Origin of the sequence: Paenibacillus sinensis (genome assembly GCF_019904155.1) — a bacterium.
GTDB lineage: Bacteria > Bacillota > Bacilli > Paenibacillales > Paenibacillaceae > Paenibacillus_AQ > Paenibacillus_AQ sinensis.
Genome location: NZ_JAHCMB010000117.1, coordinates 115,343 through 159,889, shown reverse-complemented (window position 1 = coordinate 159,889; position 44,547 = coordinate 115,343). Strand labels below are relative to the sequence as shown.

The 44,547-nt window shown below is 54.9% G+C and carries 38 protein-coding genes; 7 read left to right on the top strand and 31 right to left on the bottom strand.

Features of this window, described 5'->3' with window-relative positions:
• The coding region (locus KIH86_RS12515; RefSeq protein WP_223110489.1) for a stalk domain-containing protein at positions 1-706 on the top strand (706 nt) is incomplete at its 5' end.
• Positions 707-1,178: 472 nt separating this feature from the next.
• Here the strand turns inward: KIH86_RS12515 and spo0A are convergent.
• The 26 genes from spo0A to KIH86_RS12385 all read right to left on the bottom strand — a co-directional run bounded on the left by spo0A (position 1,179) and on the right by KIH86_RS12385 (position 23,956).
• Positions 1,179-2,000, bottom strand: coding sequence for a sporulation transcription factor Spo0A (spo0A, locus tag KIH86_RS12510; protein ID WP_223086279.1), 822 nt, complete (start codon positions 1,998-2,000; stop codon positions 1,179-1,181).
• Positions 2,001-2,196: 196 nt separating this feature from the next.
• A complete protein-coding gene (spoIVB, locus tag KIH86_RS12505) occupies positions 2,197-3,264 on the bottom strand; it encodes a SpoIVB peptidase (RefSeq protein WP_407672272.1) in 1,068 nt (355 codons plus the stop codon).
• A 162-nt stretch (positions 3,265-3,426) separates the two neighbouring features.
• Positions 3,427-5,163 carry a DNA repair protein RecN gene (gene recN / locus KIH86_RS12500; RefSeq protein WP_223086277.1) on the bottom strand — a complete coding sequence of 579 codons (1,737 nt, stop codon included), beginning with the start codon at positions 5,161-5,163 and terminating at the stop codon, positions 3,427-3,429.
• 33 nt (positions 5,164-5,196) lie between these two features.
• On the bottom strand, positions 5,197-5,643 hold the full coding sequence (gene ahrC, locus KIH86_RS12495; protein WP_223086276.1) for a transcriptional regulator AhrC/ArgR: 447 nt from the start codon (positions 5,641-5,643) through the stop codon (positions 5,197-5,199).
• A gap of 28 nt (positions 5,644-5,671) precedes the next feature.
• Positions 5,672-6,145: a hypothetical protein gene (locus KIH86_RS12490; protein ID WP_223086275.1), complete on the bottom strand. Its 474-nt coding sequence runs from the start codon at positions 6,143-6,145 to the stop codon at positions 5,672-5,674.
• A 385-nt stretch (positions 6,146-6,530) separates the two neighbouring features.
• Positions 6,531-7,436, bottom strand: a complete 906-nt coding sequence (locus KIH86_RS12485; RefSeq protein WP_223086274.1) for a TlyA family RNA methyltransferase — start codon at positions 7,434-7,436, stop codon at positions 6,531-6,533.
• A 46-nt stretch (positions 7,437-7,482) separates the two neighbouring features.
• Complete coding sequence (gene dxs, locus KIH86_RS12480) at positions 7,483-9,390, bottom strand: 1-deoxy-D-xylulose-5-phosphate synthase (RefSeq protein ID WP_223086273.1); 1,908 nt, start codon at positions 9,388-9,390, stop codon at positions 7,483-7,485.
• A 95-nt stretch (positions 9,391-9,485) separates the two neighbouring features.
• Positions 9,486-10,409, bottom strand: coding sequence for a polyprenyl synthetase family protein (locus tag KIH86_RS12475; protein ID WP_223087650.1), 924 nt, complete (start codon positions 10,407-10,409; stop codon positions 9,486-9,488).
• 55 nt (positions 10,410-10,464) lie between these two features.
• Complete coding sequence (gene xseB, locus KIH86_RS12470; protein WP_223086272.1) at positions 10,465-10,722, bottom strand: exodeoxyribonuclease VII small subunit; 258 nt, start codon at positions 10,720-10,722, stop codon at positions 10,465-10,467.
• A complete protein-coding gene (gene xseA, locus KIH86_RS12465; RefSeq protein WP_223086271.1) occupies positions 10,691-12,076 on the bottom strand; it encodes an exodeoxyribonuclease VII large subunit in 1,386 nt (461 codons plus the stop codon). The genes xseB and xseA overlap by 32 nt, the downstream gene beginning before the upstream one ends.
• A gap of 12 nt (positions 12,077-12,088) precedes the next feature.
• Positions 12,089-12,946, bottom strand: a complete 858-nt coding sequence (gene folD / locus KIH86_RS12460; RefSeq protein ID WP_223086270.1) for a bifunctional methylenetetrahydrofolate dehydrogenase/methenyltetrahydrofolate cyclohydrolase FolD — start codon at positions 12,944-12,946, stop codon at positions 12,089-12,091.
• 143 nt (positions 12,947-13,089) lie between these two features.
• Positions 13,090-13,542, bottom strand: a complete 453-nt coding sequence (gene nusB, locus KIH86_RS12455) for a transcription antitermination factor NusB (RefSeq protein ID WP_223086269.1) — start codon at positions 13,540-13,542, stop codon at positions 13,090-13,092.
• Positions 13,543-13,854: 312 nt separating this feature from the next.
• On the bottom strand, positions 13,855-14,085 hold the full coding sequence (locus KIH86_RS12450) for a DUF2273 domain-containing protein (protein WP_223086268.1): 231 nt from the start codon (positions 14,083-14,085) through the stop codon (positions 13,855-13,857).
• A gap of 15 nt (positions 14,086-14,100) precedes the next feature.
• Positions 14,101-14,640, bottom strand: a complete 540-nt coding sequence (gene amaP / locus KIH86_RS12445) for an alkaline shock response membrane anchor protein AmaP (RefSeq protein ID WP_223086267.1) — start codon at positions 14,638-14,640, stop codon at positions 14,101-14,103.
• 164 nt (positions 14,641-14,804) lie between these two features.
• Positions 14,805-15,221 carry an Asp23/Gls24 family envelope stress response protein gene (locus tag KIH86_RS12440; protein ID WP_223086266.1) on the bottom strand — a complete coding sequence of 139 codons (417 nt, stop codon included), beginning with the start codon at positions 15,219-15,221 and terminating at the stop codon, positions 14,805-14,807.
• Between the two features lie 113 nt (positions 15,222-15,334).
• Positions 15,335-16,678: an acetyl-CoA carboxylase biotin carboxylase subunit gene (gene accC / locus KIH86_RS12435; RefSeq protein ID WP_223086265.1), complete on the bottom strand. Its 1,344-nt coding sequence runs from the start codon at positions 16,676-16,678 to the stop codon at positions 15,335-15,337.
• A 199-nt stretch (positions 16,679-16,877) separates the two neighbouring features.
• On the bottom strand, positions 16,878-17,384 hold the full coding sequence (accB, locus tag KIH86_RS12430) for an acetyl-CoA carboxylase biotin carboxyl carrier protein (RefSeq protein ID WP_223086264.1): 507 nt from the start codon (positions 17,382-17,384) through the stop codon (positions 16,878-16,880).
• 158 nt (positions 17,385-17,542) lie between these two features.
• Entirely contained in the window at positions 17,543-18,466 is a 924-nt protein-coding gene (locus KIH86_RS12425) for a SpoIIIAH-like family protein (RefSeq protein WP_223086263.1), read from the bottom strand.
• Positions 18,467-18,552: 86 nt separating this feature from the next.
• Positions 18,553-19,191, bottom strand: coding sequence for a stage III sporulation protein AG (gene spoIIIAG, locus KIH86_RS12420; protein ID WP_223086262.1), 639 nt, complete (start codon positions 19,189-19,191; stop codon positions 18,553-18,555).
• 15 nt (positions 19,192-19,206) lie between these two features.
• Positions 19,207-19,956 (bottom strand): stage III sporulation protein AF, encoded by a 750-nt coding sequence (spoIIIAF, locus tag KIH86_RS12415; protein WP_223086261.1) that lies wholly within the window; start codon positions 19,954-19,956, stop codon positions 19,207-19,209.
• A 24-nt stretch (positions 19,957-19,980) separates the two neighbouring features.
• Positions 19,981-21,429, bottom strand: a complete 1,449-nt coding sequence (gene spoIIIAE / locus KIH86_RS12410; RefSeq protein WP_235775388.1) for a stage III sporulation protein AE — start codon at positions 21,427-21,429, stop codon at positions 19,981-19,983.
• A gap of 58 nt (positions 21,430-21,487) precedes the next feature.
• Positions 21,488-21,877: a stage III sporulation protein AD gene (gene spoIIIAD, locus KIH86_RS12405; RefSeq protein WP_223086260.1), complete on the bottom strand. Its 390-nt coding sequence runs from the start codon at positions 21,875-21,877 to the stop codon at positions 21,488-21,490.
• 6 nt (positions 21,878-21,883) lie between these two features.
• Positions 21,884-22,087: a stage III sporulation protein AC gene (spoIIIAC, locus tag KIH86_RS12400; protein WP_038697299.1), complete on the bottom strand. Its 204-nt coding sequence runs from the start codon at positions 22,085-22,087 to the stop codon at positions 21,884-21,886.
• Between the two features lie 13 nt (positions 22,088-22,100).
• Positions 22,101-22,619, bottom strand: coding sequence for a stage III sporulation protein SpoIIIAB (gene spoIIIAB / locus KIH86_RS12395; RefSeq protein ID WP_223086259.1), 519 nt, complete (start codon positions 22,617-22,619; stop codon positions 22,101-22,103).
• Positions 22,616-23,608: a stage III sporulation protein AA gene (spoIIIAA, locus tag KIH86_RS12390; RefSeq protein ID WP_223086258.1), complete on the bottom strand. Its 993-nt coding sequence runs from the start codon at positions 23,606-23,608 to the stop codon at positions 22,616-22,618. The genes spoIIIAB and spoIIIAA overlap by 4 nt, the downstream gene beginning before the upstream one ends.
• Before the next feature lie 84 nt (positions 23,609-23,692).
• On the bottom strand, positions 23,693-23,956 hold the full coding sequence (locus KIH86_RS12385; RefSeq protein ID WP_223086257.1) for a YqhV family protein: 264 nt from the start codon (positions 23,954-23,956) through the stop codon (positions 23,693-23,695).
• A 260-nt stretch (positions 23,957-24,216) separates the two neighbouring features.
• Here KIH86_RS12385 and KIH86_RS12380 point away from each other — a divergent pair, with 260 nt between their 5' ends.
• Entirely contained in the window at positions 24,217-25,083 is an 867-nt protein-coding gene (locus KIH86_RS12380) for a YitT family protein (RefSeq protein ID WP_223086256.1), read from the top strand.
• A 350-nt stretch (positions 25,084-25,433) separates the two neighbouring features.
• Here KIH86_RS12380 and KIH86_RS12375 read toward each other — a convergent pair whose 3' ends face one another.
• Positions 25,434-26,687 (bottom strand): aspartate kinase, encoded by a 1,254-nt coding sequence (locus tag KIH86_RS12375; protein WP_223086255.1) that lies wholly within the window; start codon positions 26,685-26,687, stop codon positions 25,434-25,436.
• Between the two features lie 307 nt (positions 26,688-26,994).
• Here KIH86_RS12375 and KIH86_RS12370 point away from each other — a divergent pair, with 307 nt between their 5' ends.
• From KIH86_RS12370 to KIH86_RS12350, 5 genes are read left to right on the top strand one after another with little or no spacing between them, the layout of a single operon-like run.
• Positions 26,995-27,762 (top strand): hypothetical protein, encoded by a 768-nt coding sequence (locus tag KIH86_RS12370; protein ID WP_223086254.1) that lies wholly within the window; start codon positions 26,995-26,997, stop codon positions 27,760-27,762.
• Positions 27,759-27,995, top strand: a complete 237-nt coding sequence (locus KIH86_RS12365; protein WP_223086253.1) for a hypothetical protein — start codon at positions 27,759-27,761, stop codon at positions 27,993-27,995. The genes KIH86_RS12370 and KIH86_RS12365 overlap by 4 nt, the downstream gene beginning before the upstream one ends.
• Positions 27,988-29,466: an NAD(P)/FAD-dependent oxidoreductase gene (locus KIH86_RS12360; protein WP_223086252.1), complete on the top strand. Its 1,479-nt coding sequence runs from the start codon at positions 27,988-27,990 to the stop codon at positions 29,464-29,466. Before KIH86_RS12365 ends, KIH86_RS12360 begins: the two co-directional genes overlap by 8 nt.
• A complete protein-coding gene (locus KIH86_RS12355; RefSeq protein ID WP_223086251.1) occupies positions 29,453-30,481 on the top strand; it encodes an NAD(P)/FAD-dependent oxidoreductase in 1,029 nt (342 codons plus the stop codon). The genes KIH86_RS12360 and KIH86_RS12355 overlap by 14 nt, the downstream gene beginning before the upstream one ends.
• Positions 30,474-30,845 carry a DUF1667 domain-containing protein gene (locus KIH86_RS12350; RefSeq protein WP_223086250.1) on the top strand — a complete coding sequence of 124 codons (372 nt, stop codon included), beginning with the start codon at positions 30,474-30,476 and terminating at the stop codon, positions 30,843-30,845. The genes KIH86_RS12355 and KIH86_RS12350 overlap by 8 nt, the downstream gene beginning before the upstream one ends.
• Positions 30,846-31,044: 199 nt before the next feature.
• Here the strand turns inward: KIH86_RS12350 and KIH86_RS12345 are convergent, their stop codons facing one another.
• From KIH86_RS12345 to KIH86_RS12330, 4 genes are all read right to left on the bottom strand, one after another.
• Positions 31,045-33,396, bottom strand: a complete 2,352-nt coding sequence (locus tag KIH86_RS12345) for an S-layer homology domain-containing protein (RefSeq protein ID WP_223086249.1) — start codon at positions 33,394-33,396, stop codon at positions 31,045-31,047.
• Between the two features lie 45 nt (positions 33,397-33,441).
• Positions 33,442-36,858: an S-layer homology domain-containing protein gene (locus tag KIH86_RS12340; protein WP_223086248.1), complete on the bottom strand. Its 3,417-nt coding sequence runs from the start codon at positions 36,856-36,858 to the stop codon at positions 33,442-33,444.
• 119 nt (positions 36,859-36,977) lie between these two features.
• Positions 36,978-43,013, bottom strand: coding sequence for a DUF7948 domain-containing protein (locus KIH86_RS12335; protein WP_223110487.1), 6,036 nt, complete (start codon positions 43,011-43,013; stop codon positions 36,978-36,980).
• Between the two features lie 178 nt (positions 43,014-43,191).
• Positions 43,192-44,412, bottom strand: coding sequence for a fibronectin type III domain-containing protein (locus tag KIH86_RS12330; protein WP_223086246.1), 1,221 nt, complete (start codon positions 44,410-44,412; stop codon positions 43,192-43,194).
• Positions 44,413-44,547: the final 135 nt, after the last annotated feature.

Here is a 44,547-nt window from a genome sequence, read left to right as displayed (position 1 = left end):
TGCAGCCACCAAATACTCCATCCTAGTAAATGGCACTAAGATTAATGCTGAGGTAAAGATAATTGATGGCACTACATACGTTCCACTGCGAGCGGTGTCTGAAGCCCTGGGCGCTACTGTTTCACTTAATCAAAGTGGAATTATTAACATAATCAGCTCAACAAATAAAGCAGCTACCCCTGTTGCAACCGCTCAACCATCTATCGCAACACCTACTGCAACACCACAGCCAACACAGTCAACAGAACAAGCCACAAGAACTAATCCTGCGAATATAGCTGAAGTAATTCCATTCACCACAACAGGTCTTTCTGATCGGATTACTGGAAATCTATCGGTTTTAAGGACAATCAGAGGCTCTCAAGCATGGAAAATGATTTATGATGCAAACAAATTCAACTCAGCTCCCAAAGATGGATATGAATACATCCTTGCAAGTATAAAAATCGATATCGTCTCAAATATCAATGCCGACAATGCTGTCAGCATAAGCCCTATGGATTTTACTCTTGTGTCTTCTAAAGGTGTAGATTATAGTCGAGAGTCAGTTGTAGTTCCCGATCCCGAAATAAGAACGCAGATTTATGCGGGTGGATCTCAAACCGGATGGGTTGCTTTTCTTACTAAAACGGACGATCCAGCACCTTTAATTGTGTATGGAAGAAAGTATAATGGTTCATCTGGCCTGTGGTTTAAAACAAACTAATAACTTCTTCAAAGACTGCAATAANAAATATGTATGTCATTTAATCTAATCTCCAAGCAGATGTTGATTTGATATATAAACAAGCTCGTTCATCTTGCTTATTGTAATCAGAACGGTTTTGAGGGAACCTTATTTGATCGAAGCCTCATTTGTGACGATTGAATAATTCACCCGCTCCTTGATGTAACTTGATATAATTTCGGATTTGTCTTGATTGAACCCTTTTGTACCTCGTCGATCCCAAGCTGATTACTCAGATGCCACAAACAATCATAGACTTGTTCGCAACTCGTTAAAGTCATCTTTGCCAAGTTACGGGAAGTATAGTAAAGCATAAAGTGTCAATTTGAAGTTCAAAATTAGTCAAAAAAACTCACCCCTCCATTGATTTTCCGTACCCAATAGAGAGGTGAGTTTATGCAATAACTTCCTACCACCAAAATCCTACCTGCGTATCCTAATCCTTACCCTTTCACGACACCTTATGCTCAATCCGCAGCTTGTCGGCAACCATCGCAATGAATTCGCTGTTGGTTGGCTTGGATTTGCTGATATTGATCGTATAGCCGAACAGATGGCTGATGGAATCGATGTTGCCGCGTGTCCAGGCCACCTCAATGGCATGACGGATCGCGCGCTCAACGCGGGAAGGCGTTGTCTTGAATTTCTCGGCAATGGCTGGGTACAGCGTCTTCGTAATGGCCCCAAGAATTTCGATGTTGTTATAGACCATCGTAATGGCTTCGCGAAGATACTGGTAGCCTTTAATATGAGCCGGAACACCGATTTCATGGATAATCGAAGTGATGTTGGCGTCCAGATTCTTGCCTTTGGACAGTAGAACCACATTGGATTTGACCGCAGAAAAGGACGGTGAGCTTGATGCGGACGAGGTCATGATGCTTCCGCTCTGCGTACCGACCAGCTGCCTCACCCGATTGGTCAGCACTTCCATATCAAACGGTTTCAGAATATAATACGAAGCTCCAAGCTGTACGGCCCGCTGTGTTATGTTCTCCTGACCGAAAGCAGTCAGCATGATGATCTTGGGCTGAGGATTCAAATCCATCTCACGCAGGCGTTCCAGTACGCCGAGTCCGTCAAGATGAGGCATGATAATATCAAGGATAAGAACGTCGGGGATTTTACGGACCTGACTCAGCATCTGAACCACTTCTTCGCCATTGTACGCGATACCGGTCACCGTCATATCTTCCTGCTCCGAAATATATTCAGCAAGCAAATTGGTAAATTCCCGGTTATCATCGGCCAATAGCACTTCAATTTTTTGCACAGGCTGTTTCCTCCTTAAAAGAATCTGCTTATCCAAACAGCATTTGATCAATCCTTCTAAGGATTTCGACAGAGAGAATGAATTTCCTTCTGTCGAAAATTATTTTTCTTTATTTATTTTCGGTAATGAATTATAATTATTACTTTTGTTCCATTATTCGATGAAGTTCGGTAATCCTCGACAAAAAATCTTAAGGCTAAACCGCCTTAAGATTGTAGTACAGATTATTGTGAGCCGCTGCGCCGGAATCCTTCAACATCCATTCAATGAAGCAGCCGTAACCCGATTTGGGATCATTCACGAAGACATGCGTAACGGCTCCCACCAGCTTGCCATTCTGGACAATCGGACTCCCGCTCATTCCCTGAACGATCCCTCCGGTCTTATCGATCAGCCTTGGATCGGTAATCCGCAGCACCATCCCCTTCGTGGCCGGCTCGTCCTGACGCGCTACATGTATAATATTTACGTCGAAACGTTCTACACGCTGTCCTTCAACGACCGTAAGAATCTGCGCCGGTCCTTCCTTCACTTCACGGCTCATCGCAACAGGAATCGGTTCACGATACAGACTGTGAGCGGGATTGCTCCCCATTTTGCCGAAAATGCCGAAGTCCGTATTGCTCTCTACATTCCCCAGCACCTGGCTTTCTTTCAGGAAATGAGCCCGCTTCTCCCCGGGGTCTCCGTCCTGGCTCTTGGAAATGGAGGTTACGCTGGATTCAACGATATGGCCGCTGCCGACCACAATCGGTGTACCGGTATTCATATCGGTAATAACATGACCGAGCGCGCCGTACACGCCTTCTCTAGGGGCATAGAAGGTAAGAGTGCCGACCCCTGCCGCCGAATCGCGAATATACAATCCGAGACGCCATACCTTGTCATTCCTGTCGTATGCCGGTTTCAGGACCGCCGAACGCTCTTTTCCCCCACGCATAAAGGTAATGTTCAGCTCCCTGCCTGCTTCGCCGGCATGTTTGACAAGCTCAGCCACCTTGGACATATCGTCCAATTTGGCTCCGTTGATGGAAGTCATGAGATCGCCGGGCTCCAACCCGCTGATCTCGCCGGGTGACATTTTGCTCTCGCGGGATACCTCCACCAGATGGTGGCCAACGACAAGCACTCCCGCTGACTTAACCTTCACGCCGATTGTCTGACCGCCCGGGAACACCTTGATTTCCCGCTGGGCCGAAGCCTGCACTGCATCATTCCGGGCAGGTGAGGCGTAGCCGGAGTCAGATGCGCTAAACCCGGACACACTAAGAAAAAAGGCAATGAAAAGTCCTGGCACAACAATCCTGAGGTTGGGCTTCAATGGCTGTCACGCTCCCTTTTGCTTCTTTCGCTTGACGAAAAAAGTGGTCGCCAATTGCGTACCTATAAGATAACCCTGCCCCCAGGCTTTTATTACTGTCAATACTTAACCTGCCGGCGTTCCGGCAGCCTTGCTGCCCTCCGCCAGACCGAGCATTTCTTGCGCGTGATGCAGCGTTTTTTCGGTAATTTCAACACCACCAAGCATACGGGCCATCTCCATGACGCGCCCCTGGTCATTGAGCGGCTCCACCTCGGTCATCGTGCGGCCATCCTCCACTTTTTTGCGGATCAAATACTGATGGTCGGCCATGCACGCCACCTGCGGAAGATGCGTGATGGAGAACACCTGGCAGGTGGATGACAGCTTGTACAGCTTGTCGGCGATGGACTGCGCAGCGCGTCCGCTGACACCCGTATCGACTTCATCGAAGATCAATACCGGGATATCTTCATGTCTGGCGAAAATACTCTTCATCGCCAGCATAATCCGGGACAGCTCGCCGCCGGAGGCGATTTTGCTGAGCGGGCGCATCGGCTCACCCGGATTGGGCGAGATCATAAACTCGGCGTTGTCGATCCCCTGTCTCGTAAGACGAATGCGCCGGCCATCCACCTCTACACCCCTCGGGTCCTCGAGAAGATCCAGCTTCACTTCAAGCGAAGTCCGTTCCATTTGAAGGTCCTTCAGCTCGCTCTCCACCTGGGAAGCCAACTCGCGGGCACACTTCCGGCGCGCTCCGCTAAGCCGTTCCGCCGAAGTCATAAGCTCACTCAGAAGCCCGTCGCGCTTCGCGGTCAGTTTCGCCAAATATTCGTCTTTATTCTCGAGCAGATCAGTCTCCCGGGCAATCTGCTCGTAATGAGCCAGGATTTGTTCTACGCTGTCGCCGTACTTGCGCCGGAGCGTATTGATGAGATCCAGCCGGGTCTCCACTTCTTCCAGTCTTGCCGGGTTGAATTCAATGTCTTCGCGGTAATCCCGAAGCTGAAAGGAAGCGTCCTCCAGCTGGTAGTAGGAAGATTGCAGCTGCTCAAGCAGCGGTCTCAAGGCCTTCTCGTCGAACCGGACAACATCTTCAAGCATGGAAATGACATTCCCGATCGCCTCCAGACCCTGACGGCCGTTCAAAAGCTCGTACGCACCGGAAATGGAATCCATCATTTTCTCGCTATGGGCTAGTTTGACCCTTTCATCGGAAAGTAATTCATCTTCTCCCGGTTTTAACGCGGCCGCCGAAATTTCCTCCAGCTGAAAACGGTACAGATCCAGCATCTGGTAAGTGCGCTGGCTGGAATCCAGGAGCTCCCTTAATTCCTTCTCAACCGAGGCGAATCTGCCGTATTTCTCCTGATAATCCGCCTTCAGCGGACCGATCACCGCTTCTCCATACGTATCAAGAAGGCTCAAATGGCGGTCCGGACGAAGCAGGTTCTGATGCTCATGCTGCCCGTGTATATTTACAAGCTGCTCTCCGATTTCGCGAAGCATGGTCAGATTGACCATTTGGCCGTTGACCCGGGAAGTGCTCTTCCCCTGGGCGTTCAGCTCTCTCCGGATAATGAGATGCTCTTCCTTCTGGGCCCGTATGCCGAGCCTCTCCAGCGTCGTCCAAACCGAATGGTCATCCGGCAGATTAAACAAGGCTTCCATCTCGGCTTTCTCACAGCCGTAGCGAATGGAATCCGCCGACCCCCGCGCCCCTGCGATCATACCCAGCGCATCGATGATTATCGACTTACCCGCGCCCGTCTCGCCCGTAAGCACATGAAATCCGGGATAAAAATGAACATCAACCGATTCTACGACCGCCAGATTGCGGATCGATAACGTTTCCAGCACGAAAAAAGCACCTCCTAGACTTAACTGCCTGTATCAGATATACCCCAATATCTGGGAAACCACATTCGTACTATCCTGCGCTTCGCGGCAGATGATCAGAATCGTATCATCGCCCGAAATGGTTCCCATAATCTCCGGCCACTCAATACTGTCGATAAGCGCGCAGACCGAGTTGGCGGTACCGGGCAGACATTTCATCACAACCAGATTGCCTGAATAATCAATGTGGACGAAATTGTCCACCAGCACCCGCCTCAACTTCTGGGTCGGATTATAGCGCTGATCGGTCGGCAGTGAATATTTATATCTTCCATCATCCATGGGAACCTTGATGAGCAGCAGCTCCTTGATATCGCGCGAGACCGTTGCCTGGGTAACTTGAAACCCCGCGTCCCTCAGCGCTTCGACCAGCTCGTCCTGGGTTTCGATGTCCCGATGGGTAATGATTTCCCGAATCTTGATATGTCGTTGACCTTTCATGAATGTCCTCCCGTTTGGTTAAAAGATTCTAGTCATTCTCTCCGTCATCCCTGCCGAATGTAATCACATGAACCGCCGCTTCCGGAGTGTTCACATACAGCACGCCCCCAATTTCCGGGTAGATCAGCAGAAAGGGCAGCAGCATGTCCCGAACACCGCTGCCTGTCCATTCCAGCGTTCGGCGCGGGCGTGCCAGCAATACCAGATAGGAAGTCCCGTCATCCGAAGCCGCTACGTAATCGACGAACAGCCGGCTGTATAGCGGCGAACCGTCTACCCGAAAGGAGAGAGGAATCTTGAGCCTTCCGCCTATCACTTCATATCCGGCCTGCTCCAGCAGGCCTATGGCAGGATGCGGAGGAATGTCTTCGTTCAGCGGAAGACGGTCCTGCAGGAAGGAGCGGGGCGAGCTCTGCAGCCATACGTATATGCGGTAGAGGATAAAAACCGCTGCCAGAATGCCGATTATCGCCATAACCGCTTTGTCGGGGCTTCCCGTCATCTCGTCATCACCTCGGTGATGTATTCGAGCCAGGAACTCCGATTCCCTCCCGATTCCCAAAAGAAAGGCGTAAAATCCCACAGTGATTATCATACCCGGATTTCCAGAATGCACTGGATCACCGCGGTGATTTCTATGCCAAGGCCGTCCAAGAGACGACCCTTGGCATGCCGAATTTGATGCTTCAGCTGTAGTATACACGAATAGATGTTCGCCTTTCAAGTGGGCACCGCTTTTCTCTTTGAACGAAGACCAAATTCCGCGCCGCCTCAAGCCGGTTATATCACAACTGCCAATGGAACAAAAGAAAGGCCGCCGATGATCTCGGCAGCCTTAAGCGGCGATCCGCTGTACAATTACGCTATTCCTTATACAGCCCCTGCCGTTACCGGCGCGATGAGCCTCCGGATGTCGGCGCCTGACCTCCGAACGTTCCCGAAGCTTCGGCGGCCACTCTTGCCGCCAGTTCAGCGAACCCGGAGGCAGGTATCCCTGGCGGCGCGTCTTGCGCCGCCTCACCAGTCTCTGCCGGCTCCAGTCTCCAGTGAGCCAGAAATTCAATATTCCCTTCACCGCCCGTAATGGGAGAGAAGGTCAGCCCCAGCAGACGGTAGCCGAGCTCCTCTGCCATACTCAGCACATTCACCAGCACCTCCCGGTGAACGGCAGAGTCCCGGACGACACCCGATTTGCCCACCTTCTCCCTGCCGGCCTCGAACTGCGGTTTGATGAGCGCCACGATATCCGCTGGGCGCTTCAGCAGTTCCTTAAGCGGAGGCAGAATGATTTTGAGCGAAATAAAGGAGACGTCAATGCTCGCAAAATCCGGTGATGGCCCCTTAAGATCGGGCGGCGTCATATAGCGAAAATTAGTCCGCTCCATAACGCAGACGCGCTTGTCCTCCCGGAGCGACCAATCCAGCTGGTTGTAGCCAACATCGATGGCATACACATAACTCGCCCCGTTCTGCAGAGCGCAGTCGGTAAATCCGCCGGTCGAGGCGCCGATATCGAGCATCGTCCGTTCCGTTACGTCGATTCCGAAGGTGCGCAGCGCCTTCTCCAGCTTGAGCCCGCCCCGGCTTACATAGGGATGGACGGCACCCTTCACTTTAAGGACAGAGCTGCGCGGCACCTTCATGCCCGCCTTCTCGATCCGTTCCTCGTCGGCAAGCACAAGACCGGCCATGATTGCGGCCTTCGCTTTCTCCCGGCTCTCATAGAAGCCCTGCTCGACAAGCAGCACATCGATTCTTTCTTTGGGACTGCGTTCTTTCTCTTTACCTTCCATAGTCATCTCCAGCTTGTAGAATATCGCTACCCGAGTAAGGGGTGGGTTATGAGGACGTTGTCGTCTTGCCGTACGGATAAGTACTGACCGCCTTCATCGATTTGATCCGGGCACATAGCCCTTCAACGGTGAGCCCTGTCAACTGCCGCTGCTCTTTGACCGATCCGTGCTCGACAAAGATATCCGGAACTCCCATCAGTTCCACAGTTACATGATGAAGCCCATGCTCGGCGAAGAACTCGAGCACCGCGCTTCCCAGACTGCCCGCCTGGCTCGCTTCCTCCAGCACGACGAGCTTCGTGCCGGCGCGGGCAAGATCAAGCAGCATATCATGGTCCAGCGGCTTCAGGAATCGCGCATTGATGACTCCCGCCTGAATGCCCTCACGCTTCAGTGCCTCGGACGCCTCTTCGGCGATCTGAACCATCGGTCCGCAGGCGATAACCGCCAGATCATCACCGGGACGCAGGCGCTCCCATGAGCCGATCGGCAGACAGCGAAGCTCCGCATCCAGCGGAACGCCGGTTCCGTTGACGCGGGGATAACGATAGGCAATCGGACCGTCGTTATATTCAAGCGCCGTCTTCATCATATGACGCAGCTCGTTCTCGTCCTTCGGCATCATAAGTACGATATTGGGTATGTGCCGCATGAAGGCGATGTCGTAGACGCCCTGATGCGTCTCCCCATCGGCGCCAACGAAGCCGGCCCGGTCAATCGCGAACATGACGTTGGCGTTGTGGCGGCAGATGTCGTGCACAATCTGATCATAAGACCGCTGCATAAAGGTCGAATAGACGGCGAACACCGGCTTCATCCCTTCCATCGCCAGCGCCGCGCACAGTGTCGCCGCATGCTGCTCGGCAATGCCGACATCGATCATTCTTCCCGGGAACGCTTTGGCAAAAGGAAAGAGGCCCGATCCGCCCGGCATGGCCGGCGTAACGGCGATAAGGCGTTCGTCCTGCTTGCCAAGCTCAATCAGCGTCTCGCCGAAGACTTCGGTATACATCGGGTTCCCGACAGCCTTCAGCACCTGACCGGATTCGATCTTATAAGGCGTAATGCCATGCCATTTATAGGAATCGGCTTCCGCCGGCTTATAGCCCTTGCCCTTGGTAGTCAGCACATGAACAAGCACCGGACCCGCAACATTATCCGCCTGATGGAACGTGTCGATCATCGTCTGGATGTCGTGGCCGTCCACCGGTCCCAGATACGTGAAGCCCAGCTCCTCAAACAACACGCCGGGAACCATCATGTACTTCACGCTGTCCTTCATGCGTTCCGCCGTCTTCGCCAGCCGTCCGCCGATAGCCGGAATCTTCTTCAGCAGCGATTCCACTTCGTCCTTGGCGCGCAAATAATGACGGTCCGAGCGAATCTTGCTCAGATAGTTGTGCATGGCCCCTACATTCGGAGCGATGGACATTTCATTGTCGTTAAGAATAACCATCAGCTTGCGCCGCTCATGGCCGATATGGTTCAGCGCTTCAAAGGCCATGCCGCCCGTAAGCGCACCGTCGCCGATCACGGCGACCACCTTATTGTCCTCTCCCTTGAAGTCTCGCGCCATCGCCATTCCCATCGCGGCGGAGAGGGAGGTGCTGCTATGCCCAGCTTCCCAGACGTCATGCTCGCTCTCGGACCGCTTGACGAAGCCGCACAGCCCGTTTGATTTGCGGAGCGTGTCGAAGCGGTCCTTGCGGCCGGTTAATATTTTATGGACGTACGCCTGATGTCCGACATCGAATATGAATTTGTCCCTGGGACTGTCATAGCAGTAATGCAGGGCCAGCGTGAGCTCCACGACTCCCAGGTTGGAGGCCAGATGTCCGCCGGTAACAGACAGCTTCTCAATCAAAAACCGGCGAATCTCTTCCGCCAGCGAGTCTAATTGCTCGATCGATAGCGATTTCAGTTGCTGTGGATCATTCAGTTGTGGAAGCAGCACGTGAATTCCCCGCTTTCCTGATGTTGTAAAGTATAACCCTCATTATAACATAAGTGAAACGGCTGTCGAAAGGCAGCCGTTTCTTGTGACAAGCTCTAGTGGTCTCTCGACATCAAATACTCCGCGATCTCCAGCAGCCGCGACGGGTCAGCGAAACCGCCGTCCAGAACGGCCTCCTTGGCCTCCCCGGTGAGCCGCTCCACTTCCCGGCGCGATTCCTCCAGCCCGATGAAATAAGGATATGTCACCTTCTGCTGGCGGACATCGCTTCCAGTCTTCTTGCCGAGCTTGCCCTCGTCCCCGACAAGATCCAGAATATCATCCTGCACCTGAAAGGCCAGGCCGATATTGATACCAAAGCGCCGGAGCGCCTCCAGCTGCCGCTCGTCCGCTCCCGCAATCCGGCCTCCGGCCAGCAGCGAGAATACGATCAGGTCGCCGGTCTTGTGAAGATGAATGTATTTCAGGCTGTCCAGATCGGTCAGCCCCTGCTCGCCTTCCATGTCGGCGGCCTGTCCGCCGACCATGCCGCGCGGACCGGCCATCTCGGCCAGATCCTCGACGATCGAGAGCACGCGTTCAGCCGGAACGCCGTGAGTCCGCGAAGCCTGGACAACGCTGTAGAAGGCATGCGTCAGCAGCGCGTCACCCGCCAGAATGGCGGGTGCTTCACCGAATACTTTATGATTCGTCAGCCGCCCGCGGCGATAATCATCATCGTCCATCGCGGGAAGATCGTCATGGATCAGCGAATAGGTATGCACCATCTCGATGGCGGCTGCTACGGGAAGCGCGGCTTCCCGGCTTCCGCCGAGCGCCTCGCAGGCCGCGACAACCAGAAGCGGACGCAGCCGTTTGCCTCCGGCAAGCAGCGAATAGCCCATCGCTTCCGCAAGCTTCGCCGGAACTTCCCAATGTGCCGGGAACAGCGCTCCGGGAGACAGGCGGGCGGTTACCAGATCCGCGACGCCGGCGATGTATTCATTCAACGGCTGGCGGCGCTCATTCGGATGGGACATCGCTTCCAGCTCATGCCGGTCTTCCGAATCGTCTCCACGAAGCGCGGCGCTATATTCAGAATTCATCGCCGGCCCCTTCCAGCGCACCGCCGAACGGCTTCTTGCGCAGCTCTCCGTCTTCCTCGACGATCATCTCGATCTTGCGCTCCACCTGCTCCAGCTTGCTTCCGCACAACTGGGAGAGCTTCATGCCCTGCTGAAACAGATCGATCGCCTTCTCCAGCGGAACATCGCCGTGCTCCAGTTCACGCACGATCAGCTCCAGCTGGTCCATCGCTTCCTCAAACCCCAGTTCCGCTTCTTCCTTCGCCATGTTCCTTCGCATCCTCCTTCATTCCCCATACCTGGCAGTCCAGCTGGCCGTCCGCCAGCTTCACAACGACCAGGTCGCCAAGCTGAACCTCACCCAGCGATTTGATCAGGTGCTGTTCCTTCTCGTCATACACCAGGCTGTATCCGCGCGCCATGACTTTCAGCGGGCTCAGCGCGTCCAGCGCTTTGAGCTCCGCCCCGAACCGGGCGCGCTTGTTCCCGATGGCCGCCCTCATGGCGGCGGCCAGCTCCCGCTTGGCGGAGTCGGCGCGCCGCCTCGCGGCGATGACGCCCTCGCGCGGGCTGTGCCGCTCCAGGCGGTGATGCAGCACCGCCTGCCGGTCGCGCGCCCGCGCAGCCTTGGACTCCAGCGCGCGGGTCAGCCGCTGCTGGAGCATGTCCAGCCGCTGCGCGTGCTGGAGCAGGGGCCGGCGCGGATTCGTGAGCGCCGGCGAGCGTCGCAGCGCGTCCAGCCGCTCGCGGCCGCGCTGCGCGCGCCGCTGCAGGCCCTGGCGCAGCAGGCGCTGCTGCTGGCGGAGCTGAAACATCAGCTCCGCCGAGCTCGGCACGGCCAGCTCCGCCGCGGCCGTGGGTGTCGCGGCCCTCAGGTCGGCCGCGAAATCCGCAATCGTAAAGTCGGTCTCATGGCCGACGGCCGAGATGACCGGAATGTCCGACTCGGCGATGGCCCGCGCCACCGCTTCTTCGTTGAATGCCCACAGCTCTTCCAGCGAGCCGCCGCCTCTGCCGACGATGAGCACGTCGGCCTCGCCCATGGCATTCAGGTTCCGGATCGCCTTCACGATGGAAGGAGCAGCCGTCTTCCCCTGGACAAGCACAGGATACAGCACGATCTCCACCTGCGGGAAACGCCGGTGGAGGGTGATCAGAATATCCCGGACCGCCGCTCCCGTCGGCGACGTTACGACGCCTATGCACTTGGGATAACCGGGAAGCGGCCGCTTCCGTTCCGGATCGAACAGTCCTTCCTGCTCCAGCTTCTTCTTCAGCTGCTCATACGCCAGATACAGACTTCCGATGCCGTCGGGCTGCATATGGGTGGCGTAGAACTGGTATTGTCCGTCCCGCTCGTACACCGTTACATTGCCTCTGGCGATAACCCGCGAACCTTCCTTCGGCACAAAAGGCAGCCGCTGGTTATGAGACGCGAACATAATCGCCTTGATCCGGCTGCTCTCATCTTTCAGCGTGAAGTACATATGCCCGCTGCCGTGATGCGTGAAGTTCGAAATCTCTCCTCGAATCCACACATCGGAAAGCACGGTATCGGAGTCCAGCTTCATGCGGATGTAGCGGTTCAGATCTTTAATGGAGAATACTTTGCGGTCCGCCATGGAGCGGACTCCCTATTCCAGACCGCGGCGGCGCTTCGCTGCCGTCAGGGTGTTCACCATCAGCATTGTGATGGTCATAGGGCCTACGCCGCCGGGAACCGGCGTAATATGGCTCGCGACTTCCTTCACGCTCTCATAATCGACGTCGCCGGCCAGCTTGCCGTTATCGAGCCGGTTCATGCCAACATCGATTACAACCGCACCCGGTTTCACGTAAGACGCGTCAACGAAGTTAGCGCGGCCGATCGCCACTACGAGCACGTCGGCCAGTTTGCACAGCTCGGGCATATTTTTCGTGCGGGAATGACACATCGTCACCGTCGCGTTCTCCCGCTGCAACAGCAGGGACACCGGCTTGCCGACAATGTTGCTGCGTCCGATAACGACCGCGTGCTTGCCGGACAGATCAAGGCCCGTCCGTTTGATCAGTTCGATCACACCGGCCGGTGTACAGGGCAGCAGGCTGTCATCGCCGATGACGAGATTGCCGACATTGACCGGGTGGAAGCCGTCCACATCCTTTTCTACAGAGATAGCGTCGATTACCGCCTTTTCGTCGATATGCTTGGGAAGCGGAAGCTGAACCAGAATGCCGTCGATATCATCATCGTTGTTCAGCTCATCCACCAGAGCGAGCAGCTGCTCCTGCGAGGTGGAAGCGGGCAGCCGGTGCACAACCGAATGGAAGCCCAGGCTGATGCAGGTCTTCTCTTTGCTGTTCACATACACCTGTGAACCCGGATCTTCGCCAACCAGCACGACGGCCAAACCGGGCTTGACGCCGCGTTCCGCAAGGGCTGCGACCTCCTTGGCGATATCTACGCGTATTTCCTCGGAAACCAATTTACCGCTGATGATTGCTGCTGTCATGATTCGCTTCTCTCCTTGTTCTGAAGTTATGGGACAGACTGGCGGCACAGCCGCCTACGCCTGTTAGGCATGCAACACTAAATCTACTCTACGAATATCAAGCGATATTGCTCAGGTTAAGGCATGAACGCATTACCAGCCGACTAATTTTGTCTTTCCTTCAGCTTCTCCAGATCCTGAATCATCTTGCCCAGTACACCGTTGACAAACTTTCCGGAATCCTCTGTACCGAAATGCTTGGCGAGCTCGATCGCCTCATTGACAGCTACCTTGGCCGGCACATCGTTCAGATAGATCATTTCGTAGGCGGCCAGACGCAGAATTTGACGATCCACACGCGAGAGACGGCTCATCTGCCAGCCTTTCAAGTAATGCTCCAGCATATCGTCGATCGCGGGCTTGGCCTCCCAAATGCCGTTGACATGGCTGAGCACATAATCCCGCATCAACGCCTCGTCTCCGATGGTCCGGTCCGTCTCGTTCTCCTCAGCTGCTTCTTCCAGCAGCATGCTCACGGCTTCACTGCTCTCCACTTCATTCATTTCCATCTGATACAGGCTTTGAACCACAATTTCTCTTGCTACGCGTCTTTTCATTTGTACCTCCTTCATATACTAACAGCCGGATTCCGGCCAGGGGAATTACAGCGTATGTAACATCCGTCCACGGCTCTCCCTGATAATGTCGTCATCCGGTTTCGATTCCATACGAAAGGCGGAAGGCGATAATCGAAGAGTCCCTTCCCCCTTAACTTGCAGACTGCATCTTATCTGAGCATTTGCATCAATCCATAGAATCGAATTAGGCAAAATACCGATATTTTTATAAAAAAACCGCGCCAGTCCTCATTCGGAGTTCATTCACAGGCTAACCGGTTTCGCTCCCGAAAGAAAGACTTTTAGCGCGGTTCATTTAAAAGGACGCCAGCGGGATGACAGCCGCTCCAGCAGCTCCCGCCAAGGAAGCAGAGGAGCCTGCGCGTCTTTTCGTCCGCCAAGCGTATACCCGATGAACACAACCAGTGCAAAGAACAGCATATCCCAAAAACCGCTAATTAAATAAATGATGCCTAGCAGCAGACCGAACGCCACTCCCGTTATTCTGCCTCCGTGACTTTCCCATATTTCTCTCCAGGGCATAGGGGAAACCCACCTCTATTCCACTCGACTTTTGAAGCTGGGGGACTGTGCAAGGTTCGCAATATAGACCGACACATCAGCTACCGGTACGCCCGTCGTTTCCTGCACATATTCATGAACCTGGCGCTGAATTTCAGACGTCAAGAGCGGCAGCGAATGATCGCCGTCGACGACGCCGCGGATCATAATTTCAAGGCCCGCCTGGGACACGCGGATACGCGACTTCAGATCCCGGATGCCTTTGACCCGTCCTGCAGCCTTCAAACTTAAATTCTCGATCGTCTCCATGGAGATTTGAATATCCCCATACTCCGTCCGCTGATCGACTGAAAGACTGGAAGTACGGTCCCGGCGCAGCGAGATATAGAAGAAGCGGATGCTGAGCAAGAACAGAATGACCGAGCCGGCGACCGCAGCGATGTAGACCGTGTTCCAGTCACGGATCTCCAGATTCCAGGGCACGACGCCGCTTAGCAGCAGGAGAGCAATTACCGATAATATTCCGATGCTTAAGCTGTACAGAAACAGCAGAAGTCTGTCCAAAATTTTGGCCACGAACTGCATAACCTCCTTAAAATAGAGAAACCCTCGACCAAAAGCGTCGGGGGTTCAAGGAAAGCCCCACACGATTGGTGGGGCTGTCGTTTGATGCTTGCTCAGGTACACCTGCTAGGGACCCCGGAAATGTATGGATTCTTCAGGCTGCTTCGCCAGAGTCCTTATTTGACGCGAAGAGCAGAATCCGTATCCTCTACGCTTACACTCTTCTCGGCAGCTTTGAACTGAACATCGTGAATCTGTACGTTCACTTCCACCACGGTCAGGCCGGTCATTGTCTCAATGGAGCGCTTGACGTTGCGCTGAATTTCCGCCGCTACCTCTGGAAGACGGTTGCCGTACTCCACGATAACGGATACATCCACCGCCGCCTCGCGCTGGCCGACTTCCACTTTAACGCCCTTTGAAAGGTTCTTGCGGCCCAGCAGCTCGACAATGCCTCCGGCAAATCCGCCGCTCATACCGGCGACGCCCTTGACCTCAACGGTCGCGAGCCCCGCGATAATCTCGATTACCTCCGGAGCGATCTGGATTTCACCGATTTCCGTTCGTTCGAATTCTGTCGGCAATGTACTCATAATTGTCCCCCACACCTTTCAACTTAGTTCATACTGGCCTAAGCGCAAGTTCGTTTCTCATTAAACATACTATATCATTTGCCGATCTTTATGACAAACAATGCGGCCATGCCCTAAATTTCATTTTCCTCAAGGAATTTAATATCGAAATTGCCGTCCAGGAACACCGGATGCTCCAGAAGTCTCTGATGGAACGGGATGGTCGTATGAATGCCTTCCACGGCAAATTCAGCCAAGGCTCGCTTCATCTTCTGCACCGCTTCCTGACGGGTCGGCGCCCAGACAATCAGCTTCGCGATCATGGAATCGTAGAAAGGCGAAATCGTGCAGCCGGGATAGGCGGCGCTGTCGACTCGGACGCCGAGCCCGCCCGGAGGCAGATAGAATCCGATCTTGCCCGGCGAAGGCATGAAGTTCTTCGCAGGGTCCTCTGCGTTGATCCGGCATTCGATCGCCCAGCCGCTGATTGTGATATCGTCCTGCGTGAAGGACAGCGGATTGCCCTCCGCTACCGAAATCATTTCCTTGATCAGATCGACGCCTGTCACCATTTCGGTAACCGGATGTTCAACCTGGATTCGGGTATTCATCTCCATGAAATAGAACTGCCCGTCCGACCCGAGGAGGAACTCCAGCGTCCCGGCGCCGGAGTATCCGACAGCTTGAGCCGCCCGCACGGCCGCTTCGCCCATGGCCTGCCGAATATCCGGAGTGAGCACCGGGCAAGGCGCCTCTTCGACAAGCTTCTGCCGCCGGCGCTGCACGGAGCAATCGCGTTCGCCCAAGTGAACCACGTTGCCATGATTGTCGGCGATAATCTGGATCTCGACATGCTTCATGCCTGTCAGATATTTCTCCAGGTATACGCCTGCGTTGCCGAACGCCTTCTGGGCTTCCTGCTGGGCAGCGATGATCTGCTTGACCAGCGACTCCTCGTCCTCGGCAATGCGGATTCCCTTGCCTCCGCCGCCGGCGGTCGCCTTGACGATAATCGGATAGCCGATCTCCCGGCCGAGCAGAACCGCATCATCCACATCTTCAACCAGACCGTCCGAGCCGGGAATGACAGGAACCCCCGCCTTCTTCATCGTATCCTTCGCCACAGCCTTGTCACCCATTCGGGTAATGGCTTCCGGAGACGGTCCGATAAAGATGATGTTGCAGGACCCGCAAATTTCGGCAAAATCGGCGTTCTCGGCCAGAAAGCCGTAGCCGGGATGAATGGCGTCGCATTCGGTAAGGGTGGCGACACTCATAATATTCGTGAAATTCAGATAACTGTCTTTGGATGCCGTAGGGCCGATGCAATACGCTTCGTCGGCAAGCCGGACATGAAGCGAATCGCGGTCGGGCTCCGAATAGACGGCTACAGTTGAAATGCCGAGTTCGCGGCAGGCGCGAATGATCCGGACGGCGATTTCACCCCTGTTGGCAATCAGCACTTTATGGATATTCATCTCTGTCCTCCCAAGGATAAACATCTGCCTTCGTTTAGAATGCCAAACGTTTATCGAGAAATCTAAATCCAACTTTAAGCGCGGAGCTTATAATCCTTGAATTCCAGAAAGAAACGGCGGCATTCCCCCGACTGCCCGTTGCCTTAAGCCAGCAATGCGACACGGTTCCATGCCGTCCGTCTCCAATTGAAATATGAGGCTACTCCGGTTTCACCAGGAACAGCGGCTGGCCATACTCAACCAACTGGCCGTTCTCGGCCAGAACCGAGACGATCTCGCCGCGCACTTCGGCTTCAAGCTCGTTCATGAGCTTCATCGCCTCGATGATGCATACCGTCGATTTCTCGGATACCTTATCCCCTTCGCTGATGAAAGGAGGAGAATCCGGCGAAGCCGAGGTATAGAACGTTCCCACCATTGGAGATACGATTTTATGTAAATTTCCCTCTGCAGAAGCTTGTGGCGATTCCTGCGGTGCTGCGGCCGGAGCCGTTTGAATGATCGGCTGGGATACAGGAGCCTGCGGAGCCGGCGTAAAAGGATACGGATAAGGAGCTGCCGGAACTGCATGTGCTTCCGTAGCTTCGGACCGGTCCGGCTTGCGGATGGCCAGTTTCATTCCTTCGCTTTCGATCTCCAGTTCATGGACGGAGGAAGTCTGGTCCAGCAGTTTGATCAATTCCTTTATTTCGCTTAATTTGAACATTTCGATCCATTCACTCCTTCAGCTTTCTCTTGAAACCACAACTCGGCCGATAGCCTGTTCCTTCGAATGACGTTATGTATTATATCATAAACGCAGGAAATAGAAAGAGCCCGGAACAAGCCCGGGCTCTTTCGACAATTGTTCTGTTTTTTCGATTATCACTGCTCCGATACATGCTGAACACTCACTTTATCCTGGGATACGCTGAGCTCCTTCATGATAAGATCAATGATGCCCGCCGCCTGTTTCACATTCAGCTTGTCGCTCAGCACAACCACCTTGTAGGTGTCTTCTCCCTCTTCCTTGACGATGGCGTCGCCGTACTGCTGCTGCAATTGCTCTTCAATGCTTGTAATTTTGGACTCCTTCTCCTCAAGCTTGTTCAGCTGCTGCTGGGCGGCGGCACTCTCCTCCGGCGTCTTATCCATATTGTTGATGACAGCCATCAGATCGTTCTGCTCCTTCAGGTTATTCTGCTCACGCTCGTAGAGATAGTTGGTGAACATGCTGGAAGCCGAAGCGCTCTGCGAGGCGACCTGATCGAGCACAGCGGCGTCTTTCTTCGAGACGCCGCTGTCGTCTCCCGCCGACGTCGATTTATCCGACCCGGTCTTGCCCGCTGAGGCGGTTGCCTTCGGAGATGCGGATGCGGATGCAGCGGGGCTCTGACTAGCAGCCGGCGCCGATGGAGTGATCGCTTCCTTGGAGCTTCCGGTGCCTTCAGCCGAAGCGGCGCCGTTGTCTCCGGCGGCTGCGGATGAAGCGTCAGCCGTAGTCTTGCCGTCAGCGCTGGCGGTGCTGCCGTTATCCGCGGCGGCTGTGTTGTCATTCGATGCGGACTGACCGGCGGAAGCCGTGGAGTCATTCGCCGAAGCAGCATCCTGAGGCGTCACTTCACTGACTGTAGCACCGCCGTCTGCGAGCGTTGATCCGCCGTTCTTCACGGAATCCACCTGGATGGTTCCCGCCGTCTCCTTCGGGGACGAAACGCCCGAGTCCTCCGTGAATAAATAGTAAGCGGAGAGCACCACCATCAAGCTGAGCATGGACACCAACCAGATTGTCTGTCTTTTTCCGTTCATCCTTCTTCCTCCTTATTCATGTTCTTGCGGCTAAAGTCTATTGCCATAAGGGTAAGCGCCAGGGAGCGCACCACCCGGAAGACTGCCTATTCCTGCTTTCTCGGCACAACAGAGATGCGGTAGCTCGGCACGTTGAGCGCTTTTTGAACAGCCTGCTCGATCAGACCTTTCACCACCTTGTTCTCTGCCCCCTTGGCTACGATCAGTACGCCCCGGACCTGGGGCTTGATCTTCTTTGTGACGATCGGCGTCTCGTCCCCCGAGTTGCTGTAGGTGACGATTTCACCGTCTCTCGTGTAGGTTGTCGTATGACGTTTGCCGCCGTTCGCGTCCGTCTCGTCGCTGAGCTGCTGGGAGTCATTGACATTGCGCTGTACGACAACCTCCTCCGTGGAATCTACGGTTACCAAGATGTCCACCGTCCCCACGCCGACGATCTGCTCCAGAATCCCCTTTAGCCGGTTCTCCATTTCCCGTTCGATTCCGTCAAACGAGCTGGAGTCATCTCCCGTCTGCTCCTGCAGGGTCGCCTGGGAGCTCTGGGAGGCCGGTGGCTCTCGCCCCGTATTGTTGCTGTCCAGCTTCTTCACATTGACGAAGGAATTGAACAGCATAATCGCCACGCCCAGCAGAGCCAGAATCAGGAGCCAGCGTAATGTAATCGACCGCTTCGGGTTCTCTCCGCCGCCTACCAGTTTCTCCAGCTTCTTCAGCCAGTTGCCCATCTTGCTCTCCTCCTCTTACTGCCGGCCGGCCCCGGCGTAGGACTGTTTATCTTGTGTTCCGGTCACCGTTATCACATTCCGGTCCAAATTCCAGTTCTTCGCGAGCAGCGCGGTTACGGTGTCTCGTTCGGTACGATCCTCCTCAGCCTGTGCGCCTGCCTCCGTATTACTGACATCCTGCTGCGCGGGCTGACGCTCCTGCTCATCCCCTATCTGCACCGAGATGCCGGCCACCGGCTCGACCGTGATCGGTGAACCCGTCTCGCTGCCCGCATTACCGCTGCCCACCGCAGCAGGACTTGACGATAAGCTAACGTCGACCCTCTTGATGACAGGCACATCGCCGCCGTCCTTGCCGGTTACTCCGAGTGATACCGATACCTTCACTCCCCGGCGCCCGGTCGCAGCCGCTATTTCCTCTTTCATCTGCCCGGCAATTTGCCCTGCGGCGAGCTTCAGGCTCTGCTCCTGGCTTCCGGAAGCCAGCTTGCGTCCGTTGGCTAGAATAGCCGCCAGCTCCTTGCTCTCCTTCCCGCTGTTCCCGCCTTCCTCTTCTACCGTCCGGCTGAGCGCCAGACTGAGCTGCGAGGCGGCGTCTCCCTTTAGCAGTGAGACGATAGGGCTTAGAATCGTCAGCAGAACCAGCAGGCTCAGCACCAGCCTTGCATACCGCTCCATTGATTTGCTCGGCAGCAGCAGCTCGATGAAGCCCGCCAGCAGCACAATCAATATGATTTCACGCAGCCATCCTGAGAGCCAGCTCATGCTCCACCTCCCGTCCACTCCGGATCATCGCATCATCACCGTCACGTTGCCGGCGGCGACCAGGATTGTAACGGCCAGAAAGAACATCAGCGAGACCGCCGCCAGCGCCGCGAACACATACACCATGCTCTTGCCGATCTGCTGCAGACAGGCGACGATCGGAGTGTCGCCCAGCGGCTGCATCACCGCTCCCGCCACATTGTAGATCAGCGCAAGCACCAGAATTTTGATGGCCGGGAACGCGCAGAGGAACAGGATGATGATGATGCCCGACAATCCGATTGCGTTCTTGACCAGAAGTGAAGCGGAAACTACGGTGTCGGTGGCGTCAGCGAACATTTTGCCGATAACGGGAACGAAGGTGCCGCTCACATACTTGGCCGCCCGCAGCGTCACGCCATCCGTGACGGAGCTCGTTATGCCCCTGACCGATATGACGCCGAGAAACACGGTCAGCAGAACCCCGAGTACGCCGGTGCCGATATTGCGAAGGAGGTTCGCCAGCTGGGTAAGCTTGTATTTATCCGATACCGAGCTGACCAGATGAAGCACCGCCGAGAAGAACAGCAGCGGGAACACCATCGTATCGATCAGTATGCCGACCAGGTGAATCATGAAGACGATCAGCGGGTGAGTCACCGAGACGGTGACGAGGTTCCCCATGGATGCCAGCAGCGCGAACAGAAGCGGAACCATGGCCATCATGAAATCAATCATCCGGTCGATGGCGTCCTTGGCGTAGCCGACCGCGACGCTGAAGCTGTTCACCGCGATAACGACCACGACCATGAAGCAAATCATGTACGCCACCCGGCTGACCGTCTTTCGCTCAAACGCCGTCTGCAGCGTCTCCAGAATCATGCTAAGCACGCTGATCATTACGATGGTGACCAGAAGCTTGCCGTTGAACATTACCTCATGCCACATATAGTTCAGCAGTCCGTACAGCACGCTCTGCATGCTGATTCCTTTCCCCCCGGGCAGCAGCATGTCCATGAGGGAAGGAGTTGTACCTTCCGGAAAAAAACCGCCGTAATCCTTCATCAACTGGTTCCAGTATTTCTCTACGCCGTCTTTCGGAAGATCTTCGACCTGGCTTCTGACCCACTCATTGACTGCGCCTGATGATCCTCCGCCGCTCCCGCCTGATGCTCCGCCTGTGCCTGTACCGGAATTTGCGTCCTGAACGCCCGCCGCGGAACCGTCGCCACTCCATCCGCCGGCGTCTGCGGCCAGGCCGGATGATGAGGATAGCCCCTCTCCCTGTCCGAGGTCCGTACTCCCCTGCAGGCCGGAGCCTGCATTGGAATCCGAGGTCGCCCAGGCAGCTTCCGAAGAGCTTCCGGTCGTTCCGGTTCCGGCGGCTTCGGCAAAGGCCAGTCCGGTTCCCGCGCACAGGAAGAGCAGAAGGGCCAGCAGGAGATACATGGACCGTCCGGCCCTCGGCGGACGAAAAATGGCTCTTTTCCCCATAACGGCTCCTCCTCTCGCGGAAATTGGTTCAGCCTTGCATATTTGAATCTTACAGACATCAGGCCGGAAGCAGCTTCATAACAGTCTCTATGATGATGCCGATAATCGGGACCGCCAGCGTCATAATCAGCACCTTGCCCGCCAGCTCGATCTTGGAAGCAACCGATTCCTGCCCGGCGTCACGGACGATTTGGGCTCCAAACTCCGCGATATAGGAGATGCCGATGATTTTGAAGATCGTCTTCATATATACCGTCTCCATTCCCGACGACTCCGCCAGATGCTGGAGCGTGGAGATGACACCGCCGATTTTGCCGAGCAGCACCATGAAGATCAGAATGCCGGTCACCGTAGCCAGCAGGAAGGCGAACACCGGCTTTTGTTCCTTCAGGACCAGAATAAGCACGGTCGCCAGAAGTCCGACGCCTACAATTTGAATGATTTCCATGGCGGATTATTGAAAAAGGAAAATCGTTTTGATTTCCTGCAGCAGCCCGTCCAGCATCCTTACGACCATGAAGAGGACGACGACAAAACCGATAACGGTGACCCAGTGCGCGAAGTCCTCTTTGCCCATCTGCTTCAGAACGGTATGAATCATGGCGATTATGATGCCGATGCCGGCAATTTGGAAGATCGCATTCACTTCGATATTCATCCCTGGCACCTCGCTAAAAGATCAGAATGACGATGAGCGCCCCCAGAAGAACACCTAGGCTTCTGCTCATTTTTTCGTATTTGCCCTGTTCCTCCCGGGCCGCCTGCTCCTCCTGTGCCAGTTGCCGGAGCGCAAGGGCGATATGATTCGCCTGATCCTGCCGGTCGCTGACCCCCAGTGTGAAGCTGAGCTGGCGGAGACTCTCGCGTTCCGGGGCCTTCATCGCGGTCGCCTGCCAGTGGGTGCGAACCGCCCGCTCCACGGCTTCGCGAGCAGTCCGGTTATGCGGCTCGCCCATATCGTCCGCAATGTCCAGAAACAGACTCCGCAGCGGCTCCAGGGACTGGGCGGCAATCCGTCCCATCGCCTCGGGCAGCGGCGTATAGCCGTACGTGATTTCGCTCTCCAGCCGCTGCAGCGCTGCAATCAGTCCCCGGATGCTGCGGGGCCGCTCCGCATAGCGTCTGGCTGCGGTGAAGCCCCCGAGCGTCGCCGATACAAGAATCAGAATGGCGCCAATCAGCTTGATCATGACTCCCGCACCCCTGACCGGATTCCCGGAACCGCCAGAAGCGGACGCTTCCTGCCGTCCAGCACCCGGCAGCTCAGTTCCCCGCCCGAACGGTTCAGGATGACATACCGTTCGAACAGCCCCATCTCGATCAGCCGCCCAAGTCCGGGCCGCATGCCAAGCTCCGATGCCTCACGGCCATGTGCAGCCGCCAGGACGGTGATCCCGGCATGCAGAGCCTCCATGACTGCCTCGGCATCCTCCGGGCGACCGATTTCGTCGGCGATCAGCACATCCGGCGATAGAGACCGGATCATCATCATCATGCCCTCGGCCTTGGGACAGCCGTCCAGGACGTCCGTCCTTGGACCGATATCGAAGGCGGGAACGCCTCTTCGGCATCCTGCAATTTCGGAACGCTCGTCCACGATGCCGACCTTGAAGCCGGGCCGTCGTCCACCGCTGCATGGGACCCCGTACGAGATTTGCCGGGCAAGATCCCTGAGCAGCGTCGTCTTGCCATGCTGAGGCGGAGAGATGATCAGTGTATGCAGCACCCGCCGGCTGCCCGAGTCCAGCAGATGGGGGAGCACCGGGTCGGCGACACCGGGCAGTTCCCGGGCAATCCGGATGTTGAAGCCGGCGATGTCGCGAAGATGGCCTACGCTGCCGCCGCTAAGCACCGCCCGGCCGGCCAGTCCAATCCGGTGTCCGCCCGGAATGGTGATGAATCCCTTGCGAAGCTCTTCTTCCATCGTATAGAGTGAATGATTGCTGATCAGGTCAAGCATCCGGTGGCTGTCCTCCCGGTCGGGCCTGTAAGCGTCCGCTGTATCCGAAGTCAGGCCACCGGCGGCATTCACAAAGGCATAGCGGCCTTCATAGTTGATTTCTAGCGGCCGGCCTTCCCTCAGGCGGATTTCCTCCACCTTGTCCAGCAATTGGATCGGAAGACGGGAAAGCGCGGCTCTCACTTTTTCGGGAAATAATTGAAGCCATTCGTTAGCCATAGACCGTCCCCCCAAATCATGCTTCTGTCGGATGGTTTGCTACATATTTATGCTTGTACGCCGTTCTATATGCCTACCAATCTATCATTTCTTCAAAATGCCGAATAAGAGGCATGCCACGCCGATAAAGACCCATGCCAGCTTCCCCGGCGATAATTCTCTGGCCATGCCCGACAAGCCGATTGTTGTCGTCAGGATCAGCACCGTCGGTCCGACAAGAGCCAGCGCCGAATTCACGGCGAGCGCCCTGTCCACCCGACCAAGTCTTAACATGATCAGCGCAGCGATAATTTCCAAGCTTCCGGACAGCGTCCGCAATCCGGCCATCCAGCTCACATACTTGTCCATCCCGCTTCACTCCTTTCCCTTCAGATTCCGGCAGTTCCGGCCTCACGCTATCTGTTCATGGATATGCGGCTTGATCACAATTTAGACAGGCCGGTTTTCGAAAAATGGGACAACGGGCATAAAAGCGCGAAAGGTAAACCAACCTATTTCAATGAAGGCGGATATTTTTCACAAAAATAATGATAGAAAAAAATATTCAGTGTGATAAAATATTTTTTGGATATCGACTCTATCATCCACAAACAGAAAGGATTGCTTTTATGCCTACACGCACTTCGACCTTGTCAACCACCGCCGTAAATCTGACACGTACGGCCCGTGACGCCGCAGTAACCGTATTTTCCGCCCTGCTGGTCGCAGCCGGACTCAAGCTGTTTCTGATTCCCCACCAGCTGCTCAGCGGAGGAGTTGCCGGGGCGGCTTCCGTCATCGGGTATTTGACGAACCCCAAGTACATTTCCGCGATCTATTTCGCGATCAACCTGCCGATGCTGATCTGGGGCTTCATCGCTGTCGGCAAAAAATACATCGGACTCAGCATGCTCTGCGTCGCCTCCACCACCTGGTTTCTGAACATCATCCCCCAGGTTCAAGTAACCAAGGACCCGATCCTGGCCAGCATATTCGGCGGGGTGATCATCGCGGCAGGCGTTGGCTTCTCGCTTCGCGCCGGAGGGTCATCCGGAGGCTTCGACATTCTGGGCTCCATCATTACCCGCAAGCGAGACGTGCCAATGGGTACGGTGCTGTTCGTGCTGGACGGAGTCGTCATTCTGACGCTCGGCTTCATGAAGAGCTGGGATTCCGCGCTGTACGCCATGCTGTGTGTCTTCGTCAAGAGCAGGGTCGTCAATCTGATTCATATCCGGCATGTCAAGCTGACCTGCTTCATCGTTACCAAGCACAAGAACGAGATGCTCGGACGGCTCAACCAGCTGCCCCACGGCGTTACGGTCGTCAACACGGAAGGCGGCTTCAGCCATGAGGGCAACACGATGCTGATGACCGTGACAACCCGTTACGAACTGGCTGAGCTGCGCAAAGCAGTGATGTCGGTGGACCCATCCGCTTTCGTAAACGTGCTGGAGACGGTCGAGATTCTCGGCAGATTCAAGCGTCTGGCCTGATATTATTGCTGCGGCTGTGCGCGAAAGCAGCAGTCGGTCAGACCAGACCAAGGAGACCCTTGACACTTATGCCGGGTAACGGTTCAACCGGAGGAAGATAGAATGATTTTTGGGGCGGTGAAGCGAGAGAAGTGATGGGATCACAAGAGCAGCAGTTCTCATCCGGACACTGATGCGAATTGCACAAAAAAAGACCGGTTTCGCAGGCATCCATCCCCCGGAACCGGTCTTCCCCATATCATGACAATCGCTGATCATGCATCGTTCTTGTCATATGCAAAAGGCTCACAGCGTCCCAGGACGCCGTGAGCCTTATTATCATCATTAGAATTCGGGGCTTGATTAACTGCTTAACGGCGATCCTGGGGACCGCCTACAAAGACCTGATCCTCGGTATCCAGCTCATAAGCCGTATGCAGCGCCCGGATAACCTCTTGCAGGCGACCGGCTTCCACTACGCAGGAGACCTTGATTTCGGAGGTGCTGACCATCTTGATGCTGATACCAAGGCCCGAAATCACTTCGAACATCTGCGCCGCTACGCCGGGATGGCTGACCATGCCCGCGCCGACGATGGAAATCTTGACGAGATTGTCTTCCGAAGTAACATCCCGGTAAGGAAGCTCTTCACGAATTGCCCGGATCACTTCCTTCGCTCGTTCCATCTCATCCAGGGAGACGGTGAAGGAGAAGTCGGCCTCTCCGTTCTGAACCCCGCTCTGTACGATAATATCCACGTTGATGCCTTCCGAGGCAAGCCTGCCGAATACCTGGGCCAGTACCCCGGGTACATCCGCAACTCCGGAAATGCTGATCCGGGCTACATTTTTATCATAAGCGATCCCGCTGACCGCCACTCCCTGCTCCATGCTTGCTTCCTCCTTCACAACAGTGCCTTCATTATAATTGAAGCTCGACCGCACAACCAGCTTCACCTGGTACCGCTTCGCATACTCCACCGCACGGGGATGGAGAACAGCGGCGCCGAGATTGGCGAGCTCCAGCATTTCATCATATGAGATATCATTCAGCTTGCGGGCATTCTTCACGATCCGCGGATCGGTGGAATAGACGCCGTCAACGTCGGTGTAGATTTCACACACATCCGCCTTGATGGCAGCCGCCAGCGCAACAGCCGTCGTATCGGAGCCGCCGCGTCCAAGCGTCGTAATTTCACCGTCAATGGTCATACCCTGGAAACCGGCGACGATGACGATTTTGTTCTTCTCCAGCGCTTCCAGCACACGCCGCGGCACAATCTCATTAATCCGGGCGCGTCCATGTGTAGGGTCCGTCCGGAAGCCCGCCTGCCAGCCTGTATACGAAACGGCTTCCCGTCCGATGCCGCTCAGTGCGATAGACAGCAGCGCAATGGAGATTTGCTCCCCGTTGGCCATCAGCATATCCATCTCACGGGCAGGAGGCGCGCTGCTCAGCAGCTTCGCTTGATCGATCAAATCATCGGTGGTATCTCCCATGGCGGACACAACCACAACACATTTGTGGCCTTCATCCTGCTTATCCGCAATGCGTTTGGCAACCCGCTTCATTCTCTCGGTATCGCCAACGGAGCTTCCTCCGAATTTCATAACATAAAGTGACAAAACTACATTCACTCCCAACTTCAGTTCTATGTAAAAACTCGGTTTCCCGCTTTAAACCAGTATAATACGAAAGTGACCCGTTGCGTGAATTATTTTGCAAAAAAATGAGGATCTTGTTCGCGCCTCATTCGTATTCTCCCAACCTATTCTCTATAATCTGTATGTTTGGCAGCTGCATATCTTACGATATTGTGCCAATCATCATGTAATATACTTCATTCACCAGATATCATCATATAATGTATATTTAATTATAACCATTTATATTCAAATCTAAGACTTCGGCTTCTTGCCGGAAGGGGGACCTATGCGAATTATAGTCAGCATTGACGACACGGACGATATCACGACAAAAGGCAGCAAAGGGACCGGCGATTTGGCACAGCATCTCGCCCGGACAGTCAAGGAGATGGGCTGGGGGACCTCCTCCCGCATCACCAGGCATCAGCTTCTTCTTCACGAAGATATCCCTTATACCTCCCATAACAGCTCCATGTGCTTCGAGGCCGAGATCGAGCCCCGGTATTTGCAGGATTTGATCCGATTCAGCTCCCTCTATCTCGCAAGCGAGAGCGAACCCAAAGCCGATCCCGGCCTCTGCATCGCCGTGGTCGAGCAGCTGGCGGACGTTAAGCCGCTGATCGATTTCGGATACCGCGCCAAACGGGAGGTGCTGACCAAAGACGATGCCTATCGTCTTGCCGCAGGGCTGGGCATCCATCTTACAGAGCACGGCGGCACCGGACAAGGCGTGATCGGCGCTCTGGCGGGAGCGGGACTGCGGCTGGGCGGCAACGACGGGGCATTCAAGAGCAGACATAAGGTCGGCCAGCCCGGTGAGGTGCTGACTGCGGCGCGTCTGCGGGATCTGGCGAAGGTCGATGCCGTTCAGGACCCGGATGGCCGACTGCTTGAAGATCATGAGCCCGTTATGCTCGGGCAGATGGTCAAATCGATTTTATCAGGGGGCAGAGCGGTCATACCCGTCCAAAGAGATGAGGGCAAGGATGGTTCATCAGTATGGAAGACCTGCTCCCGCGAGCATATACATCTTGGCCAGAGGGCAGCACGATGAGCGGGCCGGACGGGCTGCGGCAGGATTTGATGCAGGATGATCAGCTACAAGAGAATCTTATGCGGGAGAACCCGGCTGGGACAGCCGCACTCTGCTCCTCCTTCCATCCGGATTTGGAAGAGGAATGGGCGGACGACGAGGAAGTCTCATGCCTGAACTGTTTTTTCCGCCGTTGGACAAGCCGTTCCTTCGATTGCATGGCTCCTGAGAGAGGTGGCCTCCAGAATGTATGATATCGCCATTATCGGAGCGGGCATCATAGGAACCGCCGTCGCAAGGGAACTGTCCAAATATGATCTTAGGATTCTCTTGCTGGAGAAGAACAATGAGATCGCGAATGAAGCGACCAAGGCCAACAGCGGCATCGTCTACAACGGACACACCGCCCGAGCGGAGAAGCTGAAGGGCAGGCTTACGCTAAGAGGCAGACAGCTATTCGAGCCGCTGTGCAGGGAACTGGGGGTAGCCTTCAAGCCTACAGATATGCTGATCGTCGGCTTTGATGATGAGGACGATGAGGCCATTCGCGAGCTGCATGCCAGGGCAGTGAAGAATGGTATCAAGGGAGCCCGGTTGATCGATAGGGACGAAATTCTTCAGCGGGAACCGAACGTGAATGGCAAAGTGCGTACCGCCTTGTTAAATCCGGGATGCGGGCTCGTCGATCCGTGGGAGCTGTGTCTCGCGCTTGCGGAGAACGCAGCCATGAACGGCGTTCAGGTGATGACCAATACGGAAGTGACCGGTCTGACCTCTCAAGCTGACGGAATTATCGTATCGACCATAGATGGAAACTTCGCCTGCCGAGCCGTCATCAGCTGTGCCGGGGTGCATTCGGAATCGATCAACACGATGAGCGGGTCCAATCATTTTACAATCCTGCCAAAACGGGGCCAATATGCTGTGCTTGACCGAAACTCTGATTTCCAGGTCAGCCATATTGTCGCCCACTGCAAATCCGAAAAGGAAAAAAGCGTGTTTCTAATCCCCACTGTACACGGCAACGTCATGATCGGCCCGATTATGGAGCCGGCCGAGAATGCCTCGGCGCGGGAGACGACAGCCGCCCAGACAGCCAAGCTGCTCCATTCGGCACGCAAAATAGCGCCTCGGGTACCGGAGCGGATGATTATCCGTACGTTCGCCGGATTGAAGGCCAAGTGCAGCCTTGGCGATTTTCTGATCGAGGAATCACAGTCCATGCCCGGCCTTATTATGGCGGCCGGAATCAACAATCCCGGCTTAACCTGCTCACCCGCTATCGCCGTCCATATCGCCGGGATGGTGGGCGACCTCTTCGCCAGGGCAGGCCGGACGCTGGAGCCGAACGCGGCATTCATCCCCGGAAGGGGCGATATGCTTCCGTTCTCCTCCCTGTCTGACAGCGAGAAGAATGCCTTGATCCGCGAGCATCCCGGTTATGGACGGATCGTCTGCCGCTGCGAGGCGGTGAGCGAAGAAGAAATCCGCGATTCCATCCGCCGCGTCCCCGGTGCGCGCTCCACAGGCGGAATCAAGCGCAGAACACGTGCCGGAATGGGCAGGTGCCAAGGCGGTTTTTGCGAACCACGGGTCGTCCGCCTGCTAGCTGAAGAACTGGATGGCAACATGAACAAGATACTGATGGAGAATAAAGGCTCGGAAATACTGGCCGAACCGCCAGTCCATAGCGCATACGGGAGGATTTGGGATGAGACGGTTTGAACTGGCCGTTATCGGTGGAGGACCGGCGGGAATGGCCGCCGCCCTGGAAGCCCGGGAGCAAGGCGTTCGGGACATCATTGTGCTGGAGCGCGAACCGGAGCTGGGCGGCATTCTACAGCAGTGCATACACAGCGGCTTCGGGCTGAAGTATTTCAACGAGGAGCTCACGGGACCCGAGTACGCCGAGCGGTTCATGGATCGGCTTGGCGCCACGGATATTGTCGTCAAGACCGATACGACGGCGCTTGAAATCAGCCGTGACCGTAGGGTCAAAGCCGTCAACCCCGAAGACGGCTATTTCGAGATCGAGGCGGACGCCCTGATCCTGGCAACCGGCTGCCGGGAACGGACCCGGGAGGCCGTCGGCATCCCGGGCGACCGCCCTGCGGGCGTGTACACGGCCGGAAGCGCCCAGCGGTTCATCAACCAAGAGGGCTATATAATTGGAAGACGCGCATTGATTCTCGGCTCCGGAGATGTGGGTCTTATTATGGCCCGGCGGCTGACACTGGAAGGCTGCGAGGTGATCGCCGTGGCCGAAGCGCGACCCGCTGCATCCGGGCTCAAGCGAAATGTGCGGCAATGTCTGGACGACTTCGGCATTCCCCTGCTGCTCAGCCACACAGTCACCTCCATTCTCGGCAAGGACCGTCTGGAAGGCGTCGTTCTCTCGGAGGTGGATGAGAATCTGCAGCCGTTGCCCGGCAAGTCTGTGCATGTCGCCTGCGATACTCTGCTCCTGTCCGTCGGCCTGATCCCGGAAACCGAGCTGGCGGTGCTGGCCGGGATTCCCGTCCATGAAACACAGGGCGGCTTGCTCGTCAATGAGAATTTGCAATGTGGTGTCGAGGGCATATTCGCCTGCGGAAATGCCGTTCGCATCTACGATCTGGCCGATACAGTAAGTCTTCAGGGGCAGCTTGCGGGCCGTTCCGCCGCCGACTTTATCTTCAATCACCGTTCCACCGCCTCTGCTGCACAAGACCGGAATGAAAGGGGGCTGCACCATGAGTAATATAACGGTTCAGACCTGTATTATCTGTCCCAAAGAATGTTCTATCGAGGTCTCCTCGATCGAAACTCTCGTAACCTATGTGTCCGGATATAACTGCGACCGGGGCAGAGCATTCGCGATACAGGAGACACTGTCTCCCTCGCGCACCTTGACGACGACCGTTCCGGTTAAGAACGGCGGCTGCACACGTCTGCCGGTCCGTTCCAGCAAGCCCGTGCCCAAAGGACTTATTCGCGACTGGATGGCTCAGGTCAAGCAGTTGGCTCCGGAAGCCCCGGTAGTGGCGGGAGAGGTGCTGATCGCCAATATATTCGGCTCTGGCAGCGATGTCATCAGCTCCAAAAGCGTTGGACGCAAGCAATGAGCAACGAAGTGGATTGAACCGGCTCTATGGGGTATCCAAACCAACGGCCAAGAAATTACAAATGGCATAAGCCATAGTTAACCCTAATAGGCCTTTCATCACCGTGAAAAGCCTGTAACAAAGGGAGACGACAGCGGATTTACCGCAGTCGTCTCCCTTTGTTCATTTTGGCTTATCGAGCCATAAAGCTCTCCATCTGTTATAGATGCAATAGATGCATCAATTGGTTCAGCATCGTTACGGCTTCCGCCCGGGTGGCCTCCTGCTCGCCGCCGAAACGGCCGTCCGGCATCCCGTGGATCAGTCCGAGCGCGTACGCTTCGCCAACATTCTCCAACGCCCAGGCGCCGATTTTGCTCTTATCCGTGAAAGGCATCTGGCCCGTCACCGCGCCGCCCCCGGATTGCTTGTACGCCCGCATGGCCATAACGGCCATTTCCTGCCGGGTAATCCGGTCGCCGGGGCGGAATTTACCGCTGTCTCCCTGGATAATCCCCGCTGCCGCGGCCGCTTTGGCTTCACCTGCGAACCAGTCCCCCGCCTTCACGTCCTTGAAGCCGGAATCGCCCGCGCTGGTCTGAAGCTTGAGCAGCCGGGTCAGAAATACAGCAAATTCGGCCCGGGTCACCGGTCTTTGCGGGCTGAACCGATCCGCCGAGGTTCCGTTGACGATTTGGCGTCCCGCCATAACCTCGATCGCCTGCTTTGCCCAATGTCCGGTAAGATCCTTGAAGGATTTCCCCGTTTCGACTAGCAGATAAGCCGTATATTTATCGGTTCGGAATGTGATCCCGGTGTCGGTGACATCGCCTCCTGCGTATTCCCAGCGCCCTTCATCAGCGTCAAGCGCATAGGCGACAAGCTTCGCAGGATCAACCGTCCCTTCGGGAATCGGCAGCGAAATCGTAATCGGAGACTGAATATCATACAGCGACGCATCTCCGGACAGTGATTTCAGGGCAATCACCTGTCTGCTCTGTGTATCCTTCGGCTTCGAAGGCAGCGAGCTTTCCGACGGCTTCCATAACCCGATCGTCCAGGCATATTGATCCGGCACCGCGACGGACGGCACCAATACAGAACGAGAGCTGTCCTTCAACACAAACGGCTTCCCGGCGGATTTCAGCAAGGTCAGGGTCGCGGCAGGCACCCGTACCTCCTTCGCATTGTCGTTCGATTCGGAAAAGCCTGTCACATCGGCTTCCAGTTGTGCCATTGTAGCATCCCGAATCAGAGCCTCCGCTTTCGCCGCATCCACGCGGGGAACACCATCCGCTCCGGCGTTCAACAGACTGTTCGACTGCGTTCCCTGCGAGGAGGCTACCGTGCCTACTTCAACGGCTGCCTCTCCGGAGGCTGATACGGAAACGTGGATACTGGTCGATATCCCGCCCTCACCGGCGTCGTTTACGCCGGTCAACCGATAATACCGGCTGGAGCCCGGGATTATCCCGGTAACGGTATAAGCGTTGCCGCTGATCGGCGCACCGCTCTCTTTTTTAAATCCCCAGTATTGGTCACTGCTCGAATACAAATGGTATCCTGTCGTATATGCCAGCGAACTCCAACTTAGTTGAAGATTTCCGCTGTCCCATTTCGCGTCGATCGTTCCGTTCATCGGGGGAGGCACATCCTGCGCCGTCGTTCTGAACTTGACCGAATGGGCGGGAATGTCCTGGCCGTCCACTGTACGGATGTCCGGTATTTGCAGCGTGTACTCCTTGTCAAAACCCAAATCATACGCAACCGTTCCTCCGCTGCCCGAGAGCGGCAGGAAGAAGAACGTGCCGTCATCCGTGAACTGGGCGGCATAGCAGACGGCGCCAGTCAGCCGATCGGCATCCAGCGTGGAATCCAAGGGAAGAGCGGTCCCGTTCTCCTTCAAGACGATGCCTTTGGCAACGTCCTCCGGATGAGCCGCAGGCCGGTCCAGTATAAAGGACAATCCCGTCTCGACCGGTACGCCGGTTGCGCCATCCTGAAGCGAATGGACAATGACCGGATCGCCGGCTCCTGTATAGACCTTCGGACTGACGGGAACCGAGAAGGTAAACACCGTATCCTCGTTCGAACGGTAGGCCCCAAGACTGACCTTGTTGTTGGCGACAAGGGTTCCGCTCAGCACAACCGTATACTGTCTGCCTTTGGAAAAAGTCTCCCCGGCGGATAGCTCCAAAACATAGCTGGAACCGGCGGGCATACCGGCAATACTTTGGTTCTTATCGGCGGAAGATGACAGGGACGCAACCTTCAATCCTTCGCCTTCCGCCTTCGCGCCGCTATAAATGCGAAATTGGGCGGGATCAGCGTTGCTCTGCGGCAAGTTTTTATCAAACCAAAGCTGCAATTGCCGTTCATTCAAATAGCGATAGCCCAGAAATTGAAAATTCTTTCCTCCCTGGCTGTTGAGCGCATACAGTCTCTCCGGGAACAAGCCGATCAGAGCCGGAAGAAGCAGCACCGCGATTAGCAGCGCCACCCACGCTCTTGAAAGCATGCTCCGGCCAGTCGATGACATGATGAATCCCGCTTTTACCGCCCGTTTATTCATAGAATCCCACCTCATTTACGGACATTCGATCCTTGCACTGCTCCACTACCCCAGTTTGTCCATCAGCTTAAGCAGCATCGTTGCGGCTTCGGCGCGGGTCGCGGGCTCTTTGGGGGCAAACCGGCCATCCTGTCTTCCGGTGATAAGGCCCAATCCGTAGACGCTGCCGACCGAGTCGGCCGCCCATGCGGCAATGTCACTCTTGTCTTTGAAATCCGCCGCTTTCACTGTTCCTGTTACTTTGGCGGCGGTGCAGGCCCTGTTAATCATAACCGCCATCTCCTGGCGCGTAATGGTCCGGTTCGGCTCGAAGCGTCCTCCATTCCCTTGAATGAGTCCGGCACCAGCGGTCTTTTTCACTGCATCCGCATACCAGGCTCCACTCTTCACATCAGAGAACGCAGCCCCAGCTCCCGAAGAATCCAGCTTCAGTGCTCTGGCCAGCAGCGCGGCGAACTCCGCCCGCGTGATGTTGCTGTTCGGTGCAAATTTGGTCCCGCCGACTCCGGTTACGACCATACGGGCTGCCATGATATCGATATTATCTTTCGCCCAATGCCCTGCGGTGTCCGCAAACGTCCGATTCCATTTTCCTGACACATAGGAGCCAGATCGGTCGACTTTCAGCGTCAGACGGTTGCCTTCAGTTTTTCCGCCCGCATACTCCCAGGCGCTGCCCTGTTCATTCAGCTTGTATATTCCCAGGAGCTTCTCCAAAGTCGCAGGTATAGATATTGTTGTCGGTGTACCCGTCAGACGGACCGCGACGCCATTCGCTTCAATGATGAAGTGATACGCTTTTGCAGTATCAAGAAAATCCGGAACGGGCGAAATGGATGTGAGATCGGGATAAGCCGCAATAAAGGTCATATCAACAGTTTTATCCAGGCCAGTTTCCGGAATCCGCCAGTACACCGTTCCATCCTGCACAATCACCGGCTTGTGTGCCGCAATCAGCTTGACGGACAGCTCTTTGGGAATCTCAATGCCGATGCTTGCACTTTGTACAGTCCTAAGCGATGTCAGATTGACAGCCAACGCAGATCGGTCAGAGCCGTCGATCAATTTGAAGGCTTTGTCAGGGTCAAGCTTCAAGACGATAGCCTGATCCGCTCTCTTTACGGTTTCCCCCACCTCATCGGGAGTCACTGCGTTTTGTATCAGCTCTTCTTCGCCGGAGAGCACCTCCTTCTCGCCCTTTCCGCCGCCTGCGGGTGAATCTGCCGGTGTGCCGATTGCGAAATCCCAGGTGTAATCATGCCCGAGCGTATTCCCGTTGTTGGCGGTGATACCGGCCGATGCGACCACGGTATACGCCGTATCCTTCTCCAGATTGTTATAGGTCAGAGTCAGCCGCCGAAGCTTCTCGACTCCGGGCTCCCAGTCGGTCCCCTGTTTGAGATAGTTCTGCGAGGAATAAGAGATTGACTGGCTGCTGCCTTTTTTGTAAACCTTGATCTTGGCAAGGACATCGTTCAAATTAAAATCAATGCCATTCGTAAAATCGAACTGAAGCACGGTGTTTCCTGGCTCTTTACTTATCGCGCTCATCGTCACCGCAAACGCTTTGTCAGAATCGCCACCGAGCTGGCCGCTTGGACCATTGGAGCTGATGTTGCCCGCCGCGTCAACCGCCTGAACCGTCAATTGATGCGGACCGGTCGGAAGACCGGCGGCGTGGAAGCTGGTAACATTCCTCACGCTGTATGCGGGCGAGGAACTGTTGTCAATATAGATCCGGTAGCCGGTAACTCCTACATTGTCCGATGCGGCGGTCCAGTTGAGATCCGCCTCCATTTGGCCGGTTTTCGTGGCGTTAAACGAACTGCCCGCAGGAAATTCCGGCGGGGAGGTATCACTGATGGCGCCGCCACCGCCAGTACCGCCTGTACCGCCTGTGCCCCCGGTACCGCCTGTTCCGCCAGTACCGCCCGAGCCCCCGGTACCATCTGTTCCGCCTGTGCCGCCTGTGCCGCCTGTGCCGCCGGTTCCCTCCGAAGATCCGGGCACATTGCCGTCCTCCGACATCATAGTGGCGGATATTGCCGGCCCGTCCGTACTTTGATGGCCGTCACCGTCCAAAGCTTCAACCTTGAACAAATAAGTGCTTGAAGGTGTTAGTCCGGATACGGTGTACGTATCGCCGGTAACCGTCTCAGGCGTCAGCAGAACTCCGTCCCGGTATAGATTATAGCCGGTGACGGCCGTATCATCTGCCGCGCCGCTCCAACGCAGCGTCAATTCCGTCTTGCCGATATTCTCGGCCGCCAGACTTCCGCCGATCCAGTGCGGCAGCGCTGTCTGCGGTACTACCGCCGATACCGTCTGCGAAATCCCCCCTTCTCCCCCGGCATTAGCCGCCGCTACTCGGAAGTAGTAGGTTTGTCCGGGCGCCAGCCCTGTTACAGGACAGGAGGTGTCCGTCACCAGGGATGAATTCAGTTTGTGATAATCCCAGTACATGTTATTGCTGTAATAGACGTTATAGCCCGTTGCAAAAGAAATTGCGGACCACTGCAATACCAGTTGGCTGCTTTGCTCGCTCGCGGTTACCTGAGAGGTCATCGTTAACGGAACGTCGGCAGCAGTCGTGGTGAAATGAATGGTCTTCGCCGGAATTTGTTCTCCGTTCACCAGTTGAACGGCAGGAATATCCAGTGTATAGCTGGTGTTCAGAGACAGATCATAGCTGACAGCCCCCCCGCTTCCTGTAAGCGGAATGAAGAAATAAGTGCGGTCATCGTTCACTTGCGGAGCAAAGCTCTTTGCGCCGCTTTCCGCAGTCGCATCGATGGTTAAATCGTACGGGAGCGTCACTCCGTTCTCTTTTAACACCATACCGTTCTTGACATCATCATAATTAGTGGCGGGAACCGGAATGGAGAACCAGAGATTGCCTTCAACGGGAACGCCGGAGGCACCGTCGCTGATCCAGTAATCTGCCGTCCGTCCGCTCGCCTCTGTCGAATAAGTGCTGTCGGCGGCCGGAACGGTAAAAGAAAATTTAACATCGCTGTTATTCGTAAATGCTCCGATCGTAACTCCATTGTTGGCTCTCAGCGTTTTGCTGATCTTGACCGTATAGGTCTGCCCGGGTTCGAAGGTTTCCCCGGTGCGGGTGGTCAACAAATAGCTGGAGCCGTTGGGAAGCCCGGTTACGCTCATATTGTGATCTGTTGAAGCCGATACTGCCAGCGGAATCATCGGAGCGACGGTCTCGTCGGAGCCTTTATAGATTCTGAACTGCTCAGGTGAAATATTGGCGGCCGGGAGGCCTTTGTCAAACCATATCTGTAAATTGCGCGCATCTTTGTATCGGTAACCGGTAAAATGGAACGGTTTATTCCCTGTAGCGGAATCGTTGTTATAGGCGAAAGCGTTTGGAAACGGGACAACCGGCGCCATGGACAACAGCAGCGCAAATACCATCAATATTTTAAATAAGGGGTGTCTTTTCTTCATCTGCATCCTCCAATCTACCTTATCAAGGCCGGGCACAGCCGCGCCGCCGCAGTTATCATCACAGCCTTCACTCGTGAGACTTGTATGAGCTTGCGGCGGCCGGCTCGCGGCATGGTCTGTTACAATTCGAGCCGATCCATCAGTTTGAGCAGCATCGCCGCGCCTTCCGCGCGTGTTGCGGAATCGGCCGGTCCAAAGCTGCCGTCCGTTCTTCCTTGGATAATGCCCAGGCTATACACATCTTCTACCGCTGATTTGGCCCAAGGCTGCACGTCCGACAGGTCGGTGAAGGCCGCCGGGTTACTCACCGGTGTGGCTACTCCCGCGCGCTGCAGCGCCCGCATAATCATAACGGCCATTTCCTGGCGGGTGATGACATCATTTGGACGGAAGGAAGTTCCATCTCCCTTGATGATGCCGGCGGATGCTGCCTTGGCGACATCTTCGGCGTACCATGCATTCGTCGCAACATCCTTAAATGTGTTAAGACTTCCTGCTTCAAGCCCCAGCGTTCTCGATAAAAGTGCGGCGAATTCCGCACGGGTGATCGTCTGGTTCGGAGCGAATTGACCGCTGCCTACACCGTCAATAATGTTCCGCGCCGCCATGATTTCGATGGAGCGCCGCGCCCAGTGATTCGTAATGTCGGTGAATGTCCGCGTCGATTCGGCGACGAGGAAGACCCCGGTATTCCCTGTCTTCAGCACAAGCTTGCCGCCGGTTTGGCGCCCTCCGGCGTATGTCCAGCCGCTGCCGGACGAGTTCCGTGTGTAGACCGCCAGCTTGTCCGCATCCGGAGTTCCATCCGGGAGCGGGAAGCGCATCAGCGCATCAGCGCCGACAGTTGCGAGCTCGACACCGTCCGCCGAAGCACTCAGGCGGTAGGCCGACTTTCCGGCGGTGTCCGCCGCAGACGATAGCTGATTCACATCAAGGATTCCGACATTCAGCTTGAGGGCTTGTCCATTCGGCAAACCGCCCGCCGGAATAATCCATTCCAGACCGGAATCCTTAATCATTAACGGCTTGCCCGCTGCCTTAATCTTGGCGAAAGTTTCGGCTGTAATGGACACTGTCTTATTGCCGTTCTTGGCGGCCGTTCCATCCAGGTCGATGATAAGCTGAGCAGAAGCTGTATTCTTCAGGGCGCTTTTCAGCCATGCGTCATCGGCGGTAAACACGCCTTCCGTGCTGGTTTCGCTCGTCACCGAGGAAATCAAGCTTCCACCTCCGCCTCCACTGCTGCCAGTGCCTGTACCGCTGCCGTCTCCGTTGCCGGTGCTTGTTCCGCTGCCGTCTCCGTTGCCGGTGCCTGTTCCGCTGCCGTCTCCATTTCCGGTACCTGTACCGCTGCCGTCTCCATTGCCGGTGCCTGTACCGCTGCCGTCTCCGTTGCCGGTGCCTGTTCCGCTGCCGTCTCCGTTGCCGGTGCCTGTTCCGCTGCCGTCTCCATTTCCGGTACCTGTACCGCTGCCGTCTCCATTGCCGGTGCCTGTACCGCTGCCGTCTCCGTTGCCGGTGCCTGTTCCGCTGCCGTCTCCGTTGCCGGTGCCTGTTCCGCTGCCGTCTCCATTTCCGGTACCTGTACCGCTGCCGTCTCCATTTCCGGTGCCTGTACCGCCGCCTCCTTCATTGCTTGAATCACCAAGTGTGGTTACACTTACCGTCGGACCGTCACTGCTCTCAAGCCCTTCAGCATCCACCGCTTCCACCTTGAAGGTATAAGTCGTAGCCGGGCTCAGTCCACTCACGGTATAAGTAGCTTCTGTTACGGTAGTCGAAGCCAGCAATTCCCCGTTCCGGTATATCCGGTATTCTGCAACGCCGGAATCGTCAACCGCTCCACTCCATGTCAGCTTCGCTCCAGTTGTGTCGACATCGGATGCCGTCAGGCTCCCCTCGTTCCAGGTCGGGGCTATACTTGGCGTCCAGGAAGCATCTCCATAAAGCACAAACTGAGTGAAGTGCTTCGTCCAGACGACCAGATCACTTCCGACCGTAATAACTCCGTCGCCGCCAGCAGGCAGCGCGTCACCTTCACTTTGACTATCAGTACTCATTGGATGGTCGATCTTCGTAAATACACCGTCACGGAAATAGCCGACCTTAAGACCCTTTTGGCCCGGGAATACCACACGTACTGCCCGGTCTGCGGTCAGGGGCACTTCACGCGAACCGATTTCCACAACAGAATGAATTACTGCGTCATCAGCCGCATCCGAAGGCAACACGACCCCCGTATCGGCCGGATCGATTAAGATTGGCGCCAGGAACTGGCCGTTCCAGCCCGCCCCACCCGTGAGGCTGATGCCGTGAGGCAGCGTGACCAGAACCGGACTTCCCGGATTCAGATCCGCAACCGTGGTTCTTAAGTCAATTCCCGGCAGATTGCGTGCAACCGGCTCTTGACCGGAATGGTCAACCAGCGGAGACAGATCAAGCGCCGAATTCGCCGCCCCCGAAGGGATCGTAACCACTGTGCCGTCCGGAGTTTCGGAGCCGATTGCAATATAGGCAGCCTTTCCTCCCGGTATTGTTACTACCTTGTCTGTACTAATGGAAGTTGTTGTGAAATAGACCTCTTTGTCATAGCCCAACGTATGGCTGTTGTTGGAGGTAACCTCTTTGCCGACGAACAGCTTATATTTCGTGTTCAGCTTGAGCGGCTCTGCAGGGGTGACAAACAAATATCTTCGTTCATCAAAATTAGAGCTTGCTGTTACTTCAACAGGCACTTCAAACTGTTCACCCTCGCGAATCTCATACAGCTTGAAATATTGCTTATTAGTCTCAACCTTACCTGCAACGTTGTTGTAGAAGAACACTTTGATCGTAGGCATCAGCGGCACGTCCACCGCATCTTCCACCGACATCCCGAACGTGGACACCGGTGTGCTGAGCTCTGTTAAGGAATTGTACATTTGATAAGTCGAACTTAAGGTTTCACTGACGATAAACGGATTTGGCACGGAGCCGCCGCCCGATCCGTTGCCGGCGCCGCTGCCGAAAGGTGCTGTCTGTGCGAACATTTCAGTATCGTATTTTAGTAATGAAGACGTATTGCCTGCGGCATCTGTCGCACTGACAGAAAAGATGTAATGATCATTTCCGGACAGAGTAATTGCATAGTTGAACGTCTGTCCGTCAACAACAGCTTCATATGAAGCCGAAGGGTTGGTCAAGTTGTTGACATAAACGCGGTATTGTACAACACCCTCATCATCCGATGCCGTCGGCCACGTAACTAAAGTGCTGTTTAATGAGGTATAAATAATACTGGGACGGTCTGTGCCTGGCCATAAAGGTGGTGTCGTATCCGGTGCTTTCTGTGTACGGACTTTGACCTCTGGGCCATCAAGGCCCCAATTCGCTTCATCATCTATTGCTTCAACTTTGAAAGTATATTCCGTATCACTCTTCAGGTTATAAATGTCACTGTAATACACGGCATCTGTAACGCTGTAATCATAGACGGCACCGGTCACGTTCAGCCCGTCCTTCAGCAGCTTGTATCCAATTACCGTACCATTGTCCTCGGCCGCTGGCCAGGTCAGTCGCAGATGATCGTAGCTATCCGTGTAAGCGGCCGATAAGGCACTGCCTGCAGGCCAGACCGGAGCGAATGAATCTGGAATGGCAATCGGATCTGAATATACGGGGGTAGTTGTCCAGTTCCCCGCCTTATCCACTGCCTCCACCTGGAAAGCATAGGTATCGCCTGGTATCATTCCGCTTACCTGATACGTATTAATCGAACCAGACACACTGCCGAGCAGTCTGTAGACGTCTTCACCCAATGTGACGTTTCGGGAATAGATCAGATACTCATCAATCCCTGAGTTGTCCGACGCTTCGGGCCAATGGAGGGTCAGGCCTGCGGGAGCAATATCGGTAGCCGTTACCTCACCCGTATTCCATTCGGGCGGTTCCGCATCTGCGCCCGCTGCGAACAGTGTGTCAGAATCAAGCTTGACGATAAGGCCCTCGTAGCTGGCTCCGGAGTTCATTGAAGTCTGGTAGCCTCGTGAGGGTACGCTAAAAGGCGGTAAATCAGTAATTGAACTGGAAACATATAAGGTTCCATTATCGCCTGCTACAAGTGTAGTCGGGAACAGAACATTCGCCGCACCGAAATATGTGGTACGGGTGTTATTCAAGTTATGATCGAACTTGGCGATAAACCCATTCTCACCATTAGAATACGATGGCTGATAACTCATTTGCCCGTCGACAGGCAAGTCAGAAGAAGTGGTATACCCGGAAACGTACAGGTTATGCGATGAATCGATCGTCATTTTATGTGGAGCTTCATATGAGTTCCCATTAAATACAGTCATTGCGGACTTAGTCTTCAAATCTGCCGATAGCTTGATGATAAATATGCTATCAGCATCGGATGGAATGGCTACTCCGGTTGTAAAGTCACCTGCCGCATAGGTCTGCCCCGAGCCAACAGCGTATACGTAATCCTCTCCATCTCCATCTGTTACGTATTGAACGTCAACGATGGATTCCACCGATCTCTTTTGCGCTGTTGTCGTACCATTGACCCCTACAAAAGTTCCCGCAGTAACTTCGGTAAGACTGTTATTCAGAATGGCAATATATCCATCAGCACCAGTTCCCGCAACTGTACTATCGTAAGCCCCGTCAGAAAGCGTAAAACCTCCGTTATTAGCAGAGCTAAACCCGCTAGTCGCACTTCCGGCGGCGACAATCCGTCCGTCTGGTGTGACATCCAGGCTATTAAGTTCAAAAGCGGTGCCAGATTTTGCGTTTCCTCCGAGATAGGTGGCTTCGCTTTTGTTCAGACTGCCATCCAGTTTGAAGATGATTCCGGCTTTAGAACTGGGAATCTGAGATTGAACAGTTCCAGGGGTCGCCAAACCGGCATTCGACGTTGTTCCAGCTATGAATACTTCGGGTTCTCCTCCATTATCGGCCACAGCTAAGTCCGAATAAGTGACGTTCTCCGATTGATCGATAATTCCGGAGTCCTTGAGTTCATTTAATGCCCCGTTGAATCGGGCCACATAAATCTTTGTTTTTCCGCTTTCGGGCGGCTCCCCTGCATTATGCGGAATATCGGTTGATGCAGTGGTGCCTGCGATATATACATCACCGTTAAGCAATTTAATATTTCTGCCGGTATCGCTCCCTGATCCTCCCAAGAACGTGGAGGCAATCAAATGTGTTAAACTGCTGTTGAACTTTGCCACAATGATGTCTTTCTCTCCGGCGAGCAAAGGCTGAAATCCAAGCTTCGACGGAAAGTTAGTAGAAGTTGAATAACCGGTCACATATACTGCTCCAACCGAATCTACAGCTATATCGTACAGTATTTCTTCGTTTGAGCCCCCAAGAAACGTGGCTGCAAGCAGCGGGTCGATGATTAGCGGATATGTCTTATCGTAAGACCCGACCGTGAATCCGTAACGATCGCCATCAACCCGATATTTCACCGGCACATCCACTCGTTGACCATCGATCTCCTGATAAGCAACAGGAGCGGTCAGTTTGACTTCTCCGAGCCCGGTATGAATGAGCAACTGCCTCTCAGGATTTACAGAAATCCCGTCAGCCCCCTGGAGCTGTACAGCAATTAGTGAAGGATCACCTCCAGGTGCAACAGTAAACACCTTCTCCACATTGCTTCCATATGCTCTCAAGGTCACTTCGATCTGATCGAACACCTCTCCGAGACTTACCGTATTAAAGCCTTGAATGTTCTTGAACCAGTCGTTTGGGCCGCTCCCCATAAATGCGTTCATTTGGGTTGAGGAAGGACTCAGCCCTTTGATCTGCAGCGGTCGCCCTCCGGCAAACGTTTCGCTTAGAGCCCATCCCCCTTTGTCTTCCTGAGTGGATGTCAGGTTATAGGTCAGGCCGTTATCTGAGATAAAAACTCTCCCGGCAAACGTATCGGTGTAGTACTCAACTTGCCCGTTGCTGATCTGCCCCACATTTTTGATAAAAGGAATGGGTAATTTATCCAATGCTTCCTGCTGTTCCGAAGATAAATTGACGTTATTCCCCTGTACTGTGCTCCCCGCTTCCTCAGCCGAGACGTAAGCAGACATCTGGAACGGGCCAAATGCCGTATTCAGCAACAGAAAAAAGAGCAGGCCCACTGCCAGCACACTTCGTTTTTTCATGTTCATCACTCCTATTCATGATTATTCTTTGTATCGATATGTAAAAGACCGCAGCCCATGATAGAAGGGACGGCCATGTCTTCATAGTTAATGAGTCTCTTGAAACAGTGTAATGTCAGTCACACTGTTTCAAGAGACAATAAAAAGTCAGTCTGTTGTTATGCTCGTGTAACCCACATTAAGGAATCACTACCGCGCTGGCCGTCGGCAGCGAAAATCCGGATTCAAGCCCGAAAGAAGCTGCGTCAATCGGAACGACACGGAAATAATAACTTCCAGATACTAATGTTGGTGTCGTAAAGGATGTGCCTGTTACAATGCTTACGTTCAATTTCGTCCAGTTCGAGTTAAAACCAAACGGTGTACTGCTGTAATACACGTTATAGCCGTATGGCGCAGGGGTAATGCTCGTGTTGGAGTTGCCTGACCAACTGACCGTGACATTGCTGCCGGATACGGAAGTTGTTGGTACAGCGTCGGTCCACGCAGACAAGTCACTGTCGACGGTATCGAACGATGTGGAGCCTCCACTGTAGGAATTGCTGCTCACATCCGTAAAGCTTGGCATAGTCAGGGTGTAGGAGTTGGAACCGGAGCTGTCCAGATTGTACGCGATATTGGCGTTTCCTTTACCGGTAAGCGGGAAGAACAACGTATTGTGTTCATCATTGGCATGCGGCGTATATGCTTCCGCACCGGTAACTGCTGTGCCGTCAATGGTGCTGTCCTGGGTTACTGTCGTGGCGCCATTAACAAAGTTCGTGCTTAAGCTGCTCAATACTGTACTCGTATTCGAGATAGGCCGGTCAACCACCGCAACAATATTGGACTCATAAGCGGCTTCAATCGATCCATCCGTCAAGAAAGTAACGGCCGGTGTTCCGGTATAGGCACCTGCGTTGGTCGGTGTCTTCATCAGGAATGTGATGTCATTATGCTGATAATAATTTCCAAGCGTAATTCCGTTGTTCGCCGCGATGGTCGAGCTCAACGTAATGTCATACAGCTTGTCGTAATCCAGGTTGGAGGCCAGGGTCAGCGTGACCGTTGAACCGACATCCAATTGGCTGTCGCTGCAGCCGCTGTATCCGGTGCCTGTGGACAAAGCTCTGCTGCTGACGGCAACCGTTGTTGCACTGCTGTGCTCCTTGACTTTGAACTGGCTGACATCGAGCTGTGCGGAGCTCAGCGTCTTGTCAAAGTACAAATACAGCTTGTTGCGATCCGTATTCGTGAATTTGTAGCCGTTGAAATTGAGCGCCTTGTTTCCACTGCCGCTGCCGCCGCCTGCGCCGCCCGAACCATTGAAGTTCAATGCCGACGCAGAACCCGCGCCTACAAGCGAAATAAGTAAAGATAGAGTAACCAATGCCGATTTTTTGATTTTTCCAGTAAACATGTTCTTCCTCCCCAAGTTTATATTTACTTGAACTGCGACTTCTCCGCCCGAATCAATCGGACAAGCATTGACTACCGCATCCCCTCCTGGAACCAGAATTGAAGTTATATCTATACCGCCATCCATCCGGTCAGG

Bases quoted from the DNA above. Each gene is read 5' to 3' on its own strand.
- spoIIIAG (WP_223086262.1), bottom strand. From the start codon at position 19,191: ATGGGCAACTGGCTGAAGAAGCTGGAGAAACTGGTAGGCGGCGGAGAG.
- KIH86_RS12380 (WP_223086256.1), top strand. From the start codon at position 24,217: ATGCCTACACGCACTTCGACCTTGTCAACCACCGCCGTAAATCTGACA.
- KIH86_RS12440 (WP_223086266.1), bottom strand. From the start codon at position 15,221: ATGAGTACATTGCCGACAGAATTCGAACGAACGGAAATCGGTGAAATC.
- KIH86_RS12330 (WP_223086246.1), bottom strand. From the start codon at position 44,412: ATGTTTACTGGAAAAATCAAAAAATCGGCATTGGTTACTCTATCTTTA.
- KIH86_RS12475 (WP_223087650.1), bottom strand. From the start codon at position 10,409: ATGTCCCATCCGAATGAGCGCCGCCAGCCGTTGAATGAATACATCGCC.
- spoIIIAA (WP_223086258.1), bottom strand. From the start codon at position 23,608: ATGGCTAACGAATGGCTTCAATTATTTCCCGAAAAAGTGAGAGCCGCG.
- KIH86_RS12450 (WP_223086268.1), bottom strand. From the start codon at position 14,085: ATGCCCTGGAGAGAAATATGGGAAAGTCACGGAGGCAGAATAACGGGA.
- KIH86_RS12355 (WP_223086251.1), top strand. From the start codon at position 29,453: ATGAGACGGTTTGAACTGGCCGTTATCGGTGGAGGACCGGCGGGAATG.
- KIH86_RS12360 (WP_223086252.1), top strand. From the start codon at position 27,988: ATGTATGATATCGCCATTATCGGAGCGGGCATCATAGGAACCGCCGTC.
- KIH86_RS12345 (WP_223086249.1), bottom strand. From the start codon at position 33,396: ATGAATAAACGGGCGGTAAAAGCGGGATTCATCATGTCATCGACTGGC.
- nusB (WP_223086269.1), bottom strand. From the start codon at position 13,542: ATGAAAAGACGCGTAGCAAGAGAAATTGTGGTTCAAAGCCTGTATCAG.
- accC (WP_223086265.1), bottom strand. From the start codon at position 16,678: ATGAATATCCATAAAGTGCTGATTGCCAACAGGGGTGAAATCGCCGTC.
- KIH86_RS12425 (WP_223086263.1), bottom strand. From the start codon at position 18,466: ATGAACGGAAAAAGACAGACAATCTGGTTGGTGTCCATGCTCAGCTTG.
- ahrC (WP_223086276.1), bottom strand. From the start codon at position 5,643: ATGAAAGGTCAACGACATATCAAGATTCGGGAAATCATTACCCATCGG.
- accB (WP_223086264.1), bottom strand. From the start codon at position 17,384: ATGTTCAAATTAAGCGAAATAAAGGAATTGATCAAACTGCTGGACCAG.
- KIH86_RS12485 (WP_223086274.1), bottom strand. From the start codon at position 7,436: ATGGAAGGTAAAGAGAAAGAACGCAGTCCCAAAGAAAGAATCGATGTG.
- spoIIIAF (WP_223086261.1), bottom strand. From the start codon at position 19,956: ATGAGCTGGCTCTCAGGATGGCTGCGTGAAATCATATTGATTGTGCTG.
- spoIIIAE (WP_235775388.1), bottom strand. From the start codon at position 21,429: ATGGGGAAAAGAGCCATTTTTCGTCCGCCGAGGGCCGGACGGTCCATG.
- KIH86_RS12385 (WP_223086257.1), bottom strand. From the start codon at position 23,956: ATGGACAAGTATGTGAGCTGGATGGCCGGATTGCGGACGCTGTCCGGA.
- spoIIIAB (WP_223086259.1), bottom strand. From the start codon at position 22,619: ATGATCAAGCTGATTGGCGCCATTCTGATTCTTGTATCGGCGACGCTC.
- KIH86_RS12335 (WP_223110487.1), bottom strand. From the start codon at position 43,013: ATGAAAAAACGAAGTGTGCTGGCAGTGGGCCTGCTCTTTTTTCTGTTG.
- xseB (WP_223086272.1), bottom strand. From the start codon at position 10,722: ATGGCGAAGGAAGAAGCGGAACTGGGGTTTGAGGAAGCGATGGACCAG.
- folD (WP_223086270.1), bottom strand. From the start codon at position 12,946: ATGACAGCAGCAATCATCAGCGGTAAATTGGTTTCCGAGGAAATACGC.
- KIH86_RS12365 (WP_223086253.1), top strand. From the start codon at position 27,759: ATGAGCGGGCCGGACGGGCTGCGGCAGGATTTGATGCAGGATGATCAG.
- xseA (WP_223086271.1), bottom strand. From the start codon at position 12,076: ATGGCGGACCGCAAAGTATTCTCCATTAAAGATCTGAACCGCTACATC.
- KIH86_RS12340 (WP_223086248.1), bottom strand. From the start codon at position 36,858: ATGAAGAAAAGACACCCCTTATTTAAAATATTGATGGTATTTGCGCTG.
- spoIIIAC (WP_038697299.1), bottom strand. From the start codon at position 22,087: ATGAATATCGAAGTGAATGCGATCTTCCAAATTGCCGGCATCGGCATC.
- KIH86_RS12370 (WP_223086254.1), top strand. From the start codon at position 26,995: ATGCGAATTATAGTCAGCATTGACGACACGGACGATATCACGACAAAA.
- KIH86_RS12350 (WP_223086250.1), top strand. From the start codon at position 30,474: ATGAGTAATATAACGGTTCAGACCTGTATTATCTGTCCCAAAGAATGT.
- spoIIIAD (WP_223086260.1), bottom strand. From the start codon at position 21,877: ATGGAAATCATTCAAATTGTAGGCGTCGGACTTCTGGCGACCGTGCTT.
- KIH86_RS12490 (WP_223086275.1), bottom strand. From the start codon at position 6,145: ATGACGGGAAGCCCCGACAAAGCGGTTATGGCGATAATCGGCATTCTG.